Raw genomic sequence first — 55,312 nt, 5'->3', positions numbered from 1 at the left:
CTGCTCGACCGGCTGCGGGAGCAGAACGGCCAGACGCTGCGCGAGCTGTGCGAACACCTCGACATGGCACGCCAGTCGGCGACGCAGCACCTGGACATCCTGCAGCGGGCCAACCTCGTCACCGTCGTCCGGCGCGGACGCGAACGACTGCACTATCTCAACCCCACACCGATCCACGAGATCGAGCAGCGGTGGATCTCCTCGTTCGACAAGCCCCGCCTGCAAGCGATCAGCGCCATCAAGAACCAGGCAGAGGAGTACGCCATGACCACCGAACCAACGCCCGTGCCGACCTACGTCTACACCACCTACATCCGCGCCAGCGCCGAGCAGGTGTGGCAAGCCCTCACCGACGCAGACCTGACGGCCCGCTACTGGGGGCACGCCAACGTCTCGGACTGGCAGCCGGGCTCGACCTGGGAGCACCGACGCGCCGACGGCTCAGGTGTCGTCGACGTCGTCGGTCAAGTGATCAAGGTCGAGCCCCCGACCCGCCTGGTCATCACCTTCGACGACGCCCCCGCCGCCGAGCTGCCACGAGAACCGTCGGTCGTCACCTTCCTGGTCGAGCCGCATCACGACATCGTCCGCCTCACCGTGACCCACGAGAACCTCGCCAACCCGGCGATGCACGACGGGATCTCCCGCGGCTGGCCGGCCGTGCTGGCGAACCTCAAGTCGCTGCTCGAGACCGGCGACGTCCTGCCACAGGCGCCCTGGGAGATGTCCCCGGCGCACACCTGAGCCGGCAGATTCCCAGCCCCGGAAAAGGGAGACACGATGGACACCACGCCGCTCGGGGACGCGTACCGCGCGCTGCTGGACGCCGCTGCGACCGTGGCCGGCTCCGACGGTACGAGCCCGATCCCACCGGCCGGCGAGTGGAACGCCGACCAGATCCTGGCGCACGTCGCCCTCGTCAACGCCGCCACCATCGCCGCCGCGTCCGCCGTCGCGGCGGGAGCGAACACGACGTACGACAACCGCATGGCGCTCGACACCTGGACCATCGGGCGCGTCATCACGCTCGCCAACGGCAACGCCGGGCTACGGGAGCGCATCCGCTGCCAAGGAGACGCCCTCTGCGCACTCGGCGGGCCGGGGCTGAGCGAGGCCGAACTCGACACCCCGGTGCCCACCCTGCTCCTGTCCAACGGCACCGTCCTGGTCGATCAGCCCCTCCCGCTGAGGGACCTCATCACCGGGCTCGCCGACGTGGAGCTCCCCGGCCACACGCAACAGCTCCTGGCCCTGCTGCCAGCCGGCGTCGGGGCCGCCGGCACGACGTAACCTTCCGACGGACAGCCCCGCCACCGACCGGCGTCCCGCCAACCGCTGTCGCTCGTGACGGTGCGGCACGCCGACATGGGGGAGTGTCCGACTGTCGCCTGCGGCCCGGCGATCAGGCGAACTGCGGCGCGCGAGACTCGTGGGCCGGTTCGAGCGAGATGTGCGCGGACAGCGCGCGGAGGAAGTCGGGCGCGTCGAAGATCTCGCCGGCGGAGGCGACACCGCTCGTCCTCGTCCGACCGCCGAGAATGCGATGGACCGCTTCGACCGCCAGCGGTGCGCTGATGGCGTAGATGTCCTGGCCGCTGGCGACGACCCGTCGCCGCGTGTCGCCGGAGCGCACGATGACGTCGACGGTGAACGTCTGCGCGGACCGGCCGAGCTCATCGACCGCGGTCGGTGCCGGTGTGCCCGGAGCGGCCAGATCCCTGGCCGCGTCGGTGGTCATGTACGTGCGCACCTCGGGGATGGACAGGTGGCTGGGGACGGTGACGACGTCGGCCATCGTGAACTCGCCGAGCACGGTCCGGCGGCCCACCGGAGCGGGAAAGTCCCACTCCAGGGTCGGCAGGTCGCGCTCGTCGACGTAGTACTCCAGCCGGCCACCGGTGTAGCGGACACGTTGGCCAGCGCGCCGTTCCCGAGAGACGGTGCCGGAGACGAGGGTCCCGGCCGTCGGGTGCCAACTGCTCAATCCGTACGCGACGTGCGCCTCGTCGGCCGCCACCCAATCGCCCATCGCCGTCGTGACCAGCAGATCGCCGAGTCCGCCGAAGAAGGCCATCGCCGGGACCACCGCGACGCCCGCGGTCCGAGCGCGGTCGGTGAAGTGCGTGAACGTGTCGAGGTTGGCCTCGATCTCGGCCGCCACATCCACGTACGGGACCCGGGCGCGCAGGGCGGCCTCGATCAAGGGGCCCGCGGTCGAGGCGAACGGGCCGGCGCAGTTGACGACCGCGGCCACGCCCTTCAACGCCCGGTCGAGCGAGGCCGGATCGTCGACCGACGCCACCCGGTACTCGAGCCCCGGATGCGACGCCGCCAGCGCCTGGAGCTTGCCCGCGTCGCGACCGAGGAGAAGCGGCACGAACCCGCGATCGCGCAACTCCGTCACCACGAACCGCCCGGTGTGTCCGTACGCACCGAACACCGCCACGGTCTGACTCGAACCCATCTGCAGTTCCTCCCTCAGAAGATCGACTGAGGAGATCCTTTCAGCAGCGCCGGCCCCGGAGGAGTGTCTGGAACGCCATGCCCCATACAATTTCGGACATGGCCACTGTCGCGCTCGCCGCCACCGACGCGATGCTGCACTTCGAGCTCGCCATGGCCTGCGAGGTCTTCGTCCGCGACCCGTCCGGCCTGGCAGACCCGTGGTACGACCTCGTGGTCTGCGGCCCGGGCCCGGTCCGGATCGGCAGATTCCACATGGAACCCGACGACGGGTTGGACCGACTCGCCCGCGCCGACACCGTGATCATCCCGGCCGTGGAAGACATCGACGCGGACGTGCCACCCGACCTGCTTGACGCCGTCCGCGCCGCCCACGAGGCGGGCGCGCGGATGGTCTCGCTGTGCACCGGTGCGTTCGTGCTGGCCGCCGCCGGGGTGCTGGACGGGCTGCGCGCGACCACGCATTGGGCCCACACCGAGGCGCTGGCCGCCCGCTATCCCCGGGTGAAGGTCGACCCGGACGTGCTCTACGTCGACAACGGCAACGTGCTCGCCTCTGCCGGCAAAGCCGCCGCGATCGACCTGTGCCTGCACCTGATCCGCCGCGACCACGGCTCGACGGTCGCCAACGCCGTCGCCCGCCGCCTGGTCGTGCCGCCGCATCGCGCCGGCGGCCAGGCCCAGTTCGTCACCACCCCGGTGCCCGCCCGCGACGACCATCCGCTTGCCAACCTGTTCCCCTGGGCGATGGAACGGCTGAACCGTCCGCTGACCGTGGAGGACCTGGCTCGCCAGGCGAACATGAGCTCGCGCAACCTGGCCCGCCACTTCAAGTCGGTAACCGGCACCACCCCGCTGCAGTGGCTGGCTACGCAGCGGATCCGCCGGGCCCAGGAGCTACTGGAGAACACCGACAACAGCATCGACGTCATCGCCGAGGCGGCTGGCATGGGGACCGCCACGACGCTGCGCCGACACTTCCACCGCACCGTCGGTGTACCTCCGGACGCCTACCGTCGCACCTTCCGCAGCGCCGGGCCCTCATCAAAATCGTGATCACATCCGGTCGGCGGACAGGGGGAGCGGCGCCCTCCTGCGCATCGATCAGTGTGGGAGCGGCGAGAACCCGTGTGGGCGGTGACGACTCCGCACTCCAGTCGTCTGTTGCCTCGCGCCAATGCGCCGGTGCATGAGATGCCCACACTGGCCGACAGTGAACCGTCGTCGCGCACGGTCATCGTCCGCGAACCATTCTCCGCCATGACCCAGGTGCCCGCGAGTGACGGTCCGTCGCCACCTCCGCAGCCAGTCGCGAACAGCGCGACGCCGAACGCCAATCCGGCCAGTCTCCAGCGAGTACGCACGTCTACCCCTGACCGGGCCGGGGCGGTCGTCCGGCCGGACGGCCGCCCCACACCCGAGGAAGCCTCGCAGCGTTCTTCAGGCGGCGCTCGGCGCCGGAACACTCCGCCTGGTCGTGAGCGGGAAGGCGCGTGCCAGCAGCCCAGCGAGCCCTCGCGGATGGAAGACGGTCACCACAAGCACGGCACAGGCAAGCAGTCCAGGCAGCACGCCGAGGGTGCGCAGCGCGACCGTGGCGACGGCGGCCGTACCGAGTCCGAGGCTGAAGGGGACGACCAGCAGCAGTGCGCCCGCCCGCGCCCGGGCGAGCCCGTCGCCGGCCCACCACCCCGCTTGCAGCCACAGCATCGTCGGGATCAGGACCACGCCCATCCCGTACAGGGTGAGCGCCACCGGGCTGGTGAGGAACCCGAGCGGATCGAACTCGCCGGCCCGCCATGCTGCAGTGGTGGGCGCGAAGAACCGTCGGTACCCGGTGCCGTCCCAGCCGTACGCCAGCACGAAGAACATCGCGAAGTAGCCCAACGGCATCTGCAGCCACGAGAGGTACTGGTGCCCGCTACGCCACAGGTGCCGGGCCACGCAGTACCCGACGATCCCCTGGGTCACGTTGGTCATCGCGAAGGTGGCGACCAACCAGGCTGGCAGGTCGGCGGTCGTCGGCGCGGCGTGCATGGTCTCCCAGCCGGTGAACTGCCACACCAGCCACAGCCCGCTCGGGGCGAAAACACACGACAGGAACAGCACTGTCGTGGTGAACCGGCGGTCGGACAACAGCGGGCGGACCGGTTCGGCGACGGCCGCGCGGGCGGCCGCCGTGCCGAACCCCGCGCCGATCGCGTACGACCAGAAGACGTCTACCTGGACCATGCCGCTCCTCCTAGGCTCTCCCTAACGGGCGATTCCGTCGAACATCAGCGCGACGACGGCACGAATCCACCGGTCGCGCAGCCGCTGCGGATCATCGGTATGCGTAACCTGGGCGGCACCCTCGAAGATCATGCCGTTGATCACTCGCGCGGTCGTGTCCACGTCCAGGTCGGGGCGCAGGAATCCCTTGGCCACCCCGTTTCGGAGGTACGACGCGGTGTACTCGGCGAACATCTCGTGGGCGGCGCGCAAGCGCTCCCGCAGTTCGTCGTCGACGGCGCCGAGGTCGTAGAAGACCAGCCGGCCGAGTGCCCGGTCGGCGACGAACAGCTCGTACAGCCGGTGGCCGAGGCGCTCCACCTGTGCCCGGTACTCGGCCAGGGACTTCGTGGCCGTCGCGTCCTCCGCCATGACCACCGCAGCGATTCGCTCGAGCGCCCGGTTCAGCACCGCAGCGGCGACGTCGCGCTTGTTCTCGAAGTACCGGTACACGGTGCCGTGCGCGATGCCCAACTCCCCGGCGACGTCGGCGATGCCGGCGGCGGCGTAGCCCTTGCGGGCAAAGATCGAGTGGGCCGCGTCGAGGATGGACTCCCGGCGGTTAGGGTCAGCGGTACGGGCCATAAATGAATGACACGTCATTCCCTTAACCCGCGCAACCCCCTGCGATGGTGCGTGGCAACGGATGTTGCGGGGTTGACCTGGGTCGATGGATGCGAGAAGCCGCCACGGCTGACGCCATCCGCCAAAAGTCCCACCCAAGCCCGAGCGCGGCATCATCCATGTGCTCTCCAACGCGCCGGACGGCCCGCTCAACCCTGTCCCTGTGCCGGGCAGGATGAGCGGGCCGGATCCGGCTCAGGCGAAGTCGAACACGAGCGGGAAGGCGAGGACGACTGTCCAGGCCCAGACGGCATACAGGATCACGTAACGGGTCTGCCAGTGTTCCAGGCGGGCGAAGGGCAGGCGGCCACGCACGAACCCGAGGAACAGCCATGCCGACCACGCCAGGTTGGTGAGCAGGATGACGTTCTCATTCAGTGGCAGAGTAGGTTTCGTCGGCGGCAATGGCGGTCTGGCCAGGCCGGCGGCTGGGGCGCTGCGACCAGGAACCAGCCGTCGCCAGTCGTGGGATGGGCCAGCGCGGCGGTGACGTCGCGGTGTCCAGCGCGGCGGATAGGCGAGCGATGGCGGCCGGCCACTCGGTGATGGTGTCCGGGATGTGTAGCGGGCTGGGCTGATCGAGCAGCCGAACGGTGCGGACGATCTCGGGGGTGGCGGTGCCGGCCCACCACAGCGGCACGGGTCGACCCAGCACCCGGGCGGCGTGAAGGGGTTGAACGACAGTGTCCGTTACGGAGCGTAGTAGGGGGCAAGTGCCGAGCAACCGACGGGTTAGTACGGGTGGCTCAAGTTAAGTGAGAAGAGTTAGGAGATGGCTCAACTTATCGAGAATGGCTCAGGATGGTTGAGAAGGAACAGTGGAGGCAGCTCGAGCCGACGCCTGGCCAGGTCACTGCAGCTGTGTGTCCTGATTCGATAATGAACATTATGTCAAGTAGTGCTGGTGGGGCCCTCCTCCGGGAGAGTTGTGCGGTGCTGTCGTGGGCCGCGACGAGAGCCATGAGGCGAAGGTCGGCCGGCTCGGCCCGACGGAGAACCCCCTGCACGTGCGCCGCGCGTCCACCAATGCACGTGCGCCACGCGTCCACCAATGACGGCCGCGTTGGGCACGACATCATCGGCACTGTGCGTGCAGCGCGCGGCGGTGAGCCGAACGGGCCGTTCCCCTCGGCTGGGACGCCACCTCGCGTCCATGGTCATGGACGGCCCCGCTGCACCTCAGCCCGCCATTCCTCGTGAACCGCCGGACACCGCCACTCAAGGGCGATCCGGAAAGCGAGTCTCCGCCTGCGCCGCTCCCCTCCCCTCGTGGGCTGGCCCGAAACCCGAAAAACCTGCATAATATGCCTTATGCATCACAAACGGGGCGAATCGGTAGGGCGGCTCATCGAGGAGTTCCTGACGGCGCGGGCCACCCGCAAGCCCTCCCCGCACACGCTGGAGGCGTACCGGCGGGACCTGCGGGCCGTCGCCGCCCTGGTCGGCGAGGACGCCACTCCCCTCCCCCTCGACCAGGTGATGATCTCGGACCTCTCCCCCCGGGTCATGCGGGCCGCGTTCGCCCGGTTCGCCGCTCCCCGGGCGGCGTCCTCGGTGCACCGCGCCTGGTCCAGTTGGAACAGCTTCTTCACGTTCCTGGTGGCCGAGGGGGTGGTGGCGGGCAATCCGATGCCGGCGGTGGGCCGGCCGCGCGCTCCGCTCCCCCAGCCCAAGCCGTTGCGGGGCGAGGACACCCCGGAGGAGTTGCTCGCCTCGGTCGCTCGGGAGGACGGCCGGCAGCGGGACCCGTGGCCGGAGCGGGACGTGGCGGTGCTGGCCCTGGCGCTCTGCGCCGGGCTGCGCCTGTCGGAGCTGCTGGCGCTGCGGGTGTCGTCGCTGACCGGGCGGGCCGACGAGCGGCGGGTGGACGTGGCGGGCAAGGGCGGCCGGCCGCGGGTGGTACCGGTGGAGCCGGAGCTGGACCGGGTGCTGGCGGCCTACCTGGACAGTCGGGTGCGGCGGTTCGGGTCGCGCAGCGTACGGCCGGATTCGCCGTTGCTGGTGGACCGTCGGGGTGAGCCGCTGCGTCGGGGTGGGCTGCAGTACCTGGTGGACTCCTGCTATCGGCGGGCGGGCATCGGTGACCGGGTGCCGCGCGGCGCGCGGCTGCACGCGTTGCGGCACACGTTCGCGACGCGGTTGGCCGAGGACGGGGCGAGCGCCGCGGAGATCATGCGGTTGTTGGGGCACGCGTCGTTGGCGTCGTCGCAGACGTACATTGAGGTGACGGCCGGTCAGCAGCGGGCGGCGGTGCGGTCGAACCGCACCAACCGCGCGCTGGCGGGGCTGGTGCCGCTGTCGTTCGATCCCGCGGGTTGACCGGGGCGTCGGGTTACAGGCCGGTGCAGGGGGTGCCGTCGATCGTGCAACCCTCGGGTGCCTTGGTGCGCGGGTCCGGGTTGCGGACGTCGAAGGTGATGGTCTGCGACTGTCCGGCCGGGACGGGTGCGCCGGTGAAGGTGACGGCCTGACCGTCCTGCTGCCAGTTGGCTCCCTGGGCGTTGGTGATGGTGCCGTCCTCGGCGAGGGTGACGACGAGGGTCCAGCTCTTCGCCGCGGGGCCGTCCGGGTTGTCGAGCACCACCTGGCCGGTGTAGCCGAAGAGCCGGGTGGCGGTGGTCTCGTAGCGGGCGGTCATGGTGGCGGCGCTCGGGGCGGCGGAGGTGGGTGTGCGTGACGGGGTGGCGGTGGGGGTCCGGCTGGGGCGCGGGGTGCTGCGAGCGGCGGCGGACGAGGGCCGGGAGCTGCGGGTGGTCCGGGGCGCGGCACTGTCGTTGGTGGCGCCGGCGGTGGGTGGTGGGGGCAGCGGGGCCGGTGCGGCGGTGTGGTCCGCGTCGCCGGGCAGCAGGGCCCAGAGGGCCGCGCCGGTGGCGAGGGTCGCCGCGGTGACCGCCGCGACGATCGCCAGCCGGCGTCGGCGGTCGGCCGGTGCGGGTACGCGGCCGGTCAGGGCGATGGCGGGCAGCTCGGCGGTCGGCGGGTCCTCGCCGCGGCGCAGGTCGACCTGCTGGAAGGCGAGCCAGTCGAGGATGGCGGGGAGCCGTCCGGTCAGGGTCTGCTGGTAGTACCGCTCGCGGTGGTCGCGGTCCTCGGCGGGCCAGCTGCCGTGTTCCATGGTTTCCTGCACCGACAGTCGGCAGCCTTCGGCGGTGCGGGTGATGGTGCAGGTGAGCTGGGTGCGGCGGTCGCCTTCCTGGCACTGCAGGACGAGCAGCTCGGGTGCCCGCTGGTCGGTCACCTCGGCGTCGACGGCGGCGTGGAAGCCGGGCAGCCCCGCGGTGTGCAGCAGCAGCCGCTGCGGTGCCTGCGTGACCGTCTCGGTCTCGGTGAACCAGCGGCTGAGCAGCTCCGGATTGGTCAATGCCTGCCAGACCCGGTCGCTGGGGTGCGACAGGTCAACCTGGGCGCTGATCTCGATCACGGCGAGACTGTACGGGTTGTGGCGAGTGGCCGCTGGGGCGCGGGTGCCTGTCCTGACAGGATCGTCGCCGTAGGGGTGGGTGCGGCGGGGGCGGGCGGACGCGGTGCTGGTCTGGCTGCCGGGGTGGTGGGCGGTGGCGGATGCGGTCGGCGCCGGCGGTGTGGCAGGCTGAGGGTGGACGCGACTGGCGGCACGGGGATGGGTGAACCATCGGGGAGCTCGTCGCGGGGGTCGACCGCCTGGGCCTCCGCGGACGAGGTGAGCCATGTCTGTTTCCGCTTCCCCTGTGACTGCGACGGCCCGGCTGCTGCCCGGTAAGCCGGTGGCGGAGAAGATCCTGACCGAGGTCGCCGAGCAGGTGGCGGCGTTGCGCGCGGCGGGGGTGACGCCGGCGTTGGCGACGGTGCTGGTGGGTGACGACGACGCGAGCGCCGGGTACATCCGGATCAAGCAGCGTCAGGCGGCGGAGTTGGGTTTCGCGTCGCCGCACGTGCACCTGCCGGCGTCGGCCTCTCAGCAGGATCTGCACCGGGTGCTGGCGGATTTCAACGCCGACGCGGGGGTGCACGGGGTGCTGGTGCAGCATCCGATCCCCAGTCATCTGGACTACGACCGGGCGTTGGACGTCCTCGACCCGGACAAGGACGTCGACGGCATGCACCCGGTGAACATGGGCCGGTTGGCGTTGGGTCTGCCGGGGCCGTTGCCGTGCACACCGGCGGGGATCGAGGCGTTGCTGGCGTACCACGGGGTGCCGGTGTCGGGTCGTGAGGTGGTGGTCCTGGGTCGGGGGGCGACGCTGGGGCGGCCGTTGGCGATGCTGCTGGCGCAGAAGCGGCCGACGGCGAACGCGGCGGTGACGGTGGTGCACACCGGGGTGGCGGACTGGCCGCGGTACACGCGGCGGGCGGAGATCCTGGTGGCGGCGGCGGGGGTGCCGGGGATCGTGCGGCCGGAGCACGTGCGTCCGGGTGCGGTGGTCGTCGGTGGTGGGGTGCGCTACGAGGGGCGGCGGTTGCTGCCGGACGTGGACGAGTCGTGTGCCGAGGTGGCGGGGGCGATCACGCCGCGGGTCGGCGGGGTGGGTCCGACGACGGTGGCGATGTTGTTCCGCAACGCGGTGCGGGCGGCGCAGCGGGCCGTCGGGCAGGGCTGAGGCGGCCGCGGCGGCGGCCGGGCCGGGGTCGGGTCGCCGCCGGGTCAGCCGAGGTCGACGACGAGGGGCCGGTGGTCGGAGATCGTCGACAGCGGTGTGTTCACGGCGGTGACCGGGGGCAGCCGGTCCAGGCCGTGCCGGTCGGCGAGGATGTGGTCGAGTTGCACGCGGGGGGCGGCGGCCGGGTAGGTGGGGCGGCGGCCCAGCGGCCGCCAGCCGCTGAGCAGTCGGGCGGCGCCGGCGGGGAGGTTGAGGTCGCCGAGCAGGATCCGCGGGGCGGGCAGGGTGCGCAGCGCGCGTACGACGCGGCGCAGCTGGTGGGCGTTCCAGCCGGGGACGAACGACAGGTGGGTGGCGGCGACGGTGAGGGGCCCGTGCGGGGTGTCGAGGATCGCGGCGAGCACGACGCGGGGTTCGTCGCGCAGCAGGACGAGGCCGCCGCGGGGGCCGGGGACGTAGATCGGGGACCGTACCGGGGCGGGGCGCAGCCGGGTGACCTGCCAGGAGCGGACGGGGTGTCGGCTGACCAGGCCGACGCCGTAGCAGGGTTCGCCGTGGCCGTCGTCGTCGTGGCGCAGGGGGCGGAACTGTTCGCCGGGGGTGCCGACGACGGCGGCGGCGAAGCGGTGTTCGGGGGCGTCGAGGGCGCGGGCGGCGATGGCGGTGAGGTCGAGGTTGCCGCTGCGGGACTGGTCCCGGTCGACCTCCTGCAGGGCGAGGATGTCGGCGTCGAGGGTCTGCACCGCGGCGGTGAGCCGGTCGGGGTCGACCAGGCCGTCGGTCAGGGAGCGGCCGTGCAGCAGGTTGAACGTCGCCAGGCGCACTCCTGCACCCTACGTGGCCGTGGCACAGTTGCCCGATGGTCAAGGCGTTGCTCTGTTCGGTGCTGGTGTTCGTGGCGGTGGCGTCGGTGGGGCTGTGGCTGCGTCGCCGGCGGGGTCGGTGAGGGGGTCGCCGGCCGGTGAGGTCGGCCACAGGGTGGCGCGGCGGATCGGCGTGGGTGGGCAGAATGGCCGGCCGTGGATCCCCTGTCGCTGACCACCCTGCTCGCCGCGGCCGCGATGGCCGGTTGGGTCGACGCGGTGGTCGGTGGTGGCGGTCTGTTGCTGCTGCCGGCGCTGCTGGTGGCCGCGCCGGGGGTGCCGGTGGCGACGGCGTTGGGCACGAACAAGCTGGCCGCGATCTTCGGTACGTCGACGGCGGCGGTGACGTACGCCCGGCGCACGAAGATCGACTGGATGGTGGCGGGGCCGTCGGCGGGGCTGGCGGTGTGCTGCGCGGGTGTCGGGGCGGCGCTGGCGGGGGCGGTGCCGGCGGGGGCGTACCGGCCGGTGGTGCTGGCGGTGCTGGTGTCGGTGGCGTTGTTCGTGGTGTTCCGTCCCCGGTTGGGGGTGGTGGCGGTGCCGGCGCGGCGGACCCGGCTGCGGGTGGTCGCGGCGGTGGCGGTGGCCGGGGTGGGCATCGCCCTGTACGACGGTCTGATCGGCCCGGGTACGGGCACGTTCCTGGTGGTGGCGTTCACGGCGCTGGTGGGCGCGGACTTCGTGCACGGTTCGGCGATGGCGAAGGTGGTCAACGCGGGTACGAACCTGGGGGCGCTGGTGGTGTTCGCGGCCACCGGTCACGTGTGGTGGCTGCTGGGGGCGGCGATGGCGGTGTGCAACGTCGCCGGGGCGGCGGTGGGGGCGCGGATGGCGTTGCGCCGGGGCGCCGGGTTCGTGCGGGTCGTGCTGCTGGTGGTGGTGTTGGCGCTGGTGGCGAAGCTCGGCTACGACCAGTGGCGGGCGGGTTGAGCGCCGTGACGGGAGGTGGCTGACCCGATGCCGGTCCGGGCCGAACACGATCGCGCCGCCCTGGCGGAGCTGCTGCGCCGCGATCCGGTGCTGCACGCCTACCAGCTGGGCGACCTGGACGACTTCTTCTGGCCGTACACGTCGTGGTTCCGTCGTGGCGACCAGGTGGCGCTGCTCTACCACGGGGTGACACCGCCGGTGCTGCTCGCCTTCGCCGGGCCGGACGGCCGGCCGGAGGTGGCGGCGCTGCTGGCCGACCTGGCGCCGATGCTGCCCGCCCGCCTGTACGCGCACCTGTCCCCCGGCCTGGAGGAGGTGCTGGGCGGCTGGTTCGCCTTCGATCCGGCCGGGGCGCACCTGCGGATGGCGCTGACCGACCCGGCGCGGCTGGCGACGGTCACCCCGGCCGGGGAGGTGCTCGGTGAGGCCGACCTGCCGGCCCTGCGCGCGCTCTACGCGCTGGCGTATCCGGGCAACTGGTTCGATCCGCGGATGCTTGCCACCGGCCAGTACGTGGGGATCCGGCAGGCGGGTGAGCTGGTCGCGGTGGCCGGGGTGCACGTCTGGTCGCCCACCTACCGGGTGGCCGCGCTGGGCAACGTCACCACCCATCCCCGGGTACGCGGGCAGGGCCTGGCCGCCGCGGTGGTCGCCGCGCTGTGCGGGCGGCTGCGCGCCCACGTCGACCACGTCACCCTCAACGTCAGGGTCGACAACGTCGCCGCGGTGCGGCTCTACCGACGGCTCGGCTTCAGCCGGGTCGCCGACTTCGGCGAGTATGCGCTGACTGCGGCGACAGACAGCATGTCCAGCCGCCACGCAGGGTCAGCAACCCGACTCTGACCTGGGCCTGTGTCGGACGGGCGGCGGCCCCTCGGACCCCTAGCGTCTCCTGGCAGAGGCCGCGTCGTGACGCGGCGGAGCTGAAGGAGCACAGATGGCAGTGACATCAGTACGGGGTCGAAGTCGGTTGGCGGTCCTCACCGCCGCCGTGGCGGCCCTGGTGACCGTGGCGGGCGGGCCGGCGCTCGCGGCGCCGGGCGTCGACCCGGCCGTCGTGGACCGGGACGCCGATCCGGGCGCGAGCATCGACATCGCCAAGGTGGTCGCCACCCCGCCGATCCCGCCGAAGCCGGACGTGGTGCTGCTGGTCGACACGACCGGCAGCATGGGCACTGTCATCGGTGACGTGCAGGCCAATCTCCAGCAGGTCATCAACAACGTGCGGTCGGTGCAGCCGAGCGCGCAGTTCGCGGTGGCCTCGTACCGGGACGAGGGCGACGGCGCGGAGCTGTTCCGGGTCCGGCAGAACCTCACCGACGACGCGACGGCGTTGCAGAACGCGGTCAACGGGCTGTCCGCCGGCGGCGGTGGGGACACCCCCGAGGCGTGGGTGAACGCTCTGTTTCAGGTCTCCGACGGTGGGATCGCCTATCGCTCGGGCAGCAGCCGGATCGTGGTGCTGGTCGGCGATGCCCCCAGCCACGACCCGAGCGCCGGGCACACCCTGGCGCAAGCCACCTCGGCTCTGCAGGCCGACGAGGCGAAGGTGCTGGCGGTCAGCGTCAGCGGCGGCGGTGGCGGCCTGAACGTCACCGGGCAGGCCGGCGCGGTGGTCGCCGCGACCGGCGGCCAGCTGGTCGGCAGCGCCCCCGAGACCGTCACCGACGCCATCCTCACCGGGCTGCGGGACCTCGACGTCACCGTCACCCCGACGGTGACGTCCTGCGATCCGGGGCTGACCGTCACCTTCGACGCGGCCTCGCGTACCCAGCAGAGCGGCACGAACGTGCCGTTCGCCGAGACCATCGCGGTGGCCGGGAACGCTCCGCAGGGCGCCACCCTGCACTGCACGGTGGACTTCCTGCTCAACGGGCTCTCCGGTGGGCCGGCGTTCGTCGAGCAGATCAGCGTCACGGTCAACGACGTCACTCCGCCGGTGGTGGTCGTGGACGACCGGACGGTCGAGGCGACCAGCCCCGCCGGCGCGGTCGTCACCTACCCGGCCTCGGCGACCGACAACGTCGACGGGCCGCTCACGCCGACCTGCGTGCCGCCGTCGGGCGGCACCTTCCCGCTCGGCGCCACCACGGTGACCTGCACCGCCACGGACGCGGCCGGCAACACCGGCAGCGACACCGCGACGATGCGGGTGGTCGACACCACCGCGCCGGCCACGGCGTGCGTGCCGACGAACAACCCGAGCGGGGACAACACCCCCGGCTCGTACAACCCGGACGGGTTCTACCAGCTCACCTCGACCGACATCGTCGACACGGCGGTGGACGTCTTCATCGCTGACAGCGCCGACCCGACGGTGAAGTTCGGCCCGTTCCCCGCCGGCACCAAGATCAAGCTGGTGCAGGCGCCGGGTGCCCAGTCCCGGGTCAAGGACGGCACCGGCGACATCGACTACAAGGTGACGCTGCGCGGCGACGCGGTGATCACCGGCGTGGACAACGTCGGCAACAGCTCCACGGCGACCTGCCTGGTGGCCCCGCCGCCGAAGTGACCTGCGGCTGATCGGGTGCGGGGGCGGCCGTCGGCCGCCCCCGCGTCGTCAGCGGTGCCGGCTGGGCGAGTCGAACCGGCCGGCGCGGATCTCCCGCACCGCCCGGCGGCGTACGTCGCCGGACAGGGTGTCGACGTAGAGGCGGCCGCGCAGGTGGTCGGTCTCGTGCTGCAACGCGCGGGCCAGGAAGCCGCTGCCGGAGATGGTCAGCGGCTCGCCGTGCCGGTCGAAGCCGTGCACGGTGGCGTGCATCGCCCGCCGGGTCGGGAAGTACAGCCCGGGGATGGACAGGCAGCCCTCGTCGTCGTCCTGCGTCTCGTCGGAGAGCTCGATGCTCGGGTTGATCATGTGTCCGCGGTGGCCGTCGGCGTCGTAGACGAACACCTGGGCGCTCACCCCGATCTGCGGCGCGGCCACGCCGGCCCGGCCGGGCGCGCCCAGCAGGGTGTCCATCAGGTCGTCGACCAGGTGCTGCAACTCGGCGTCGAAGCTGGTCACCGGCTCGCAGGCGGTGCGCAGGACGGGATCACCGATGATCCTGATGGGGCGTACGGTCATGCCGGAAAGGCTATCCGTGCCTCACGGCCGGCGGTGGCGCACCCCGGTCAGCGCTCGCCGACCAGGACGGCGACGCCGTCGAGGATGCGCGCCAGGCCGAACTCGAAGGCCCGCACGGGGTCGCCGGCCGCCTGGTACTCCTGCCCGGCGGCGGTGCCCACCCGGGCGGCGGTGGGGAACCGCCGCGGGTCCATCACCTTCTCCAGGTACGGCGCGTGCGCCCGCCACCACTGCTCGTCGGTCATGCCGGTGCGCTGTGCGGCCTGGGCGGCCTCCACCGCGCCGCGCACCGCGCCGTGGACGTACCCGTCGACGAGGGTGACCACGGCGTCCATCTCCAGGTCGGTCAGGCCGATGCCCTCGACCGCGCGCAGTTCGTACTCGTACTTGGCGGTGACGTTGGGGCCCAGGGGTGGGCGGGTGGTGGCGACCTGCAGCAGCCAGGGGTGGCGCAGGTAGAGCGCCCAGTTCTCCCGGGCGATCTGCTCCAGCCGGCCGCGCCAGCCGCCGGGGACCTCGGCGGGGCGGGCGGTCTCGCCGTAGACGGTGTCGAGCATGACGTCGAGCAGTTCGCCCTTGCCGGGCACGTGGGTGTAGAGCGACATGGTGCCGACTCCCAGGCGCTCGGCGACCCGGCGCATGGAGAGCGCGGCCAGTCCTTCGGTGTCGGCCACCTCGATGGCGGCGCGCACGATCCGGTCCACGCTCAGGTCGCCGCCCCGGCGGCTGGCCTTCTCGCTGGTGCGCCAGAGCAGGGCGAGGCTGCGCGCGGGGTCCCCGGTGCCGCTGTACTCGACGCTCATGCCGCCACCCTACCGACCCTCGTACCGTATGGTGTACGGTACGGCGCACGGCAACGGGGAGAGGGGCGTGCCCATGCGACGCGACGGACCGGTCATCGAGGCCGAAGGCCTGCGCAAGCGCTACGGCGACACCGCCGCCCTCGCCGGGGTCGACCTGACCGTGGCCGGCGGCACGATCTGCGCGGTCCTCGGGCCCAACGGCGCCGGCAAGACCACCCTGGTGCGGATCCTGACCACCCTGCTGCGCGCCGACGCCGGCACCGCCCGGGTCGCCGGCCACGACGTGCGCCAGCACGCCGACCGGGTCCGCGCCCACATCGGCCTGGTGGGCCAGCAGACCGCCGTCGACGAGGTGCTCGGCGGCCGGCAGAACCTGGTGCTCTTCGGCCGGCTGCGCCACCTCTCCCCCGCCCGGGCCCGCGCCCGCGCCGACGAGCTGCTGGCCCGCTTCGGCCTCACCGACGCCGGCGACAAGCCGGTCGGGGCGTACTCCGGGGGGATGCGCCGCCGGCTGGACCTGGCCGCCGCGCTGATCCTCGACCCGCCCGTGCTGTTCCTCGACGAACCCACCACCGGCCTCGACCCGCGCGCCCGCGGCGACGTCCGCGACGCCGTCCGCGCGCTCGTCGCCGCCGGCACCACCGTCCTGCTCACCACCCAGTATCTGGAGGAGGCCGACCAGTTGGCCGACACGATCAGGGTCGTCGACCACGGCCACATCATCGCCGCCGGCAGCCCCGACGAACTCAAGTCCGCCCTCGGCGGCGACCGGGTCGACGTGGTGCTGCACCACCCCGGCGACCTGGCCCGCGCCGCCGAGGTCATCGGCGCGGCCGCCGCCGCCGCACCCCGCGTCGCCCCGGACGAACTGCGGGTCAGCGTCACCACCACCGACCGGGTGAGCACCCTCGCCGCCGTGCTGCGGGCCCTGGCCGACGGGCGGCTGGAGGCCGCCGACGTGGCCGTGCGCCGACCCACCCTCGACGAGGTGTTCCTGCACCTCACCGCCGACCGGGACGAGGTGAGCGCGTGAGCACGCCGACCCTGGCGCTGCGCCGGGCCCGCTGGGCGCTCACCGACGCGGCCACCCTGACCGGGCGGGCCCTGGCCCACTGGGCGCGGCAACCCGGCCCGGTGATCGTCGCCCTGCTCTTCCCCGTGCTGCTGGTGCTGATGTTCGGCTACCTGCTCGGCGGGGCGATGGTGGTGCCCGGCGGCGGTGACTACAAGGAGTTCCTGCTGCCCGGCATGTTCGCCATGACCATGCTCTTCGGGGTGGAGACCACCTACACGGCGGTGGCCACCGACGCCGCCCGTGGCGTCACCGACCGGTTCCGCTCCCTGCCGATGGCGCGCTCCGCGGTCGTCACCGGGCGGGCCGTCGCCGACCTGCTGCACGCCGTCGTCGCGCTGGCCGTCATGCTCGGCTGTGGCGCGCTGGTCGGCTGGCAGTGGCACCTCGGCGCCGGCCGGGCCCTCGCCGCCGTCGGGCTCCTGCTGCTGCTGCGCGCCGCGATGATCGTCCTCGGCATCCACCTGGCGCTGCTGCTGCGCGCGCCGGAGTCGGTGGCGGTCCTGCAGATCCTGGTCTGGCCGCTGGGCTTCGCCTCCAACGTCTTCGTCGCCCCGGACACCATGCCCGGCTGGCTGGCCGCCGTCGCCCGGTGGAACCCGCTGTCTGCCACCGCGGCGGCCTGCCGGGAACTGTTCGGCAACCCCGGCTGGGGCGGCGAGTCCTTCGCCGCGCAGCACGCCGTCGCCCTGGCGGTCGCCTGGCCGCTGCTGCTGATCGTCGTCTGCGCGCCGTTGGCCGTGCGTCGCTGGCGGAACCTGAGCAGGTGAGCGCACCGGTGTGACCGGAACGGACCATCCCGGGGCCGGGCAGCGGTGGTCGGGTGCGCTGCCGGGGTCGTCAGTAGCCGCCGTCGGTGGTCGTCACGGCGGCGACCGGGCGCTCGCCGCGTTCGCGGGCGGCGAAGTCGTCGAGAATGGCCTCGGTGGCGGTCGCGCCGAAGCGGGCCGCGCCGGCCCGGTGCAGGGTCAGCAGGGTGTCGAGGCTGCGCACGCCGCCGGCGGCCTTGACCTCGACGTGCGGGGAGACCGTGGCGCGCATGAGTCGGATGTCGGCGACGGTGGCGCCGCCGGGGGCGAACCCGCTGCTGGTCTTGACGAAGTGCGCCCCGGCCCGTTCGGCGAGGCGGCAACCGGTGACCTTCTGCTCGTCGGTGAGGTACGCGTTCTCCAGGATCACCTTGACGACCCGGCCCTGCGCGGCGGCGACCACGGCGGCGATGTCGTCGTGCACGTAGGCGGTGTCGCCGTCGCGCAGCCGGCCGATGTGCAGCACCATGTCGATCTCGTCGGCGCCGGCGCCGACGAGATCGCGGGTCTCGGCGACCTTGGTCGTGGTCCGGGTGTCGCCGTGCGGGAATCCGGCCACGGTGCCGACGAGCACGCCGGTGCCGGCGAGCGCGGCCGCGGCGAACTCGACGTCGGAGGGGCGCACGCAGACCGAGGCGACGGCGCGGCGGGCGGCGATGTCGCAGCCACGCCGGATGTCGTCGGTGGTCAGCTCGGGGCGCAGCAGCGAGTGGTCGATCATCTTGGCGACGTTCATCGGGTCTCTCCTGTCCGGGGTGGCTGCACGTCGAAGGTGACCTGCAGGTCGTAGCGGGCGCCGACGTAGCGGCTGACGCTGAATTCCAGCGGCGCCGAGTGCTGGTCGACGATGAGCCGGGTCTCGACCAGCAGCGGTTCGTCAGCCGGGACGTGCAGGCGCTCACCGTCGGCGCCGGCCCGCTGGGCGGTCAGCGTGGAGGAGCCGAGCGTGGGGTGTGACCCCATCTGGTGCAGGGCGCGGTGCAGCGACCCCGTCTCCAGGTCGAGGTCGAGCAGGTCGCTCAGGTGGGGCGGGAAGCAGGCGTACTCGACGGCCAGGGGGACGTCGTCGGCGAGCCGTACCCGCACGATCGAGACCACCCGCGGCGCCGCGGCGGTCAGGTGCAGCGCCGCGGCCTCCGCGGCGGAGGCGGCCCGCACCTCGCCTTCCACCAACAGCGATGCCGGCGTACGCCCCCATGCGCGGACCTGCTCCTGGAAGCTCATCAAGGTCCCGGCCGCGCGGGGCTGGGGCCGCTGCCGCACGAAGGTGCCCCGCCCCTGGATCCGCTCGATGAGACCGTCGGCCTCCAGGGCGTTGAGCGCCGCCCGGACGGTCATCCGGGCGACCCCGAACTCCTCGGCGAGCGCCGACTCGGCCGGCACGGCGTCACCGGGCCGCGCCCGGGTGAGGCGGGTACGCAGTTCCCGCTCGATCCGCACGTAGAGCGGCGCCTTGGCCATCGGTCCTCCAGGTCATCTAGACAACCTAGAGGTTGTCACGTCGCCGAGTGGGCGTCAAGCGGCGCTCGCCGGCCGGCGGGCTTTCCTCCTGCCACTCGGACCAGCACCTTGCCGGATGCCGCGTCGCGGCGGGTCGCCCACTCCGACCCGGGGACCTCGATGCCGGCGGGTCCGGCACGCCTGACGGGCCAGCGGCTGCGGTCCGGGACGACGGGCGGTCGAGGAGTCGTTCGGGGCGCTGTCGAGCTGATGACGCCAACGAATCACCGGGGTCGCGATGCCGGCGCGAGTCGCCTGCGTCATCAAGATCGACAACGCGGACGCCCCCCGCTGTGAGTCACTCACGTCATCAGCTCTGTAGCGCCCGCAACGCCCCCGCCGAGGCGTCGGCGCGAATCGCCCGCGTCATCAGCCCGGAACGCCCCACCCGAACGTCCGGGTGAGCCGCTCATGTCGTCAGCTCCACAGCGCCTGCAACGCCCCGGCGACGGTGACGGCAGCCCTGCTGCCGCGCGGGGGCGGCGTCAGCCGGTGGCGAGCAGGGCGCGTACCGGAGCGGCCTTTGCCGCCGCCTCGGCGACCTCGGCGTCCGGGTCGCTGTCCCAGGTGATGCCCCCGCCGGCCCAGACGTGCAGCCGGTCGGCGTCGGCGGCCACGGTGCGGATGGTCAGGCCCAGGTCGAGGCGGCCCGGACCGACCCAGCCGAGCGCCCCCATGCTGGCGCCGCGCCCGACGGGTTCCAGGGCGGCGATCCGGGCCAGGGCGGCGAGCTTCGGCGCCCCGGTGACCGACCCGCCGGGGCAGGTCGCGCGCAGCAGGTCGGCCAGGCCCAGCCCGTCGGCCACCGCCGCGGACACGGTCGACTCGGCCTGCCACAGGTCGCACCAACGGCGCACCGCGAACAGCTCGTCCACTCGCACCGACCCGGTGCGCGCCACCCGGGCCAGGTCGTTGCGTTCCAGGTCGACGATCATGACGTGTTCGGCGCGTTCCTTGGCCGAGGCGAGCAGTTCGCGACGTCCGGCGGCGGTGGCCGGGCGGGTGCCCTTGATCGGTCGGGTGATCACCCGGCCGTCGGTCACCTCGACCAGGGTCTCCGGGGAGGCGCAGCCGATCGCCCAGCCGTCGCCGTGCAGGGTGCCGCCGTAGCGGGCGCCGGGCAGCGCGCCGAGCCGGGACAGCGCCGGTCGCGGGTCGCCGAGGTAGCGGGCGGCGGCGTGCCCGACGACGTTGACCTGGTACACGTCGCCGCGGGCGATGGCGGCGCGGACCGCGGTCACGGCGTCGGCGTGCTGCCGCGGGGTCCAGCTCTCCCGCCAGTCGCCCAGCCACCAGCCGGGGCCGGACCGGGCGGCGCGCGCCGGGGCGGGCGGTGCGGCCGGGGACGGGGACGGGTGGTGACCGTAAACGACCACGGCCAGCTCCGGCAGGGCCGGCGCCGGGGTGGGCGCGCCGGGTGCGGCGCCGATCATGTGGGCGCCGGCGGCGGCGGAGACGTACAGGGCGGCGCCGCAGACGCCGGTCGGCTGGTGGGTGGCGGGCCGGGCCAGGTCGGTCAGGTCGAGCCCGTGCGCGGCGAGGAACTGCTCGGCCAGCGTCGCCGGGTCGCCGCCGTCGGCCGGGCGCCACTCGTACCGGGCGCGCTCGACGAGCACGCCGCGGCACGACGGCGGCGCGCCGGGTACGTCGATCAGCGGTCGTGGGAGCGTTTCCACACCGGTTGGCCCATTCTTCCTCATCCGTTCAGTGGATTTCCGGGGAACATGACGGATGCCTGCTCGATTCCGCGCGCTCCACCTTGGTACTGTGCGTCACTGGTCATGTGAACCATGACACAGTGCCCCCACAGTCCGGAGAACCCGATGTGCCAGCACCAACCCACCTGCCCCTCCGCCGAGGCGACCGACCGCGAAGCCGCCCGCGTCATCGCCTGCTTCCGTGAGCAGGGCTGGAGCCTGCTCTGCAACGGTGTCATCGTCTTCGAGGACACCGGCGAACTGCTCCCCGACGGCAGCACCATCGCCCCGCACCGCGGGCCCGCCCGCCACGCTCTCGTCGCCTGAGTGACCACGCTCCGTCACAGGAGCAGGTCAACGGCACCAGGCTAGTCCCCCGGCCCGGGACCGCCCTCCCCAGGACCCACCGGCCGGGGCGGCACGACGTCCGCCCCGGCGCAGCGTACGGGTCACTCCTCGAAGGCCTCCGGCGACGGGCACGAGCAGACCAGGTTCCGGTCGCCGTACGCCCCGTCGATCCGCCGCACCGGCGGCCAGTACTTGCCCGCCCGATCCACCCCGGCCGGGTACGCCCCCACCGACCGCGGATACGGGTGCGGCCACGAGTCCCCGGCGACCATCGCCGCGGTGTGCGGGGCGTTGGCGAGCGGGTTGTCCCCCGCCGGCCACTCCCCGGCGCCCACCTTGTCGATCTCCGCCCGGATGGCGATCATCGCCTCGCAGAACCGGTCCAGCTCGGCCAGGTCCTCGCTCTCGGTCGGCTCCACCATCAGCGTCCCCGCCACCGGGAACGACATCGTCGGCGCGTGGAAGCCGTAGTCGATCAGCCGCTTGGCCACGTCGTCCACGCTCACCCCGGTCGCCTTCGTCAGCGGCCGCAGGTCCAGGATGCACTCGTGCGCCACCAGGCCCTTGTTGCCGGCGTACAGCACCGGGAAGTGGTTGCGCAGCCGCGCCGCCACGTAGTTCGCCGCCAGCACCGCCACCCCGGTCGCCCGGGTCAGCCCCTCGGCGCCCATCATCCGCAGGTACGCCCACGGGATCGGCAGGATCCCCGCCGAGCCGTACCGGGCCGCCGAGATCGCCGGCCGGCCCTCGGTGTGCGCGCCCAGCGGGTCACCCGGCAGGAACGGCGCCAGGTGCGCCCGCACCGCCACCGGACCCACCCCGGGGCCGCCACCGCCGTGCGGGATGCAGAACGTCTTGTGCAGGTTCAGGTGCGACACGTCCGCGCCGAACTTGCCGGGCTTGGCGAACCCGACCAGGGCGTTGAGGTTCGCCCCGTCGACGTACACCTGGCCGCCGGCGTCGTGCACCTTCGCGCACAGCGACGCGATGCCCGTCTCGTACACGCCGTGCGTCGACGGGTACGTCACCATGATCGCAGCCAGGGCGTCCCGGTGCTTGTCGATCTTCGCGTCGAGGTCGACCAGGTCGACGTTGCCGTCCGCGTCGCAGGCCACCACGACCACCCGCATGCCGGCCATCACCGCGCTCGCCGCGTTGGTGCCGTGCGCCGACGACGGGATCAGGCACACGTCGCGGTGCCCCGCGCCCCGCGAGACGTGGTAGGACCGGATGGCCAGCAGCCCCGCCAGCTCACCCTGCGAGCCGGCGTTGGGCTGCACGCTGACCGCGTCGTAGCCGGTCACCTCCGCCAGCCACGACTCCAGCTGGCCGATCAGGTCCCGGTACCCGGCGGTCTGCTCATCCGGCGCGAACGGGTGCACGTGCGCGAACTCCGGCCAGGTGATCGCCTCCATCTCGGTGGTGGCGTTCAGCTTCATCGTGCACGAGCCCAGCGGGATCATGCCCCGGTCCAGCGCGTAGTCGAAGTCCGACAGCCGCCGCAGGTAGCGCAGCATCGCCGTCTCCGAGTGGTGGGTGCGGAACACCGGGTGGGTGAGGAAGTCCGACGTGCGCGCCAGGGCCCCCGGCAGCGCCGCATCGACGTCACCGTCGACCCCGTCCACGCCGAACGCCGCCCACACCGCCGCGAGGTGCTCGGCGGTGGTGGTCTCGTCGCAGGAGATCCCCACCCGGTCGGCGTCGACCAGCCGCAGGTTGACCCGCCGCTCGGCGGCCGCCGCGACCACCTCCGCCGCCCGGCCCGGCACGGTCGCGGTGACGGTGTCGAAGAACGCGACGTCCGCGACCGGCACCCCGCCGGCGCGCAGCCCGGCCGCGAGCCGCGCCGCCATGTCGTGGGTACGCCGGGCGATCGCCCGCAGCCCGTCCGGGCCGTGGTACACGGCGTACATGCCGGCCATCACCGCCAGCAGCACCTGCGCGGTGCAGATGTTGCTGGTCGCCTTCTCCCGCCGGATGTGCTGCTCGCGGGTCTGCAACGCCAGCCGGTAGGCCGGGTTGCCGTCGGCGTCGCGGGACACCCCGACCAGCCGGCCGGGCAGCATCCGCTCCAGACCCGAGCGGACGGCCAGGTAGCCGGCGTGCGGCCCACCGAAGCCCATCGGCACCCCGAACCGCTGGGTGGTGCCCGCGGCGATGTCCACGCCGATCTCCCCCGGCGGGCGCAGCAGCGTCAACGCCAGCAGGTCCGCCGCGACGGTGACCAGCGCCCCCACCGTGTGCGCCGCCGCCACCAGGTCGGCGTGGTCCCGGACCGCGCCGGACGCGCCCGGGTACTGCAGGTGCAGGCCGAAGAACTCCCCCGGCAGCCCGTCGTGCTCGACGTCGAGCACGCGCACGTCGATGCCCAGCGGCTCGGCGCGGCTGGTGATCACCGCGATGGTCTGCGGCAGGGTGTCGGCGTCGACGACGTACACCGGGCTCTTGCTCTTCGACGCGCGGCGGGCGAGGGTCATCGCCTCGGCCGCGGCGGTGCCCTCGTCGAGCATCGAGGCGTTCGCGGTGGCCAGCCCGGTCAGGTCGGTGACCATGGTCTGGAAGTTCAGCAGCGCCTCCAGCCGGCCCTGGCTGATCTCCGGCTGGTACGGCGTGTACGCCGTGTACCAGGCCGGGTCCTCCAGCACGTTGCGGCGGATCACGGCGGGGGTGTGGGTGCCGTGGTAGCCCAGGCCGATCATCGACACCGCGACGGTGTTGCGGGCGGCCAGGGCGCGCAGCTCGGCGATCGCCTCCCGCTCGCTGGCCGGGTCGGGCAGGTCCAGGGTGCCGTGCCAGCGGATCACCTCGGGGATCGCCGCGTCCATCAGCTCGTCGATCGAGCCGTAGCCGACGGCCTCCAACATCCGGCGCTCGTCACCCGGATCGGGGCCGATGTGCCGGTCGGCGAACTTCTCTACGGTCATGCGCGGCGCTCCTGCGGGGGCGAGGTCGACAGGTCGGCCTCCCCCTGAGTCGCACCCGAAGGCGCTCCACAGTGCCTGCCCCCGCGGTCCTTTTGCCTGAGAGGTTCCGGGGAGGATATGCCCCTTCGGCGCCGCCCAATTGCCGTTTGGGCGGTCTCTCCCGCGTGGGTGGTACCGGCATGGTCAACGCTACCAGCGTCGGTGTTTCCCGCAGATGTCGTACCCCCGGGGCAGCATCATCGGCACCAGGGGGTCACCGTGCACGAGCCAGCGACCCTACCGGAGGACCTCGGCCGGTTCTTCGTCACCCGCGCCAACGCCCGCGACGTCGAGGGCCTGGTCGCCCTCTACGAACCCGACGCGGTGCTCGCCACCCCCGCCGGCCCGGCGGTCGGCACGGCGGCGATCCGCGCCGCCTTCGTGCGGATGCTCGCCGACCGGCCCACCTTCACCCCCGGTCGGCCGCAGCCCACCCTGCGCAGCGGGGAGCTGGCGCTCACCTCCACCCGGCTCGACGACGGCGCCACCACCGCCGAGGTGGCCCGCCGCCAACCCGACGGCACCTGGCGTTGGGTGCTCGACCAGCCCCGCTTCGCCGTCCCACCGACGAGCTGACCGCCACCGGCGGGCGGCACCGCCGCCGGCCACGCCCGGGCTCAGCGCCCCACCGGCGTGGCGCCGGCCGGCACCGCACCGCCGGCTGGCACCGCACCGCCGGCCGGGCCGGCCGCCGGCACCCGCTCCGACAGGGGCGCGCCGGTGACCCGGTCGGCCAGGGCGGGCAGCAGCCGCCCGAGCGGCGCGTCGACGGTCATCGCCGCGTACCCGTCGCCGCGGGTCGGGCCCTGGTTGGCGATCACCACCGGGATGCCCAGCTTCGCCGCCCGCAGCACGAACCGCCGCCCCGACATCACCGTCAACGAGGAGCCGAGCACCAGCAGCAGCCGGGCCGCGCCCACCATCGCGAAGCAGTGTGACACCCGCGGCGCCGGGACCGTCTCCCCGAAGAACACCACGTCCGGTTTCAGCATCCCGGTGCCGCAGAACGTGCAGTCGACCGTGCGGAACCCGGCCACCTGCTCGTCGGCGAGCTCCACGTCACCGTCGGGATTGACCGCGCCGACCGCCGCGTCGAACCCCGGGTTCGCCTCCCGCAGCCGGCGGTCCAGCTCCTCCCGCGAGGTGCGGTTGCCGCAGTCCAGGCACACCACCTCGTCGAGGCGGCCGTGCAGCTCCACCACCTGCGGGCTGCCCGCCGCCGTGTGCAGCCCGTCGACGTTCTGGGTGATCACCCCGTCGACCAGCCCGGCGTCCTGCAACCGGGCCACCGCCCGGTGCCCGTCGTTCGGCGCCGCCCGGGCGATCATCCGCCACCCCAGGTGGCTGCGCGCCCAGTACCGCCGCCGCGCCAGCGGGTCCCGGGTGAACGTCTGATAGGTCATCGGGCTGTGCCGGCGGGCCGCGCCGCTGGGCCCCCGGTAGTCGGGGATGCCCGACTCGGTGGACAGCCCCGCCCCGCTCAGCACCACGACACCACCACCGGCGACCAGGCCGGCCAGCGCGTCGATCGTCTCCGTCACCCGTCCATGCTGCCTCAACGCCACCCCGGGCGGCGAGCGTAGGCCGGTGACCCTCGTCGCCGGCGGCTAGGTTGGCAGGTATGCGCGTCGTCATCGCCGGAGGCCACGGCAAGATCGCCCGCCTGCTGGAACGGGAACTGGCCGGCCGGGGCGACAACGCCGTCGGGCTGATCCGCAACCCCGACCACGCCGCCGCGCTGCGCGCCGTCGGCGCCCACCCCGTCCTGGCGGACCTGGAACACGCCGGCGTCGACGAGATCGCCGGGCACCTCACCGGCGCCGACGCCGTGGTCTTCGCCGCCGGCGCCGGCCCCGGCAGCGGCGCCGCCCGCAAGGACACCGTCGACCGGGCCGCCGCCGTCCTGCTCGCCGACGCCGCCCAGGCCGCCGGGGTACGCCGTTACCTGCTCGTCTCCTCCATGGGGGTGCAGGACCCGCCGGCGGCCGGCAGGGACGAGGTGTGGGCGGCGTACCTGCGCGCCAAGAAGGCCGCCGAGGACGACCTGATCCGCCGTGACCTGGACTGGACGGTGCTGCGACCCGGCCGGCTCACCGACGACGCGCCGACCGGCCGCATCCACCTCGACCGGCGCGTCCCGCGCGGCGCGGTCACCCGCACCGACGTGGCCCGGGTCCTGGTTGCGCTGCTCCACCACCCGGGCAGCGCCGGCCGGATCCTGGAACTCGTCGACGGGGAAACCCCGATCGGCGAGGCCGTCGCCGCCGCATCACCCCCTGCGTAACCGCTCGGCCCGGGCCGTGTCGCCGGCGCCGCCGCGCGGCTGATCAGTCGAGGCAGAACTCGTTGCCCTCGGGGTCGGCCATCACGATGTGACCGGCGCCGAGCGGGGGCGCCGGCTCGTGGCGCCTGAGCCGGGTGGCGCCGTGGGCGGTGAGCCGCTCGGCGTCCGCCTCCAGGGCCGCCATCCGCGCGTCGCCCTCGAGCCCGGGGGCGGCGCGCACATCGAGGTGCACGCGGTTCTTGGCCTGCTTGCCCTCCGGCACCCGCTGGAAGAACAGCCGCGGCCGGGAGCCCTCGGGGTCGACCAACGCCGAGGCGTCGTTGCGCCGCTCGGGCGGCACGCCCATCGCCTCCAGGGCCTGCTCCCACGACTCGAAGCCCCCGGGCGGGTCCTGCAACCGGTAGCCGAGGGCCTCGGCCCAGAACGCCGCCAACCCGGCCGGGTCGGCGCAGTCGAAAGTGATCTGTACGTCGCGGGCCATCTCAGCTCGCCTCCCGTCGGGTCTGCCGGTGAGTGTGCAGGTAGAGGTCGCGGAGCAGGCACACCTCTGCCAGATGGTGGATGAGTTCGCGGTTGATGTGCAGCACCAACGCGGCCAGCGGACGCTCGGCGTACGGTCCCTCCGCCGCCCCGCACGGGCGGGCGAGGCCGGTTTCGCCGAGGGACTCCACCCCGGCCAGCCACGTGGCGTACTCCGTGTCGAGCTGGGCCAGCGCCGCGGCCGCGGTCGGGGCGTACGCGAACGACTGGTAGTCGGTGGGCGCGCGACCGAAGTGCGCGGCGTTGCGCGCCGCGAGCACGCCGACGATGACGTGCCCGAGTCGCCAGGCGATCGTCGTGAACGGCGGCGGGTCGGGCTCCGGCATCGCGAAGTCGATGGTCATCGCCCCGGACCCGGCCTGCACCGGCGCGGCGCCGGTGCCGCGCGGGCGCACGCTCCAGCAGCCGGCTGTCGGCTCCCAGAGGTACTCGTCGTCGGTGAGCCCGTCGAGGTGATCGCGCAGCTGGGTGGTCCAGTGCCAGGCGAGCTGGTCCCGGAGCAGGGGATTCCAGTTCTGGTCGGTCATGGTTGCAGCCTCCCGCAGATAGCGGACAGGATCGTTCCGTGATTCGTGCGACGATGGGCGGGTGACCGTCGAGGCGACGACCGAGCGGGTGCTGCGGTTGCTGGCGATGCTGCAGCGGCGGCCGTCCTGGACCGCCGCCGAACTCGCCGCCGAGCTGAAGGTCACCGACCGCTCGGTGCGCCGCGACGTGGAGCGACTGCGCGCCCTCGGCTACCCCGTGCACGCGACGGCGGGCGTCGGCGGCGGCTACCAGCTCGGCGCGGGCACCCGGCTGCCGCCGCTGCTCCTCGACGACGAGGAGGCGATCGCGACGGCGGTCTCCCTGCGGATGGCGTCGGGCGGCACGGTCGCCGGGGCGGGCGAGGCGGCACTGCGGGCGCTCGCGAAGCTCGACCAGGTGATGCCGGCCCGGCTGCGCGCCGAGGTGCGGGCGGTGCACGGCGCCACCGAGACCCTCGTCGGCCCCGGTGTGGAGATCGACGCGGAGCTGCTGGTGACGCTCGCGCGGGCCTGTCGCGACGCCGTGCGGGTGCGGTTCCGGTACGCCGGCCGCGACGGCGGGGAACACGAGCGCACGGTCGAGCCGGTGCGGATGGTCACCACCGGCCGCCGCTGGTACCTGATGGCCCGGGACGTCGACCGCGACGACTGGCGCACGTTCCGGCTGGACCGGATGCACGAGCCGGTGGCGACGACCTGGCGCTTCCGGGCGAGGGAGCATCCGGACCCGGTCGCCTACGTGCAGCGGTCCGTCACCGAGGCGCCGTACCGGTATCTCGCCCGGGTGCGGGTGCACGCCCGGCCCGACCGGGTGCGGGAGCTGGTGCCGCCCCAGGTGGGGCGCGTCGAGGACGACCGCGACGGATGGTGCGTGCTCGTCGTCGGCGGAGACCACCTCGACTGGCTCGCCGCGCAGGTGGCCCGGCTGGGCTTCGAGGCGGAGGTGCTGGAGCCACCGGAGCTGCGGGAGGCCGCCGCCCGGCTCGCCCGCCGCCTCGCGGCGATGGCCGGGACCGGCTGACCGACCCGGTCAGTCCCTGCTCGACAGCTAGCCGCCGAGGACGGCGCGCAGCTGGGCGCTCGCCCCACCGGCCGCCGCTGCGTCGGCCCGCAGCTGCTCCGACTGCGCCGACAGGTACGCCTGCCACCGGTCCAACTGCTGCTGCGCCGCCGCCACCGCCGCCAGCGCCGCGGCGTGCCGCTCCTCCAGCTCCTGCAACCGGCGCTGCACCTCCGGCGACGGCACACCCGCCGGCCCGACCGGCCCCACCGGCCCCGACGTGCTCAGGTCACCGGCGCGCCGGTGCGCCTCGGCGAGGATCTCGTCGGCCTGCCGGCGCGCGTCGGCGATGATCTCCGCCCCCTCGGCGCTGGCCTCACCGATCGTGCGGTTCGCCTCGTCCTGCGCCCGCATCGCCAGCTCCACCGCCATCGGATCCGGCCCCTGCGGGGCGTTGCTCGGCAACGTGCCGTGCCGCAGCATCTCCACCTGGCTGAGCAGCCCGTGGTTCTCCCGCCGCTGCCGCTCCAACTCGTTGACCAGCAACGCGATTCGGTCGTCCGCCGTACGGATCACCACGGCGACCTCGTCGGCCGACAACCAGTGACTGCCCCGGAACCGTCGCGCCTCCAACATGGACAACTGGCGGGCCAGCTCTCCCTGGTCGGGCATGCCGGGCACTGCGAGGCGGTCGGAGTGGTCGATGCTCATCGGGCACCTGTCCAGCTGAAGTCGCGCGGGGCGGCGTCGTCGGCCTCGGCGAGGGGCGGGTAGAGGGAGTGATCGTAACTCTCGGTCAGGATCTGCTCGGGCTGGACACCCGAGCGGGCCAGAATCGTGATCGTGTCCCGGGTCATCTCCGGGCTCCCGCAGACCAGCACCTCCGTGTCGGTCCACGGTCCCAACCGCACCGCCGTGTCAGCGGCCTTGCCGATCGCCCCCTGCCACCCCCACCCGATCTCCACCGTCGGCACATACCGCAACCAGGTCGAGCCGCCGTTCTGCCACGCCGCCGCCGGGGGCATCGACGCCAACTGCGCCAACGCCTTGTCGTCGTACAGGTCGTCCGGGGTGCGACCCCCCACCACCAGCGTCGTGCGCCGCCCCTTGCCCTGCTGCAACGCCTCCACCACCGCCCGCAGCGGCGCCAGCCCGGTGCCCCCCGCGATCAGCAGCAACGGCAGGTGCGGCGAACGGTCGTACGACGACAACGCCGTACCCGTGGGATGCCCCAACAGCAGCCGGTCCCCCGTGCGCAGCTTGCGCACCACATGGGTGGAGAACCGACCGGCGGCCCGCACGTGGAACTCGATCGTCCCGTCCGCCCGCGGCGCGTTCGCCGGCGACAGGTACCGCCAGGTCCGCAACTGCGGCACCTGCACCGGCAGCGACTGCCCGGGCAGGTAGTTGCACAGGTAGTTCGGACGGACCGTGAACACCGCGATGTCCGAGCGGCGCCGCTCCGCGCCCAGCACCTCCGCCTCCCAGTACGGCGGGGACGTCCGCTCCGCCTCCGCCGCCCCGGCGAGCATCAGCTTCGCCACCAGCTCGTACGCCGCCGCCCACTCCGCCTGCAACGCCGGCGTCCAGTACGGCCCGAGGAACCGCTCCAACGTCGCCAGCAGCGCCTGACCCACCCAGATGTAGTGCCGCTCCCCCAGCGCCACCGGGTTGCCCCGCTGGTCCTGGCCGTGGAACCGCCGATGGTCCGCGCCCAACCGCTGCGCGAACGCCGTCAACGCCGTCGGGTCGTCCAGGTTGGTGATGATGTGGCCCAGCGCCTTGAGGAGCTTGTCCTCCTGGTACTGCATGTTCGTGGGGAACATCGACCGCGCCTCCGGCGCCACCACGAACAGCGTCGCGTAGAAGTACTTCGCCGCCTCCACACCGGCGGCCGAGAACTGCGTCCAACTCTGGCGCAGCGCCACGTGGTCCATGTCGTTCAGTCCTCCTGCGCGCGGGCCGTGTCGTGACGCTCCCGCAGCGTCGTCTTCACCACGCCACTGGGGTCGTACACCCGCTCCGTCGGCCAGATGTTCGGGTTCGGCACCGCCGTGTCGTAGTAGCGGTGGTGCACCGCGTGCAACGCCGCCCACCCGACACTGCCGTTGAGCCACGACCAGTCACCGTGCACCGGCCGCCCCGCCCGCTCCTCCTGCGCACAGAACTTCATGAACAGCTCCGACTCGGTGTGCGGGTCCGACACCCGCACCCCCGCCAGCTTGAACGAGTGCAGCACCGCCTGGTTGATCACCAGCACCGCGTGCTCCCGCCACAGGGTGTCCTCGCGGCTGGTGTCCAAACCCAACCCGGCCGCCACCGCCCGCAGCTGGTCGTACCGGTCCCGGTCGCCCATGTTGCGGGTGCCGATCTCGTCACCTAGGTAGTGGCCGTTGAACGGGGCGCAGCTGTAGTCCACCCCACCGATGCGCAGCCGCATGTTGCTGATCACCGGCAGGGCGTGCCACCGCAACATCAGATCCGCGAACCACGGATGCTCCGGATGCGACAGCGCCACCTCCCGGACCAGCTCCCGCGGCACGCCCACCACCGTCGGCTGTTCCTGCGCCGTCTCGATCACCCACGGCAGCAGGTCGAAGCGGCCCGGCACCGGCGGCGGCCGCCAACCCAACCGCCGCGCCGCCTCCGTCATCCCCACCTGCGCCGGGTCGCCCAGCACCGAACCGTCGTCGCGCCGGTGTCCGCAGTAGCGGATCAACTGGTCGTTCCAGATCCGCGCCCGCGGCCCCACCCCCGGCAGGTCCGGTGCGAACACCGTGACCACCGACTGGATCCGGCCGCCGTTGTCCCCCGCTGCCAGGTGCGCCGCCAACTCCTGCGCGATGCCCGCCACCGACGTCACGTGCCGCCGGTCGCGGACCTTCAAGCCCGCCCACCGGATCCGGCCCACACAGCGCACCGACTGCCGCCACGCCACCTTCGCCCCGTACCCCAGCTCGTCGCGGGTGTGCCGGTACGACCCGGTCAACGCGATCTCCTCGCGGACCTCCGCCAACCGCGCCGCCAGCCCCGGCAGCCGCCGCTCACCGTGGTACAGCTCCAGGAACTCTGCGGCCTCCGCGGCGACGTCCTCCGCGCGCTCCACGGCGGCTCCGGCGCCCCCCGGCGCGCGCTGCGCCGGCGTTCCGGTGACCGGACAGGAGGGTGCGGCATGGTCGGCGACAGCACTGCCGGCCCGTACGGGGCGGAGGCCGACATGGTGGTCAGTGTGCACTTCGGTTCGTTTCCCGTCCTCTGGCAGGCCACGACACGACTCTCGCGCCGCCCCCCACACATCAGCTCGGCACCACCCCACCGGCGGTCACTCACAGTGACGAGTCGATGCCCTTGGTGATTGCCCTGGACAGGATTCCTGGGAACACCACAACTGTCAACAACACGACTCCAGCGCCAGTGTGCACACCGGACAGTCGTCGCCGCCCGCCCTTACCGGCCAACGAAACCGGCTCGCCGGCACCGGACGATCAGAATCGATATGCCGTGCCGCAGGCGCGCAGCGGCGCACGGCCGCGCACCCGCCACCGGCCGCGACGCCACCTGACGAAGACAGACTCAGCCCGCCCGACGACGCGCCCGACGCGCCGCCAACTCGTCGCCCACCGCATCCGACGCCGGCTCCGCGGGCTCCCCGCCGCCAGGCGTCGCCGGCTCCGCCGGCAGGTGCGACAACGACCCCTGGATCTCCTTGAACGCGCCACCGATCGCGATGCCGAACACGCCCTGGCCGCCCTGCAACAGGTCGACCACCTCCTCCGGCGACCGGCACTCGTACACCGTCGTGCCGTCCGAGATCAGCGTGATCCCCGCCAGGTCCTCCACGCCGCGCGACCGCAACGCCTCGATCGCCTTGCGGATGTTCTGCAGGGACACCCCGGCGTCCAGCAACCGCTTCACGACCTTCAACACCACCAGGTCGCGGAACGAGTACAACCGCTGCGTCCCCGACCCCGACGCGTCCCGCACACTCGGCACCACCAGCGCCGTCCGCGCCCAGTAGTCCAACTGCCGGTAGCTGATCCCCACCGCGTGGCAGGCCGTCACACCCCGGTAACCAACCGAACCGTCACCGTCCGTGCCCACCGGCGACGACACCACACCCGGCTCGCCCCGCTCCACACCTGGCTCAGGATCCCGCGGCTCGTGCATCCCGACAACCTCCCCGTCAGTGCGGTGACACGTCGTTTCCGGGACGTGCACCCCTCGACACGGCAACCCTAGCGCCGCGCGCAGGGGTTACCGCGGAGGAACAGTCGCGACACGCCGCGCAGCGACACGACGCACCACCACACACACCCGGGACGTCACCCACAGTGACGCCCCGACAGAAGATGATGACCGGGGCTCGACCCTCAGCCGGCGAAGTCCTCCGGACGCACCTGCTCCAGGAACTCGCGGAACTTCTCCACCTCGTCCTCCTGCTCGTCGGGAATCACGATCCCCGCCTCGCTGAGGACCTGCTCGGCACAACGAATCGGAGCACCCACCCGCAACGCCAACGCGATCGAATCGCTCGGCCGGGCCGACACCCGCACGCCGTCCCCGATCAGCAGATCGGCGTAGAAGACGTTCTCCTTCAACTCGATGATCTCCACCGCCCGCAACGGGGCCTTCAACGCCGCCAGCACGTCCCGCAACAGATCATGCGTCAACGGCCGGGCCGGCTTGACCCCCTGCTGCTCGTAAGCGATCGCCGTCGCCTCCACCGCACCGATCCAGATCGGCAGGTAGCGGTCCCCCTCGACCTCCCTGAGCAGGACGATCGGCTGGTTGCTGGGCAGCTCCACCCGAACTCCGACCACGCTCAGCTCGCGCACCGCCGCCTCCGTGTCGTTGTCACCTACGCCCGCACCGCGCCCTTCCCTGCACGGTACACGGACCGCGACACGGTCGTCCCATGCGCACCAGCACCACGCCCCGGGCCAGAAAAGGGTTACCCCGGCAAGCCTACGACACGCTTCCCGGGGCAGATCTTTCCGCACGACACCTCGACGACCGGCTCACCGACCCAACGTCGACCGCAACCCCACCCGCACCAACGCGGCATGCAACTGCTGCGACAACGCCATCAACTCCCGCGCCGTCTCCGCTGCCCGCGCCCGCGCCGCCGGATCACTCTGCCGCGCCAACGGCGCCACCAACTGAGCGAACAGACCGACCTCACGATCCGCCGCCGACCGGTACGCCCGCAGGTGCCGCGGCTCCAACCCGTACGCCGCCAGACCCGCCACCGCCCGCGCGATGATCAACGCGTCCGCGTCGTACCAGCCCGGCGGATCCGACACCAGCACACCGAGGCGCTCCAACTCGGCCAACGTCGACTCGTCGACCCCGCTGTGCGCCACCAGATCCGCCCGCCCGAGCCGCACCTGCGACGACTCGGGCTCCTCCACCGCACGGCCCGGCACCTCACCACCCGGACCCACCGCCACCAACGTCGGCCGCTGCCGACCCGGGCCGTCACCACCGGCGTCCCACTCGGCCAACTGATCACGGATCACCCGCAACGGCAGATACTGATCCCGCTGCGCGGTCAACACGAACCGCAGCCGGGCCACGTCGTCCCAGCTGTACTTCCGGTAACCCGCCGCCGTCCGCTGCGGCTCCACCAGACCCTCGGCCTCGAGGAACCGCAACTTCGAGATGGTGACGTCCGGGAACTCCGCCCGCAACTGCCCCAGCACCTCGCCGATGCTCATCAGCGGATGCGCACGGGCCGCACCGGGCGGCGAGGAGGCCGCAGGCTCGTTCACCCCCGGCCGGCCTCCTCCTCCGGGCGCGGACCGGCGATGAACACCACCCGGAACTTACCGATCTGCACCTCGTCACCATTGCTCAACGTGGCCGCCTCGACCCGCTCCCGGTTCACGTACGTGCCGTTGAGGCTGCCCACATCCCGCACCGTGAACGTGCCACCGTCACGGTGGAACTCCGCGTGCCGCCGCGACACCGTCACGTCGTCGAGGAAGATGTCACTGTCCGGGTGCCGGCCACTCGTGGTCACGTCGTGGTCCAGCAGGAACCGGGCACCCGCGTTCGGGCCGCGACGAACCACCAGCAGCGCCATCCCCGGCGGCAACGAGCCGGACATCCGGCTCGGCACCACGTCGGTGTCCGGGCCCTCCAGCACTTCGTCCAACGAACCGAGATTGAGCGTCGAAGTGACGTCGAGCGGGGGGAACTCGTCGCCTGGGCGCGTCATGGGACCACCTCACGGATCTGTTCGGTCAGCGTCGGGGTAATGGCGGGTCTGGCCGCCGGGCAGTCGCACACCCGGCGGCTGGCTCCCCGTGCCCGGGAAGGCAATTACACAACGCTCAACTATTGGGGTTCTCGGTCGACTGGGCGAGCCTAGCCAGCGCCGAAATGCAGGGCAACCGGACGCGCGGACAACACCCCCGCGCCCGGGCAGGGCAACTCAGCTCTCGGTCAGCTCTCGGTACGCACCGGCGGTCAGCAAGCCGTCCAGCGCCGACGGATCATCCGGCGTGATCTCCAACAGCCAACCCGCACCGTACGGGTCCGTGTTGATCACCTCGGGGGTGTCGCCCAGCGCCTCGTTCCGCGCCGCCACCGTCCCGCTCACCGGGGCGTAGATCTCCGACACGCTCTTGGTCGACTCGATCTCACCCAGCGGCTCACCGGCCGCCACCACCGCACCCTCGTCGGGCAACTGCACGAACACGATGTCACCCAACGCGTCCTGCGCGAAGTGGGTGATGCCGACGCGGAGCGTGCCGCCATCGGCGCCGACCACCCACTCGTGCTCGGCGGTGTAACGCAGATCCTCAGGAATCACCAGACGCGTCCTTCATCCATCGGTGCGCCGGAGGTGATCCGACGCGGCCGCGCCGGTCAGGAGACCGGACGGGCGTGTTCCAGCTTCATCGGCGCGTGCAGCGCCGAAACCTCGGCAACCCCACGCTCATCAACGTTCACGGTACCGCCGTCACCCGCGACCGATGCGGCCACCCCGCCCGGAATCTTCAGCGCCGTCTCCATCGTCTTCGGATCACCGATCACCATGATCGTGAACGGACCCGACAACGACCGCCCGTCCACCACCAACGAGCCGCCCGACCCGTCCAGGAAGTACGTCGACGCGATGATCCGCACCGGCGACCCGCCACTGCCGGAGATCTGCATCGCCTCCGCGCCCGCGCCGCGCAACTCCTGCACCGCGTCCAGGATCCGATCCGCCCGGATCGGCTTGCCCGCGCCCGGCCGGAACTCCACACTCAGCCCCGGACCCCGCGCCGGCAACGTCCCCGCCAAGATCCCCAGCTCGTCCGCCCGCCGCCGCGCCTCGTCCAACGCCGCCTGCCGACCCTGCTCACCCGAACGCAACTGCCGCTGGCTCTCCTCCAGCGCCTCGATGTCCTGCTGGAGCCGCTTCTCCCGGGAATCCAGATCCGAGAAGATCCGGACCAGGTCCTCCTGCCGGGTCGCCGCCAGCGTCGGATCCGTCGACGTCGTTTTGAACTGGACCACCAGGGTGAACCCGAGCAACGCCAGCAACACCGTGATCATCACGCCCGCGGAGGTCCACCGGCGACCCGCCGGCACCGGGGCCACGGCCACCCGCTCCGGGTCTACGGGCTCCGGGTCGGCCTCGATCCGCTGCGTCTCGGCCTCCTCCGCCGGCGGCGACGCCGGCGGCTCCTGCCGCGCCGGTTCCTCCGCCGGCGGCACCAACGGGCTCAACTCGTCCGGATCCGGGGCGTCCGGCCGGGGATCCGGCTCACCCGCCGGCCCCGACGGCCGGCGCGGCTCCGCCGGCTGCGGCCATCCCGTCCCGGTGTCGCGCTGCTCGTCGCTCATCGCCACAAACCTACGCCCGGAACAGGTGACGACGGATGGCCGCCACGTTGCCGAAGATCCGCACCCCGAGGACGACCACCACACCGGTGGAGAGTTGACCGCCCACCCCCAGCTGGTCACCCAGGTACACGATCAGACCCGCCACCAGCACGTTGGAGATGAACGACACCACGAACTGCTTGTCGTCGAAGATCCGGTCCAGCTTCGCCCGCACCCCACCGAACACCGCGTCCAGCGCGGCCACCACCGCGATCGGCAGATACGGCTGCAACGCGGCGGGCACCGTCGGGTCCAGGTAGATCCCGAGAACCACACCGGCGAACAGCGCCAGCACCGCGATCATCGGACACCTCCGGAGGGGCGGGGGGACGTACCCGAACCGGACGGCCCGGGACTCGACGAACGGTCGGCCGAACCCGACGGCGACGGGCTCGGACTGACCGAAGGCTGCGCGTAGCGTAGCCGCGGCTCCGGCGCGGCCGGCAGGGTGAGGTCGTCCGCGTCCCGGACCTGGAAAGACAGGCCGGTCTCCTTCGCCACCCGCCGCATCAGATACGCCGCCCGGCTCTCCTCGAACTTGTCGCGCATCGACCTCGGCCCGATCGCCGTCACCTCGTACGGGCTCGTCACCGGGCGGAAGTCCACCAGGATCGCCGCACCCGCCGATCGGATCGTCGACGTCGCCGTCAACCGCTGACCGTTGATCGCCACCGCCTCCGCCCCGGAGGCCCACAGGTCGTTGGCCACCTTCTGCAGGTCGGTGTAGATCACCCGGGGCGGACCCGCGTCCGCGTCACCGGAGACCGCGTCGTCGTCCTTCGGCGCCGCGTCGGCCAGCCGGACCATCACCCCGTCGCCCCGTACCCGGCCCAGACCGGTCCCCGCCTCCAGGTTGCGCAACCGGGCCGCCTGCGAACCGCTCAGCGCGGCGTCGCGCTGCCGACCCACCTCCTCGCGCAGCCGGTCCGCGCGGGCGGTCATCTCGTCGGTCTCGCTCTCCCGCTGCTTGATCTGCGCGATCAGGCCGGCGCGGGCCTGACTGCGGCTCGGCTCCTCCGCCATCGTCTCCCGGTAGGCCACCGCGAACAGGAAACCGACCACCGCGATCACCACGACGCTCACCGCGCGCGCGGAGGCGCCCCGCCACCCCGCCGGGGCTGGCGACTCCCGGCGCCGGGCGGCCGCGTCGGCGTAGCCCGGATCCAGCGGATTGCGGAACAGCTCGGTGAGGAAGTCAGGGGTGAACGCCCGGGTGGTACGCCCACCGGAGTCCGGCGGCGCGCTCATGCCGCCGCTCCCCCGGAGCGGGCCCGCACGGACCGGACCAGCCGGGCCGCCTGCACCACGTACATCGCGCCGGCCACCCAGTAGAGCACCAGGCCCCACCAGGCCAGGCCCCAGCCGATCGCCCCGGCGGCGGTGGCCGCCGACTCCGACGCGGTGCCCACCAGCAGGATCGGGAAGGCGGCCAGCAGCAGGAAGGTGGCCGTCTTACCCACGTAGTGCACCGGCGGCGGGCCGTACCCGTGCCGGCGCAGCACCGCCAGCGAACCGACCAGCAGCAGCTCCCGGGCCAGCAGCGCGGCCGTGAACTGCCACGGCACCACCTCGCGGGCGGTGAAGGCGAGCAGCGTCGCGAGGATGTAGAGCCGGTCGGCGAACGGGTCGAGCAGCTCGCCGAGGCGGCTGACCTGGCCGAGGCGCCGGGCGATCCACCCGTCGACCCAGTCGGTGGTGCCGCCGACCGCCAGCACCACGATCGCCGCCACGTCGGCCTCCACCACCAGGAACAGGTAGAGGAACAGCGGGACGCCGAGCAGCCGGACGAAGCTGATCAGGTTCGGCAGGGTCAGCACCCGGTCGCCGACCACGGTGCCGTCCGTGCCCTGCGGGTGCTCTGCCCGAGCCGGCCGACGCGACACCGAACCTCCTCCGCAGCACGGACCGGACGCCTCCTGGGCGCCTCGGCGGGACGTGCGCGCTGACGGGCCGGCCAACGCCGGCGCCTCGGCGGCCCCGGGCTGGGGCCTCCCCTGATGCCGTCCCGGACGTGGTGATCGCGGGCCGGCGAGTTGCCACTATATCGGGCTCACGTATCGGCCCTCGGGGGCCGCGCTCCCGTCGTTTCCGGCTGTTCGGTGTGTGGTGCGTCACCACCCGTAAGGCATCCTAGGACACTAGTGGAGTGGCGCTGACTCCGTGCCTGAGTGAAGCGGGTCAGGCGGTACGCGCGGCGGCGGCGGTGGTGTCCGGCTGCGTCGCCGCGCTCGCCTCCACGGCCTGCGCGAAGGCCAGCAACGACAGCAGCAGGTCGTTCTGCGCCCGCGCCGGCATCCGGTCGAGGATCGCCTGCACGGCCTGGTGGCGCCGCTCCTTCAGCTCGCGCAGCAGGGTCTGGGCCGCGGCGGTGGGGACCAGCCGGACCTCCCGCCGGTCGCGCGGATCGGCCACCCGGCGCAGCAGCCCGGTGGCCTCCAGCCGGTCGCAGAGCCGGCTGGCCGAGGAGGGTACGACGTCGAGCAGCTCCGCCAGCCGGTTCACGTTGGTGTCCGGCCGCGCGCTGATCAGGGCGAGCACCCGCAACTGCGTCGGCGGGACGGTGACGTGGTGCCGCGAGGTGGCGGAGTCGAGCACACCGATCAGCGCCTCGGCGGCTGCATCGATCGCCGCGGCGAGGTTCGGAGGTCGCTCCACCCGGTGCCCCCTGCGATTGTTCCGCTCGTACCCGGCTGCCGGTCTGCTACCGCTCGCCCTGACCGCTGACACCGACCCAGTCCAGACAGACGACGACGGCGTCGTCGCGCAGGTCCGCTTCGGCGTGGTAGGCGAACAGTTCGCGCATCACGGTACCAACCGCCTCGGTCGCCGGCTGCAACCGCGTGGACCGCATCGACCGCGCCATCGCCCGCTCCCCGTACGCCTCCTGGCCGCCCGGCTGCGCGTCGTAGACGCCGTCACTGACCACGAAGAGGCGGTCCCCCGGCTCCAGGTCGAACTCCTGCACGTCGTAGCGCGTCTCGGCGAACATGCCCAGCGGCAGTTGGCGGTCCAGCTCAATCGGCGTCACCGTGGCGCCGCGGACCCGCAGCAGGTGCGGCGAACCCGCGTCCACCACGCGTACCCGACCGGTGACGGTGTCGACCGCGAGCAGCAACGTCGCCACGTGCCGCCGGCCGCAGTGCTGGTAGTGGATGGTGTCCGAGGCCAGCTCGGCCTGCTCCACCAGCCCGCCGCCGGAGCGCCGGGCGTTGCGCATCGCGTTGACGGTCAACGCGGTCAGCAGGGCGGCGGACATGCCCGTGCCGGTCCCGTTGAGCACGGTGACGGTGAGCCGGTCGGAGTCGACGGACCAGTCGAAGTGGTCCCCACCCACGCCGTACGCCGGCTCCAACTGGCCGGCCAACCGGAACGCGTGGTGCCGCACGCTGCGTCCGGGCAGCAGGTCCCACTGCATCTCGGCGGCCATGCTCAGCCGTTCCCGGCGGCGAGCCCGGCGGTACCGGTCGGTCTCCCGGTCGGCGGCGCGCAGTGCGGTGGCCAGCTCGTCGGCGACCTCGCCGATCGACGCCACCGTCGGCCCGTCCGCCGGCCCGGTCAACTCGACCAGCAGCACCCCGAGCCGCTCCCCCCAGGCGGTCAGCGGCACCCAGACGCGGCAGTGCCCGTCGTCCCGGGCGTCCAGCACCGGCTGCTGGCTGCTGAAGCAGCGCTGCGCGACCCCCTGGCAGGCCAGGAAGCCGGCGTCCGGCAGGTCGGGGTCCAGCACCGGCCAGAGCCCGGTGATCCGGTAGTCGGCCAGGAACACGTCGGTGCGCGAGGCGCCGAGGCGCGCCCGGACGACCCGGTCCGCGGCCTCCACCACCTGGTCCGGCGGGGCTGCGCGCAGCGCACGGGACACCGCCGCGGGCACGTCCGGCATGTTCGTCCTCCAGAATTCTTGCTGTAGGGCAAGCATCATACGGACGCGCGGCCGGGCGCCGCACCGGCCGGGTCAGTCGGTGGGCTTGCCGGCCAGCCCGCCGTGGAACGCGTCCGGCACCGCGGCCGGCTCGCCCCGGGGCCGCCACCGGGCCACCGGCACGATGCCCTCGGCCGTCGGCACCCACCGCCCCAGCAGCGGGGCGAACGACGCCGGGGTCCGCATCCGGAACCGCGGCCCCATCATCGCCAGCGCCTGCGGGTACCCGGCCAGCTCCTCGCTGCCGAAGTCGAACGCCAGGAAGCTGCCCGGGGCCACCGCGTCGTAGAGCTCGTCGAGGGTCCGGGCCAGCGTCTCGTCGTTCAGGAACGCGGCCGGGCCGAGGAAGACCACGCCGACCGGTCTCCTCCCCCAGCCGGGCACGAAGCGGTGCAGCTGGGCCGGGTCGACGGTGCCGATGTCGGTGGCGTCGCCGTAGCCGTAGCCGGCGCGGTCGCTGCCGGCCAGGATCCGCTGCCCGAGCCGGATGGTGACCGGGTCGACGTCGGTGTAGAGGACGGTGGCGGAGGTGGCCACCTCGTGCACGTTGCCCCGGGTCGGCAGGCCGGCCCCGAGGACGAGGAAGCCGTCGACCCCGGCCTCGGCCACCGCCCCGACCGCCCGGCCGAGGAAGTCCCGCAGGTCCCGGAAGATCGCCGCGCCCGGCCCGTACGCCTCCTCGAAGGCACGGGCCGCCGCCACGTCCACCGGGAAGTGGTGCTCACCGCCCAACCAGAAGTCGATCATGCGCGCGGTGCTCGGCTGCTCCGGCTCGGCCATCGACGGCGCTCCCTTCCGACGGGTGGGCGACAGCGTAGCGAGGTGACCGCCCTCGCGGTATCGCCCCGGCGACAGTCCCCGGGCCGCGATACTGGCCGCGGGCAGGAGGTGCGCGGCGGTGAACTCGGCGAACGGCGCGGCGGTGGTGGTGGGCGTGGACGGCTCGGAGCCGGCGCTGCGCGCCGTCCGGCTCGCCGCGGCGGAGGCGGCCCGTCGGCACCGGCCGCTGCGGGTGGTGCACGGGTTCATCTGGCCGCTGCTGCGGGTGCCCGTGGAACCGGCCGCCGACGCCCCGCCCGGCGGCGGCCTGCGCCACCAGGCGGAGGAACTCGTCGCGCGGGCGGTCGCTGAGGCGGAGGCGGCCGTACCGGGGATCCGGGTGACCGGCGAGATCATCGACGGCGAGGCGGCGGCGGTGCTGCTCGGCGAGACACCCACCGCCGTACTGGTCGTGCTCGGTGACCGCGGGCTGGGCGGCTTCGGCGCGCTGATCCTCGGCTCGGTGGCGGTGCAGGTCGCCACGTACGCGCAGTGTCCGGTGCTGGTGGCGCGCGGCGAGGAACACGGCGGCGGCCCGGTGGTGGTCGGGGTGGACGGCTCCCCGGCGGCCCGGGAGGCCGTGGAGTTCGCCGCCGAGCAGGCGGACATCCGGGGCGCCACGTTGCACGCCCTGCACGCCTACCGCCACCCGGCCTCCGGCGGCCCCGGCGACATGCAGCCGCTGGTCTACGACGAGTCCGAACTGCGCGCCGAGGAGGACCGGGTGCTCGTCGAGGCCCTGGCCGGCATCGGCGAGCGGTACCCCGACCTGCCCATCACCCGCGAGGTGGTGCGGGACCGGGCGGTCGCCGCGCTCACCGCCGCGTCCCGCCGGGCGCTGCTGGTCGTGGTCGGCGGCCGGGGACGCGGCGAGCTGGCCGGGCTGCTGCTCGGCTCGGTGAGCCACGGGGTGATGCACCACAGCGCCTGCCCGGTGGCCGTGGTGCGTACCCCGGACTGAGCGGTTGACCCGCCGGCAGACGGGTAGACGGCCCGGGTACGGCACGCGGTGACAGCTACCGAGGAGGCGGCTATGCCAGGACCACGGCCGGGAAGCAACGCGTACGACAAGCAACGCGCACGCCTGCGCGACCTGATCGAGCAGTCGGGGCGGGCGGCGGACCAGGAGGCCAACCAGGTCGCCAACCGGCTCATGCAGGAGGATCGCGGCCAACGGGGCGTGGTCCGGGGGGAACGGACGTTCGGCCCGAAGGGTGAGCGCGAACCGGGCGATCCGAAGTGAGGGCTTCCGGTGTGGTCGACGGGGCGATCGCCGGCGCGGTCGGCAGCGCCGCGTTGAACGTGGTCGGCTACCTGGACATCGCGGTCCGGGCCAGACCGGCGAGCAGCACCCCGGAGGAGAGCATCGAACGGTTGGCCGGTCTCGCGCACGTGGACCTGGGCCCCGAGGACCGAGCGGCCAACCGCCGCACGGGCCTCGGGGCCGTCCTCGGGTACGCCCTGGGGATCGGCACCGGCGCCGCGTTCGGAGCGCTCGCCAGCCGTCGGGGGCTGCCGCCGGCGGTCGCGACCGCGCTGCTCGGCGGCGGGGTGATGGCCACCACGATCGGCTCGCTCGCGACGCTGGGGATCAGCGACCCGCGCACCTGGAGCCGGTCCGACTGGCTCGCCGACATCGTGCCCCACCTGGCGTACGGAATGGCGGCCGCTGCCACCTTCAACCGGCTGCGGCCGCCCTCCGCGCGGTGCGGTTAGCCCCGGTCGTCACTCTCGTCGTCGGCGATCGGCTCACCGGCCGGGCCGTACGGCGAGACCTGCCCCTTCGGCACCGGCCGCCCGACGTCCGCGTTGGACGTGCCCTTGTGCTGCGGATGCCCGCCCGCGTCCGTGGCGGTCTTCCGGCTGTCCGTACTGGTCGCGCCCTTGGCGTTGCGGCGGAACTCCATCTGCTGCGGATTGACCACGGGTCTCTCCTTCCGACGGGGTGCACGACCAGCGGGCCGCGCACCTCATTGGCTTACCCGCCGCCGTGGCGCACATTCGACCGGTGGCTGCCCGGCTGATCCGCGCCAGGGCGGGTACTGCACGGTGATGGGGGACGACCGACGGGTGGCCCGGGCCCTGCTGGACCGGCAGGGACGCACCTACGCCGAGGAGGCCGGCATCCGGCTGAGCGACCGGCCGGGGCCGCTGTACCAGCTGCTGGTGCTGGCCACCCTGCTGAGTACCCGGATCCGGGCCGGGGTGGCGCTCGCCGCCGCGCGGGAACTCTTCGCCGCCGGCTGGCGCACCCCGCAGGCGATGGAGGCGGCGAGCTGGCAGGAGCGGGTCGACGCGCTGGGGCGCGGGCACTACCGCCGCTACGACGAGCGGACCGCCACGATGCTCGGCGCCGGTGCCCGGCTCTGCCTGGACCGCTGGCACGGTGACCTGCGCCGGCTGCACCGGGAGGCCGACGGGCAGCCGACCGCGCTGCGCCGGCTGCTCACCGAGTTCCCCGGCATCGGTCCGACCGGCGCGGACATCTTCCTGCGGGAGGCGCAGGAGGTCTGGCCGGACGTGCGCCCGTACGCCGACCGGCGGACCCTGACCGGGGCGAAGCGGCTCGGGTTGCCGGCGAATCCGCGCGGGCTGGCCGGCCTGGTCGGCGAGGCGGACTTCGGCCGGCTCGCCTCGGCGCTGGTCCGGGTGGCCCTGGGCGAGGAGTCCGCGGGCGAGGTCAGCCGGACGGCGGCGGCGCGGTGAGCGTCACTTGACCGGCTTGTCCCCGGGCTTGGTCAGGTTCCACACCAGCAGCGCGGCGGCCAGGGCGAGCAGCACCACCCCGCCGGAGATCCCGCCGCCCTCATCGGCGCTGCGCCCGGTGGCGCCGAAGTAGATCACCGCCAGTCCGGCGAGCACCGCCAGGAACGTCCGCATTCCTCGGTCCTTCACGTTCCGCACGGTACGGCGGGTTCCGCCCCGGTACGGCGGTTTTCGCGGCCGGTAACCCGTCCGGGTTACTCGGCCCGGCCGCCGGCCGCCGGGCCGCGCAGCCGGACCCGCCGTACCGCCCGGTCGGCCACCTCGACCACCTCGACGGTGAGCCCGGGCAGCCGCACCGACTCCCCCGGCCCGTCGGGCAGCCGGCCCAGTCCGGCCAGGACCAGCCCGGCGACGGTGGTGTAGTCGCGCGGCAGCGGGAAGGCCAGCCGCACCCCCACGTCGGCCAGGTCGTGCAGTGGGAAGTCACCGGGTAGCACCAGTGCCCCGTCCGCCTCCCGCAGTACTCCGGAGACGTCCCGGTCGGTCTCGTCGTACAGCTCACCGACGACCTCCTCCAGCAGGTCCTCCATGGTGATCAGGCCGTCGATGCCGCCGTACTCGTCCACCACCAGGGCGAGCTGTTCGTGGCGTTGCCGCAGCTGGCGCATGGCGTCGGCGACCGGCAGTGTGCCGGGCAGCAGCAGCAGCTCGCGGGCCCGCTGGCCGGCGGTGTCGCCGTGGCCGTCGACCAGGTCGCGGATGTGCACCAGGCCCCGGACGTCGTCCAGCCCGCCCGGCCCCACGACCGGGGCGCGGGAGCGCCCGGTGGCGGCCATCCGGCGCATCGCCTCGGCCGCCGACAGCGAGGCGGGCAGCACCGTCACGTCCCGGCGGGGGACCAGGATCTCCCGCAGGGTACGGCCGGCGATGTCGAACGCCCCGGACAGGATCTCCCGCTGCTGCGCCGACAGCCCCCGCTGGCTGACCAGCATCTCCCGCAGCTCCTCCTCGGTCACCTCCTGCCGCTGTGCCCGCGGGTCCCCGCCAGCGAGCCGGACCAGCAGGTCGGTGGCGCGGCTGAGCAGCCAGATCGCCGGCCGGGACAGCCCGGCGAGCACGTCCAGCGGGGGTGCGCTCAGCAACGCCCACCGCTCCGCCCACTGCATCGCCAGCCGTTTCGGAGCCAGCTCCCCGACGACCAGGGTGACGAAGGTCAGCACCACGGTCACCAGCACCACGGCCACCGGCCGGGCCGCGCCGCCGAGGAAGCCGAGCGGGCCGATCAGCGGCTGGGCCAGCGAGACGGCGGCGGCCGCCGAGGCGAGGAACCCGGCGAGGGTGATGCCGAGCTGGATGGTGGCCAGGTAGCGGTTCGGTTCCCGGGCCAGCCGGGCCAGCCGCGCCCCGGCCCGACCGGAACGGCCCAGCTGGCGCAGCTGCGCCTCGCGCAGCGTCACCAGCGCCATCTCGCTGCCGGACAGGGCGGCGTTGATCAGCACCAGGACGGCCACCAGCGCGAGCTGCCCGAGCATGCCACCCCCTCCCCCGCCACCTTGGCCCCTACTCAACCGCAGTGGCGCCGCCGGGGAGGCAGGGTCAGTCGTTTTCCAGGTCGTCGAGGGAGATGGCGTGGGTCATCAGCCAGCGGGCCAGCGCCGACATGCCGAACAGCCACAGCGGGGCCGACTCGGTGGTGCCGTTGGTGGCGAAGATCGCGAACCGCAGGTCCGGCGCCCGGTACGCCTCGATCCGCCAGCGGTGGTTCTTGTCCCGCCAGACCGCCGATGGGTCCATGGCGTCACGGTAGGCGACGCGACGCCCGTCCCGGTGCGGCTTCGGGTGCCAGCCCGGGCATCACCCCTGCCCGCCGGGCCCGGCGGAGGTCAGGACGGGCGGCCGACCACCTCGCGGGCGTCGTCGGGCAGCCGGCGGGTGGCGCCGCGCCGGTCCAGCAGTTCGAGCAGCGGCACCGCGACCCGGCGGGTGGTGTCCAGCGCCTGCCGGGCGGCGCTGAGCGTGAACGGCTGCGGCAGCCCGGCCAGCACCCGGACCGCGTCGTCGAGCGCGCCGGGCAGCAGCACCACGTTCTCCGCCAGCCGCAGCAGCGCCCCGGCGCGCACGGCAGCACCGATCTCCCGGGGGCCCAGGCCGAGGGTGGCGAGGCGGTCCGCCTCGGGGGCGCGGAACGGGTGGCCGGCGTACTCGGCGCGGACCCGCTGCACGGCCCGGGCCACCGGTGCGGGCAGCGCGTCGACCTCGGCGGCGGTGACCCGGCCGGCGCGCAGCGCCAGCGGCGGGCGGACCAGGGCCTCGACCAGCGCGCGGTCCGGCAGGTCGAGACGCCTGCGCAGCACCTCCACCGGGACGCCCGGGTCGAGGGGGTGCTCGCGCGCGTACCGGGTGGTCTCCTCGGCCAGCCGGGTGGCCAGCCGCCGCCAGTGCTCGGGGTCGGCGAGCCAGTCGCCGGCGACCGGGGCGACGGTGGCCGGCACCCCCATCCGGGTCAGCTCCCCGGCGCGGACCAGGGCCCGACGGCGCAGCTCCCCGGCGAGGTCGGGCCGCCCGTCGAGGTCGGCGAGGACGGCCGCCCGCGCCGCGGCGGCGCCGCGCCGGCGCAGGGGCGGTGGGGCCACGTCCAGCACCGTCACCCCGCCGCTGACGTGGTGCCGTCCGGGGTCGCGCAGCAGCGCCCGGTCGCCGACGAGCAGCGGCAGCGGCCGGGCCAGCCGCAGCCGGGCGGTGTCCTGCCCGAGCGGGCGGACCCGGGCCGGCACGGCCACCGAGCCCACGTGCAGGGTGAGGGTGGCGGGCAGGTCGGCGGCCGGGTCGCCGGCCAGCCGCACGTCGAGCAGGTCGGTGAGCCGGAACCGGCCGGGGGTGAGCAGCGCGTCGCCCCGGCCCAGCCGGTCCTTCGCCACGCCCCGCAGGTTGACCGCGACCCGGGCCACCGCATCCACCCGGTCGTGGGCGGCGCCGAGGGAGTGCAGGCCGCGTACCCGGACCGGCTCGCCGGTGGCGGCCAGTTCCAGCTGGTCGCCGACCCGCAGCCGGCCGCCGCCGAGGGTGCCGGTCACCACGGTGCCGCTGCCCCGGATGGTGAAGGACCGGTCCACCCAGAGCCGCACCGGCACGTCCGGCGCGGGCGCCGGCAGGCGGGCGACCAGCCGGTCCAGGGCAGCGCGCAGCTCGGGCAGGCCCGTGCCGGTGACCGCGCTGACCGGTACCGCCTCCACCTCGCCGAGGCTGGTGGCGGCGAACTCCGCCCGGGCCCGGGCCAGCGCCGGTCCCGGGTCGGCCAGGTCCGCGCGGGTCACCGCCAGCAGCCCGTACGACACCCCGAGCGCGTGCAGCGCGGCCAGGTGCTCGGCGGACTGCGGCATCCAGCCCTCGTCGGCGGCGACGACGACCAGCGCGGCCGGGACGGGCCCGACGCCGGCGAGCATGTTCGGCACGAAGCGCTCGTGGCCGGGGACGTCGACGAAGGCGATGGTGCCGCCGGCGGGCAGCGTGGTCCAGGCGAAGCCGAGGTCGATGGTCATGCCCCGGCGGCGTTCCTCGGCCCACCGGTCGGGTTCCATCCCGGTCAACGCTCGGACCAGGGTCGACTTGCCGTGGTCGACGTGGCCGGCGGTGGCGACGACGTACATGTCAGCCGGCCGCCGGGACCCGCAGCACCGCGGCGCGCAGGGTGTCGTCGGCGGCCGGGGGGACGCAGCGCAGGTCCAGCAGGAGCCGGCCCCGCAGCACCCGGCCGAGCACCGGCGGCGCGCCGAGGCGCAGCGGCCCGGCGTACGCCTCGGGCAGGCTCAGCGCCCACGAGTCCAGCACGACGCCGGGTGCGCCGCCACCGCCGACCACGGCGCTGCTCGGCACCACCTCGGCCTTGCAGCCGTCGGCGCCGAGCGCGTCGCGCAGCCGTTCGGCCCGCTCCCGCAGCCCGGCGGGGTCGACGTGCAGGGCGGACCGGGTGGGGGTGTCCGGGCCGTGCAGGGTGGCCGCCAGGGCGGCCAGGGTGAGCTTGTCGACCCGCAACGCGCGGGCGAGGGGGTGCCGGCGCAGCCGCTCGACCAGCGCGGCGTCGCCGAGCAGCAGCCCGGCCTGCGGCCCGCCGAGGAGCTTGTCGCCGCTGGCGGTGACCAGCGCCGCGCCGGCCCGCAGGGTGCTGGCGGCGTCCGGCTCGTCGGGCAGCAGCGGGTCCGGTGCGAGCAGCCCGGAGCCGATGTCGGCCACCACCGGCACGCCGAGGGTGGCCAGCGCGCGGACCGGCACGGCCGAGGTGAAGCCGGTGACCAGGAAGTTCGACGGGTGCACCTTCAGCACGAAGCCGGTCGTCGGGCCGAGCGCCGCCGCGTAGTCGGCCAGGGTGGTGCGGTTGGTGGTGCCGACCTCCCGCAGCCGGGCGCCGGTGCTCTCCAGCAGGTCCGGCAGGCGGAACCCGTCGCCGATCTCCACCAGTTCGCCCCGGCTCACCACGATCTCCGCGCCGGCGGCCAGGGCGGTGGCGGCGAGCACCAGCGCGGCGGCGCCGTTGTTCACCACGTGCACGGCCGGCGCGTCCGGCACCGCGGCGGCGAGCGCGTCCAGGGCGTCGCGTCCCCGCCGGGCGCGCCGTCCGGTGCGCAGGTCCAGCTCCACGTCCGTGTGCCCGGCGGCGGCGACGACCGCCTCGACGGCGGCAGCCGACAGTGGCGCCCGGCCGAGGTTCGTGTGCAGCACGACGCCGGTGGCGTTGAGCACCGCGCGGGGGGCCGGCGCGGGCAGCGCGGCGAGGACGTCGTCGGGTACCTGTTCGGGGGTGATGTCGCCGCGGCGGGCGCGCTCCTGGGCTCGGCCCACGGCGGCCTTGACCCGGTCGCGGCCGAGGGTGGCGACCGCCGCGGCCAGGCGCGGGTCGGCCAGCAGGGTGTCGGTGCGCGGCACCCGCCGTCGTGGGTCGGCCGGCGCCTCACCCATGCGCGTCATCTCTCCCGAGCGGTTTGGCGGAGACGGACGGGAATCGAACCCGCCTGACCCGGGTCCCGGGCCACACCGGTTTTGAAGACCGGGAGGGGCACCAGCCTCCTGAACGCCTCCGTTGAGGAGTCAACCACAGCCCCCCGGCCCGTCGCGCGGCGAGCCTCAGCCTTCGCCCGCCTCCCGGCGGCGCACCCGCTCCCGCTGCGGCACGACCGTGTACTTCGGATCGCGCGCCGAGGCGACGCCGCCGTGGAAGATGCCGAACCGGGTGGCCACCGACGCGGCGAGCAGCGCCCCGCCGGAGAGCGCGGAGATCACCCGGCTGCGCCGACCGACCAACGCCCCGGCCACCCCGACGGCGGTCAACGCCCGCCCGGCACGCAGCAACCGGCCGGCCCGGCCCGTCCGGTACGGCTCGCTGAGCAACCCGAGCCGGGTCTCCACCGAGTGCGAGCCGAGCAGTTCCAGCGCCGCGCCGGCCACGGCCATCCGCCGCGCCGGGCCGGCCTGCGCGCACGGCGCGGCGATCAACCCCACGCCGGCGCCGCTGGCCAGCGCGCTGCCCGCGAAGATGGTCGGCAGTTCCGGGTACGCCTCGTGCCAGGACGGCACCGCCGTCCCGGCCAGCAGCACCCCGGTGTACGTGGCCAGGGCCGGCGCGGTGGCGGCGGCGGCCAGCCCGGCGGCCTGCCCGACCGGGGGCAGCACCCGGCGGGCCAGCCCGAGCACGCCCCGCTCGGGGAGCCAGGGCGCCGCCTCGGCGATCGCGGCCACGCCGGCGGCCGGCCCGAAGGCGCTCAGGATCCAGGTGCCCACCGACATCGGCGAGGTCGGCTTCGCGACCCGCAGCATGTGGTGGAAGCGGGACGGCCGCCCCAGGTCGTGGATCAGGAAGTACGCGCTGGCGGTGACCGCGCCCAGCGCGGTGACCCGGCCGGCGCGGCGCAACGCCGGGCGGCCGGTGAGCTGCCCGCCGGCGGCCAGCAGCGACGAGCCGGCAGCCAGGCCCCCGGTGAACAGGTACGCGGCGATGTCCCACCGCCACACCGGCGCCTTGAGGATCGGCCGGCCGTAGTACGAGGTGAACTCGGCCTCCGGCACGCGCAGCTCCTCGGCGCCGCGCCCGGCCCGTCGGCGGCGACCTGTGCGATCGACCGGCGCGACGTCGCGAGGCGGGTCCGGGGCGAGGCGCACCTCCGCGGCTTCCGAGTCGGTACGGGCCGCACCGACGCCGGTACCGCGCGCACGGCCTTCGCGGTCGGTGGCCCGGGCGCCGTTCACCGCGCCCCGGTCGGGCTCCGTTGTCCGGGCGGCGTCCACGGCGGCGCGGTCACGCCCTGTTGTCCGGACGGTGTCCGCCGGGGCCTGGTCACGCCCTGCTGCCCGGCGGGCGTCCACGGCGACCCCGTCGGCCCCTCCGGCTCGGGCGGCGTCCACGGCGGCCTGGTCCGGTGCGGGGGCGGGTCCGGACGTCATAGCGCCCGCGCCGACCCGCCGCTGGTCGTCGCCCGGACCGCCGGGTTCTCCGGCGAACGCCGCCGACGGCTCGGAGCCGGCGGGCCCCACGCCGATCTTCGGCCCGTGGCCGCCCCGGTGACCGGGGCCGCCGAGGCGGCCGGGTCCCTGCGTCTCCAGCCGGTCGCGGAAGCGACGGAACAGCGAGCCGACGGGCGCACGGTCCGGACTCACGACGAACCTCCGACGAACGCGGCGACGGCGGCCGCCGTCATGGCCAGCGCGGCCAGCCCGGCCCGCTTCCACATCTTCGGCAGGTCGCGGGTGGTCACCACCGGGTCCGGCGGCAGGCCGTACACCTCGGGCTCGTCGAGCAGCAGGAAGAACGCGCCGTCACCGCCGACGCCGTCGGTGGGGTCGTTGCCGTAGAGCCGCGCCTCCGGCACCCCCCGCTCGTGCAGCTGGGCCACCCGCCGCGCGGCCCGCTCCCGCAGCTCGTCCAGCGGTCCGAACTGGATCGACTCGGTGGGGCAGGCCTGCGCGCAGGCGGGGGTCATGCCCGCGCCGAGGCGGTCGTAACAGAGCGTGCACTTCCACGCCCGGCCGTCGTCCTTACGCTGGTCGATCACCCCGTACGGGCAGGCCGAGATGCAGTAGCCGCAGCCGTTGCAGATGTCCTCCTGGACCACCACCGTGCCGAACTCGGTGCGGAACAGCGAGCCGGTCGGGCAGACGTCCAGGCAGGCGGCGTGGGTGCAGTGCTTGCAGACGTCCGACATCATCAGCCAGCGGAAGTCGGTGCGCTCCGCGACGTCGGTGGACCGGCCGGGCGGCTGCGAACCGGGCATGCCGAGGAACTGGCCGCCCGTACCTGTGCCGGTGCCGCGATCGGTGACGGTGGCCGGTGCCGCGACGCCGTCGGCGGCCATCCGGGCCGCAGCGGAGGCCGAGCCCGGCGGCACGCCCGGGTCGGTGCCGGTCGGGTTGCCGGTGCCGGCGGCGACCGCCGCCGAGGACGCGCTGACCGAGCCGTCGGTCGGGTTGCCGGCGAACGGCGGGGTGCGGTGCCCGGCCGGGACGGGCTGCTCGATGAAGGCCACGTGCCGCCAGGAGTTCGCCGTCAGCGCGCCGGTGTTGTCGTACGACATGCCGAGCAGGTCGAACCCGGAGTCCGGTACCCCGTTCCACTCCTTGCAGGCCACCTCGCACGCCTTGCAGCCGATGCAGACGCTGGTGTCGGTGAAGAAGCCCACCCGCGGGCCGGCGTCGACCCAGCCGGCGTCCGGGGCGGGGTCAAGGGGGCCGTAGAGGCTGTTGGCGTCAGGCATCGTCGACATCCTCCCCCTCGGCGGGCGCCGGCGCAGGAGGGTGCACCCCGTCGGTCACCGTGGGCGCCGACCGTCCCGGCACGATCCCGGCCCGCCGCTGGTAGTCGGCGACCAGGTCCCGCAGGGCCGGCCCGGTCGGCCGCCGCCCGGGCCGCACGTCGCAGGTGCCGACCTTGCTCTCCTGGATCAGTACGTTCGGGTCGAGGGTGATGCCGAACAGGTCGTTGGCCGAGTCGCCGGTCACCAGGCCCTCGAAGCCGAAGTGGTACGGCAGCCAGACCTGGTGGATCACCCGGCCGTCCACCCGCAGCGGGGTGAGCCGGTCCGTGACCAGCACCTTCGCCTCGATCACCGCCCGGCCGCTGACCAGGTGCGCCCAGCCCAGGTGGGTCACCCCGACCTCGGCGGCCAGCTCCGGCGACACCTCGACGAACATCTCCGGCTGCAACTCCGCCAGCGGCCGCACCGTCCGGCTCATCGCGCCGGCCGTGTGGTGCTCGGTCAGCCGGCTCACCGTGAACACGTACGGGAAGACCTGGCTGTGCTCCTCGGGCGGGCTCGGGTTCACCGAGTTCACCGGGTGGGCGTAGACCTTCCGGGTCGGGTTGGCCTGCTGACCGTAGAGCGGGTTGCGCAGCGGCGACTCGGCCGGCTCGAAGTGCGTCGGCAGCGGGCCGTCGAGCACCCCGCTCGGCGCGTACAGCCAGCCCTTGCCGTCGGGCTGCATGACGAACGGGTCGTCGCCGGCGATCCCCGCCGGCCCGGACGCGCCCTCCGGCGGCCGGTACGTCGGCGGTTTGGTCTTCTCGAAGTCCGGCACGTCGTGGCCGGTCCACTCGCCGGCGTCCGGATCCCACCAGACGTAGCGCTTGCGCTCGCTCCACGGGCGGCCCTGCGGGTCGGCCGAGGCACGGTTGTACAGGGTGCGGCGGTTGGCCGGCCAGGCCCACCCCCACTCGGCGGCCACCCAGTCCTGCTCGTGCCGGGACTTCCGCCGGGCCGCCTGGTTGACCCCGTCGGCGTAGACGCCGGTGTAGATCCAGCAGCCGATGGCGGTGGACCCGTCGTCCCTGGCCTCGGCGAACGCGGACAGCGGGCGGCCGGTCGCCACGTCGTACCCGTTGATCTCGCGCAGCACCGCCTCGGCGCTGGGCTCGGCGTGCGGACCGTGCGTGGGATAGTCCCAGGTCAGGTCGAGCAGCGCCCGGTCCCGCGGCTGGTCCGAGTCGGCCAGCTTCTCCCGCAGCCGGCGGCCCAGGTGGTAGAAGAACCACAGCTCGGAGCGGGCGTCGCCCGGCGGGTCGAGCGCCTTCTCCCGCCACTGCAACAGCCGCTGCGTCTGGGTGAAGGTGCCCTCCTTCTCCACGTGCGAGGCGGCGGGCAGGAAGAACACCTCGGTGCGGCACTCCTCCGGCACGATCTCGCCGGTGGCGACCTCCGGGCCGTTCTTCCAGAAGGTCGCGCTCTCGATCATGAACAGGTCGCGGACGACCAGCCAGTCGAGGTTGGCCATGCCCAGGCGCTGCGCGCGGCCGTGCGCGGAGCCGACCGCCGGGTTCTGGCCGAGCAGGAAGTAGCCCTTCACCTTGCCGTCGATCATGTTCAGCACCTGCTGATAGGTGCCGTGGTCGCCGGTCATCCGGGGCAGGTACCCGTAGCAGAAGTCGTTCTCCGGGGTCGCCGCGTCACCCCAGTACGCCTTGAGCAGGCTCGCCCCGAAGGCGCGCGCGTTGCCCCAGAAACCCTTCTGGGCGGGGTGCCGGATGCTGTCCACCCACTGGTCGAAGGTCGGGTGGTCGGCGTGGTGCGGCATCGGCAGGTAGCCGGGGAGCAGGTTGAACAGCGTCGGGATGTCGGTGGACCCCTGGATGCTGGCGTGCCCGCGCAGCGCCAGGATCCCGCCGCCGGGCCGACCCATGTTGCCCAGCAGGAGCTGGATGATCGCGCCGGTGCGGATGTACTGCACGCCGACGCTGTGCTGGGTCCAGCCCACCGAGTAGATGAGCACCCCGGTGCGCTCCCGGCCGGAGTTCTCCGTCCAGGCGCGGGCCAGTTCCAGGAACTTGTCCTGCGGGATGCCGCAGACCCGCTCCACCATCTCCGGCGTGTAGCGGGCGAAGTGCCGCTTGAGGATCTGGTAGACGCAGCGCGGGTGCTGCAACGTCTCGTCCCGCGGCACCTGACCGGCGACCTGGGCACCGTGCGACTCGTGGCGCAGCCCGGCCGCGCTGTCCCGCTCCTTGGCGGTGTGCCCGCTGCCGGAGGAACCCTCGTGGCCCTCGTACTGCCAGCTGTCCTGCACGTAGCTGCTGGTCTCCGGATCGAACCCGGAGAAGAAGCCGTCACCGTCCTCGGCGTCGACGTACCGCTCGCTGACGATGGTGGCGGCGTTCGTGTACGCCAGCACGTACTCCCGGAAGTCGAGCTCGTTCTCCAGGATGTAGCGCACCACCCCGCCGAGCAGCGCGATGTCGGTGCCCGCGCGGATCGGCAGGTACGTGTCGGCCACGGCGCTGGTCCGGGTGAACCGGGGATCGACGTGGAACACCTTGGCGCCGCGTCGCTTGGCCTCCATCACCCACTGGAAGCCCACCGGGTGGGCCTCGGCCATGTTCGAGCCCTGGATGACGATGACGTCAGCGTTGGCGACGTCCTGCTGGAAGTCCGTGGCGCCACCGCGACCGAAGCTGGTCCCCAGACCGGGGACGGTGGCGGAGTGTCAAATACGCGCCTGGTTCTCGATCTGGAGCGCCCCCATCGCCGTGAACAGCTTCTTGATGAGGTAGTTCTCCTCGTTGTCCAGCGTCGCCCCGCCCAGGCTCGAGATGCCCAGCGTCCGGTTCAGCGGCCGGCCCTCGCTGTCGACGTCCTCCCAGGTCTCCTCGCGGGCGGCGAGGATCCGGTCGGCGATCATGTCGAGCGCGGTGTCGACCTCCAGGTCCTCCCACTCGGTGGCGTACGGCCGGCGGTAGCGGACCTTGGTCTGCCGCAGCGGGCTGGTCACCAGGCTCTTGCTGGCCGAACCCTTCGGGCAGAGCCGGCCGCGCGAGATCGGGCTGTCCGGGTCGCCCTCGATCTGGGTGACCCGACCGTCGGTGACGAACACCCGCTGCCCGCAGCCCACCGCGCAGTACGGGCAGACCGAGCGGGCCATGCTGTCCGCCGTCTCGGTGCGCGCCGTGAGCTCGGCGGAGCGGCCGGACTGCGCGGCGGCGCCCCGACCCAGCGGGTCGGTGCCGGTGAGCTGCCGGTAGACCGGCCAGCCCTCGAGGAAGGCACGCAGGCCCACGCTCGGCACCTCCTCCCCGACGCCGCGGAAGCTGACCTTCTGAACATAGGGCAGGACGGCAGGGTCCGCGAGGGGAGCCCGGCGATCCCTTCCGTGGGTAGGAAACAGCGCCGCCCCCGGCCCTGGTGGGTCGGGGGCGGCGCTGGGGTGTCGGTGTGCAGGTCGCCTCTCGGCGAGTGGCACGACGCGGCTCCAGCCGAGCGGTATTCCGCGAAGGCAATTTAGGTGAGGCCCGGGGACACTGGACACACCGACACCTGACTCAACAGGCTACCCGCTCCGGGTCTTCCACCCGCTCTGGTGACGCGTGCCACCTGCTTGTGCCGTGCGTGGGTTGCGGTGGTCGGTGGGTGGGGTGTGGCCCACACCCCCGCCGTCGGCACCCTCCGCCCGGCCCTCGCCGCCCCCAGACCCCGCACCCCTCGACCCCCCGGCCGTCGCCTACCGCGCCCAGCCCCCGCCGACCGAGATGTGTCGATCGTGAGGTTGGCAGTGATGGAGGAGATCAACTCCGCCGCTAACGCGGATCGGTGGAGGCGGGTGGAACGCCATGGGTGTCTCCGGCCGTCCGACACACCCATGGTGTTCCACCCGTCGACGGATCCGGATATGCCGCTGGCC

At 73.6% G+C, this 55,312-nt stretch carries 57 protein-coding genes, 1 tRNA gene and 1 riboswitch (1 of these 59 cut by a window edge); of the genes, 18 read left to right on the top strand and 40 right to left on the bottom strand.

The genetic code is table 11. The features are described from left to right. Both M2302_RS25045 and M2302_RS25040 read left to right on the top strand, forming a co-directional pair. Window positions 1–744: the 3' portion of a metalloregulator ArsR/SmtB family transcription factor gene (locus M2302_RS25045; RefSeq protein ID WP_280840293.1), read on the top strand. It extends 66 nt beyond the left edge of the window; only the last 744 of its 810 coding nucleotides appear in the window; the start codon falls outside the window, past its left edge; the stop codon is at window positions 742–744. A 36-nt stretch (window positions 745–780) separates the two neighbouring features. Next, window positions 781–1,290 carry a hypothetical protein gene (locus M2302_RS25040; RefSeq protein ID WP_280840292.1) on the top strand — a complete coding sequence of 170 codons (510 nt, stop codon included), beginning with the start codon at window positions 781–783 and terminating at the stop codon, window positions 1,288–1,290. A 112-nt stretch (window positions 1,291–1,402) separates the two neighbouring features. Here M2302_RS25040 and M2302_RS25035 read toward each other — a convergent pair whose 3' ends face one another. After that, window positions 1,403–2,464, bottom strand: coding sequence for a saccharopine dehydrogenase NADP-binding domain-containing protein (locus M2302_RS25035; protein WP_280840291.1), 1,062 nt, complete (start codon window positions 2,462–2,464; stop codon window positions 1,403–1,405). Between the two features lie 98 nt (window positions 2,465–2,562). Here M2302_RS25035 and M2302_RS25030 point away from each other — a divergent pair, with 98 nt between their 5' ends. Continuing rightward, window positions 2,563–3,519, top strand: coding sequence for a helix-turn-helix domain-containing protein (locus M2302_RS25030; protein WP_280840290.1), 957 nt, complete (start codon window positions 2,563–2,565; stop codon window positions 3,517–3,519). A 384-nt stretch (window positions 3,520–3,903) separates the two neighbouring features. On the opposite strand, the gene M2302_RS25025 is transcribed toward M2302_RS25030, so the two are convergent. From M2302_RS25025 to M2302_RS25015, 3 genes are all read right to left on the bottom strand, one after another. Further along, the gene (locus tag M2302_RS25025; RefSeq protein ID WP_280840289.1) at window positions 3,904–4,695 is read right to left on the bottom strand and encodes a hypothetical protein; all 792 of its coding nucleotides are present in this window, start codon (window positions 4,693–4,695) and stop codon (window positions 3,904–3,906) included. Between the two features lie 21 nt (window positions 4,696–4,716). Then, entirely contained in the window at window positions 4,717–5,319 is a 603-nt protein-coding gene (locus M2302_RS25020; RefSeq protein WP_280840288.1) for a helix-turn-helix domain-containing protein, read from the bottom strand. 234 nt (window positions 5,320–5,553) lie between these two features. Continuing rightward, window positions 5,554–5,763: a hypothetical protein gene (locus M2302_RS25015; RefSeq protein ID WP_280840287.1), complete on the bottom strand. Its 210-nt coding sequence runs from the start codon at window positions 5,761–5,763 to the stop codon at window positions 5,554–5,556. A gap of 906 nt (window positions 5,764–6,669) precedes the next feature. Here M2302_RS25015 and M2302_RS25010 point away from each other — a divergent pair. Beyond that, the gene (locus M2302_RS25010) at window positions 6,670–7,677 is read left to right on the top strand and encodes a tyrosine-type recombinase/integrase (RefSeq protein WP_280840286.1); all 1,008 of its coding nucleotides are present in this window, start codon (window positions 6,670–6,672) and stop codon (window positions 7,675–7,677) included. Window positions 7,678–7,690: 13 nt separating this feature from the next. On the opposite strand, the gene M2302_RS25005 is transcribed toward M2302_RS25010, so the two are convergent. Next, window positions 7,691–8,779, bottom strand: coding sequence for a cellulose binding domain-containing protein (locus tag M2302_RS25005; protein ID WP_280840285.1), 1,089 nt, complete (start codon window positions 8,777–8,779; stop codon window positions 7,691–7,693). Window positions 8,780–9,065: 286 nt separating this feature from the next. On the opposite strand from M2302_RS25005, the gene M2302_RS25000 reads away from it, so the two are divergent. Then, window positions 9,066–9,935: a tetrahydrofolate dehydrogenase/cyclohydrolase catalytic domain-containing protein gene (locus tag M2302_RS25000; protein WP_280840284.1), complete on the top strand. Its 870-nt coding sequence runs from the start codon at window positions 9,066–9,068 to the stop codon at window positions 9,933–9,935. A gap of 44 nt (window positions 9,936–9,979) precedes the next feature. Here M2302_RS25000 and M2302_RS24995 read toward each other — a convergent pair whose 3' ends face one another. After that, window positions 9,980–10,759, bottom strand: coding sequence for an endonuclease/exonuclease/phosphatase family protein (locus M2302_RS24995; protein ID WP_280840283.1), 780 nt, complete (start codon window positions 10,757–10,759; stop codon window positions 9,980–9,982). Between the two features lie 195 nt (window positions 10,760–10,954). Here M2302_RS24995 and M2302_RS24990 point away from each other — a divergent pair, with 195 nt between their 5' ends. The 3 genes from M2302_RS24990 to M2302_RS24980 all read left to right on the top strand — a co-directional run bounded on the left by M2302_RS24990 (window position 10,955) and on the right by M2302_RS24980 (window position 14,240). Beyond that, window positions 10,955–11,728: a TSUP family transporter gene (locus tag M2302_RS24990; RefSeq protein WP_280840282.1), complete on the top strand. Its 774-nt coding sequence runs from the start codon at window positions 10,955–10,957 to the stop codon at window positions 11,726–11,728. A 15-nt stretch (window positions 11,729–11,743) separates the two neighbouring features. Next, window positions 11,744–12,571: a GNAT family N-acetyltransferase gene (locus tag M2302_RS24985; RefSeq protein WP_280840281.1), complete on the top strand. Its 828-nt coding sequence runs from the start codon at window positions 11,744–11,746 to the stop codon at window positions 12,569–12,571. Window positions 12,572–12,665: 94 nt separating this feature from the next. After that, complete coding sequence (locus M2302_RS24980) at window positions 12,666–14,240, top strand: VWA domain-containing protein (RefSeq protein ID WP_280840280.1); 1,575 nt, start codon at window positions 12,666–12,668, stop codon at window positions 14,238–14,240. 48 nt (window positions 14,241–14,288) lie between these two features. Here M2302_RS24980 and def read toward each other — a convergent pair whose 3' ends face one another. Both def and M2302_RS24970 read right to left on the bottom strand, forming a co-directional pair. Continuing rightward, window positions 14,289–14,798 (bottom strand): peptide deformylase, encoded by a 510-nt coding sequence (gene def / locus M2302_RS24975; RefSeq protein ID WP_280840279.1) that lies wholly within the window; start codon window positions 14,796–14,798, stop codon window positions 14,289–14,291. Between the two features lie 47 nt (window positions 14,799–14,845). Next, window positions 14,846–15,601 carry a TetR/AcrR family transcriptional regulator gene (locus M2302_RS24970; RefSeq protein WP_154936893.1) on the bottom strand — a complete coding sequence of 252 codons (756 nt, stop codon included), beginning with the start codon at window positions 15,599–15,601 and terminating at the stop codon, window positions 14,846–14,848. A 73-nt stretch (window positions 15,602–15,674) separates the two neighbouring features. Between M2302_RS24970 and M2302_RS24965 the strand changes: the two genes are divergently transcribed. Then, complete coding sequence (locus tag M2302_RS24965) at window positions 15,675–16,634, top strand: ATP-binding cassette domain-containing protein (protein WP_280840315.1); 960 nt, start codon at window positions 15,675–15,677, stop codon at window positions 16,632–16,634. Continuing rightward, complete coding sequence (locus tag M2302_RS24960) at window positions 16,631–17,443, top strand: ABC transporter permease (RefSeq protein WP_280840278.1); 813 nt, start codon at window positions 16,631–16,633, stop codon at window positions 17,441–17,443. Before M2302_RS24965 ends, M2302_RS24960 begins: the two co-directional genes overlap by 4 nt. 70 nt (window positions 17,444–17,513) lie before the next feature. Here the strand turns inward: M2302_RS24960 and deoC are convergent, their stop codons facing one another. From deoC to M2302_RS24945, 3 genes are all read right to left on the bottom strand, one after another. Further along, the gene (gene deoC, locus M2302_RS24955; protein ID WP_280840277.1) at window positions 17,514–18,218 is read right to left on the bottom strand and encodes a deoxyribose-phosphate aldolase; all 705 of its coding nucleotides are present in this window, start codon (window positions 18,216–18,218) and stop codon (window positions 17,514–17,516) included. After that, the gene (locus M2302_RS24950; RefSeq protein WP_280840276.1) at window positions 18,215–18,943 is read right to left on the bottom strand and encodes a GntR family transcriptional regulator; all 729 of its coding nucleotides are present in this window, start codon (window positions 18,941–18,943) and stop codon (window positions 18,215–18,217) included. Before M2302_RS24950 ends, deoC begins: the two co-directional genes overlap by 4 nt. 524 nt (window positions 18,944–19,467) lie before the next feature. Continuing rightward, window positions 19,468–20,682 (bottom strand): chorismate-binding protein, encoded by a 1,215-nt coding sequence (locus M2302_RS24945; RefSeq protein WP_280840275.1) that lies wholly within the window; start codon window positions 20,680–20,682, stop codon window positions 19,468–19,470. Between the two features lie 123 nt (window positions 20,683–20,805). Here M2302_RS24945 and M2302_RS24940 point away from each other — a divergent pair, with 123 nt between their 5' ends. Next, window positions 20,806–21,006 carry a DUF5999 family protein gene (locus M2302_RS24940; RefSeq protein ID WP_088962150.1) on the top strand — a complete coding sequence of 67 codons (201 nt, stop codon included), beginning with the start codon at window positions 20,806–20,808 and terminating at the stop codon, window positions 21,004–21,006. Window positions 21,007–21,128: 122 nt separating this feature from the next. On the opposite strand, the gene gcvP is transcribed toward M2302_RS24940, so the two are convergent. Continuing rightward, window positions 21,129–23,951: an aminomethyl-transferring glycine dehydrogenase gene (gcvP, locus tag M2302_RS24935; protein WP_280840274.1), complete on the bottom strand. Its 2,823-nt coding sequence runs from the start codon at window positions 23,949–23,951 to the stop codon at window positions 21,129–21,131. Between the two features lie 74 nt (window positions 23,952–24,025). Then, window positions 24,026–24,124, bottom strand: a riboswitch (glycine riboswitch). 85 nt (window positions 24,125–24,209) lie between these two features. Between gcvP and M2302_RS24930 the strand changes: the two genes are divergently transcribed. Continuing rightward, on the top strand, window positions 24,210–24,566 hold the full coding sequence (locus tag M2302_RS24930; RefSeq protein ID WP_280840273.1) for a nuclear transport factor 2 family protein: 357 nt from the start codon (window positions 24,210–24,212) through the stop codon (window positions 24,564–24,566). Between the two features lie 41 nt (window positions 24,567–24,607). On the opposite strand, the gene M2302_RS24925 is transcribed toward M2302_RS24930, so the two are convergent. Beyond that, window positions 24,608–25,531 carry an NAD-dependent protein deacetylase gene (locus M2302_RS24925; RefSeq protein ID WP_280840272.1) on the bottom strand — a complete coding sequence of 308 codons (924 nt, stop codon included), beginning with the start codon at window positions 25,529–25,531 and terminating at the stop codon, window positions 24,608–24,610. An 80-nt stretch (window positions 25,532–25,611) separates the two neighbouring features. Between M2302_RS24925 and M2302_RS24920 the strand changes: the two genes are divergently transcribed. After that, window positions 25,612–26,274, top strand: a complete 663-nt coding sequence (locus M2302_RS24920; protein WP_280840271.1) for an NAD(P)H-binding protein — start codon at window positions 25,612–25,614, stop codon at window positions 26,272–26,274. A gap of 43 nt (window positions 26,275–26,317) precedes the next feature. Here the strand turns inward: M2302_RS24920 and M2302_RS24915 are convergent, their stop codons facing one another. Together M2302_RS24915 and M2302_RS24910 are read right to left on the bottom strand one after the other, a co-directional pair. After that, window positions 26,318–26,755 carry a VOC family protein gene (locus tag M2302_RS24915; RefSeq protein ID WP_280840270.1) on the bottom strand — a complete coding sequence of 146 codons (438 nt, stop codon included), beginning with the start codon at window positions 26,753–26,755 and terminating at the stop codon, window positions 26,318–26,320. 1 nt (window position 26,756) lies between these two features. Beyond that, entirely contained in the window at window positions 26,757–27,341 is a 585-nt protein-coding gene (locus tag M2302_RS24910) for a DinB family protein (RefSeq protein WP_280840269.1), read from the bottom strand. A gap of 61 nt (window positions 27,342–27,402) precedes the next feature. Here M2302_RS24910 and M2302_RS24905 point away from each other — a divergent pair, with 61 nt between their 5' ends. Beyond that, entirely contained in the window at window positions 27,403–28,362 is a 960-nt protein-coding gene (locus tag M2302_RS24905) for a YafY family protein (protein ID WP_280840268.1), read from the top strand. A gap of 27 nt (window positions 28,363–28,389) precedes the next feature. Here M2302_RS24905 and M2302_RS24900 read toward each other — a convergent pair whose 3' ends face one another. The 15 genes from M2302_RS24900 to M2302_RS24830 all read right to left on the bottom strand — a co-directional run bounded on the left by M2302_RS24900 (window position 28,390) and on the right by M2302_RS24830 (window position 40,918). Then, window positions 28,390–29,052, bottom strand: coding sequence for a hypothetical protein (locus M2302_RS24900; protein WP_280840267.1), 663 nt, complete (start codon window positions 29,050–29,052; stop codon window positions 28,390–28,392). Then, window positions 29,049–30,278 carry a globin domain-containing protein gene (locus tag M2302_RS24895; protein WP_280840266.1) on the bottom strand — a complete coding sequence of 410 codons (1,230 nt, stop codon included), beginning with the start codon at window positions 30,276–30,278 and terminating at the stop codon, window positions 29,049–29,051. The genes M2302_RS24900 and M2302_RS24895 overlap by 4 nt, the downstream gene beginning before the upstream one ends. A gap of 5 nt (window positions 30,279–30,283) precedes the next feature. Next, window positions 30,284–31,447 carry a nitric oxide synthase oxygenase gene (locus tag M2302_RS24890; protein ID WP_280840265.1) on the bottom strand — a complete coding sequence of 388 codons (1,164 nt, stop codon included), beginning with the start codon at window positions 31,445–31,447 and terminating at the stop codon, window positions 30,284–30,286. Between the two features lie 467 nt (window positions 31,448–31,914). Continuing rightward, complete coding sequence (locus M2302_RS24885) at window positions 31,915–32,508, bottom strand: MerR family transcriptional regulator (RefSeq protein WP_280840264.1); 594 nt, start codon at window positions 32,506–32,508, stop codon at window positions 31,915–31,917. Between the two features lie 203 nt (window positions 32,509–32,711). Continuing rightward, window positions 32,712–33,176 (bottom strand): bifunctional nuclease family protein, encoded by a 465-nt coding sequence (locus M2302_RS24880; RefSeq protein ID WP_210778061.1) that lies wholly within the window; start codon window positions 33,174–33,176, stop codon window positions 32,712–32,714. Between the two features lie 183 nt (window positions 33,177–33,359). Beyond that, window positions 33,360–34,058 (bottom strand): MerR family transcriptional regulator, encoded by a 699-nt coding sequence (locus M2302_RS24875; protein ID WP_210778076.1) that lies wholly within the window; start codon window positions 34,056–34,058, stop codon window positions 33,360–33,362. A 50-nt stretch (window positions 34,059–34,108) separates the two neighbouring features. Next, a complete protein-coding gene (locus M2302_RS24870; RefSeq protein ID WP_088962138.1) occupies window positions 34,109–34,561 on the bottom strand; it encodes an FHA domain-containing protein in 453 nt (150 codons plus the stop codon). Between the two features lie 216 nt (window positions 34,562–34,777). Next, window positions 34,778–35,158: a glycine cleavage system protein GcvH gene (gene gcvH, locus M2302_RS24865; protein ID WP_088962137.1), complete on the bottom strand. Its 381-nt coding sequence runs from the start codon at window positions 35,156–35,158 to the stop codon at window positions 34,778–34,780. A gap of 56 nt (window positions 35,159–35,214) precedes the next feature. Continuing rightward, a complete protein-coding gene (locus M2302_RS24860; protein WP_280840263.1) occupies window positions 35,215–36,180 on the bottom strand; it encodes a DUF881 domain-containing protein in 966 nt (321 codons plus the stop codon). A 10-nt stretch (window positions 36,181–36,190) separates the two neighbouring features. Next, window positions 36,191–36,523 carry a small basic family protein gene (locus M2302_RS24855; RefSeq protein WP_280840262.1) on the bottom strand — a complete coding sequence of 111 codons (333 nt, stop codon included), beginning with the start codon at window positions 36,521–36,523 and terminating at the stop codon, window positions 36,191–36,193. Further along, entirely contained in the window at window positions 36,520–37,467 is a 948-nt protein-coding gene (locus M2302_RS24850; RefSeq protein WP_280840261.1) for a DUF881 domain-containing protein, read from the bottom strand. Before M2302_RS24850 ends, M2302_RS24855 begins: the two co-directional genes overlap by 4 nt. Then, the gene (locus tag M2302_RS24845; protein ID WP_280840260.1) at window positions 37,464–38,102 is read right to left on the bottom strand and encodes a CDP-alcohol phosphatidyltransferase family protein; all 639 of its coding nucleotides are present in this window, start codon (window positions 38,100–38,102) and stop codon (window positions 37,464–37,466) included. Before M2302_RS24845 ends, M2302_RS24850 begins: the two co-directional genes overlap by 4 nt. Window positions 38,103–38,397: 295 nt before the next feature. After that, a complete protein-coding gene (locus M2302_RS24840; RefSeq protein ID WP_280840259.1) occupies window positions 38,398–38,874 on the bottom strand; it encodes a MarR family transcriptional regulator in 477 nt (158 codons plus the stop codon). Window positions 38,875–38,920: 46 nt separating this feature from the next. Further along, complete coding sequence (locus M2302_RS24835) at window positions 38,921–40,099, bottom strand: PP2C family protein-serine/threonine phosphatase (RefSeq protein WP_280840258.1); 1,179 nt, start codon at window positions 40,097–40,099, stop codon at window positions 38,921–38,923. A 72-nt stretch (window positions 40,100–40,171) separates the two neighbouring features. After that, a complete protein-coding gene (locus M2302_RS24830) occupies window positions 40,172–40,918 on the bottom strand; it encodes an SAM-dependent methyltransferase (RefSeq protein WP_280840257.1) in 747 nt (248 codons plus the stop codon). A gap of 118 nt (window positions 40,919–41,036) precedes the next feature. On the opposite strand from M2302_RS24830, the gene M2302_RS24825 reads away from it, so the two are divergent. The 3 genes from M2302_RS24825 to M2302_RS24815 all read left to right on the top strand — a co-directional run bounded on the left by M2302_RS24825 (window position 41,037) and on the right by M2302_RS24815 (window position 42,673). Continuing rightward, window positions 41,037–41,918 carry a universal stress protein gene (locus M2302_RS24825; protein ID WP_280840256.1) on the top strand — a complete coding sequence of 294 codons (882 nt, stop codon included), beginning with the start codon at window positions 41,037–41,039 and terminating at the stop codon, window positions 41,916–41,918. Window positions 41,919–41,990: 72 nt separating this feature from the next. Beyond that, window positions 41,991–42,200, top strand: a complete 210-nt coding sequence (locus M2302_RS24820) for a phosphatidylethanolamine-binding protein (RefSeq protein WP_280840255.1) — start codon at window positions 41,991–41,993, stop codon at window positions 42,198–42,200. Continuing rightward, the gene (locus M2302_RS24815) at window positions 42,197–42,673 is read left to right on the top strand and encodes a hypothetical protein (RefSeq protein ID WP_280840254.1); all 477 of its coding nucleotides are present in this window, start codon (window positions 42,197–42,199) and stop codon (window positions 42,671–42,673) included. Before M2302_RS24820 ends, M2302_RS24815 begins: the two co-directional genes overlap by 4 nt. Here M2302_RS24815 and M2302_RS24810 read toward each other — a convergent pair. Then, the gene (locus M2302_RS24810; protein WP_280840253.1) at window positions 42,670–42,882 is read right to left on the bottom strand and encodes a hypothetical protein; all 213 of its coding nucleotides are present in this window, start codon (window positions 42,880–42,882) and stop codon (window positions 42,670–42,672) included. The two genes, M2302_RS24815 and M2302_RS24810, sit on opposite strands and share 4 nt — an antisense overlap. A 127-nt stretch (window positions 42,883–43,009) precedes the next feature. Here M2302_RS24810 and M2302_RS24805 point away from each other — a divergent pair, with 127 nt between their 5' ends. After that, window positions 43,010–43,663 (top strand): hypothetical protein, encoded by a 654-nt coding sequence (locus M2302_RS24805; protein WP_280840252.1) that lies wholly within the window; start codon window positions 43,010–43,012, stop codon window positions 43,661–43,663. 3 nt (window positions 43,664–43,666) lie between these two features. Here M2302_RS24805 and M2302_RS24800 read toward each other — a convergent pair whose 3' ends face one another. The 9 genes from M2302_RS24800 to fdh form a co-directional block, all read right to left on the bottom strand. Further along, entirely contained in the window at window positions 43,667–43,852 is a 186-nt protein-coding gene (locus M2302_RS24800) for a hypothetical protein (RefSeq protein ID WP_154936871.1), read from the bottom strand. A 65-nt stretch (window positions 43,853–43,917) separates the two neighbouring features. Further along, window positions 43,918–45,195, bottom strand: coding sequence for a hemolysin family protein (locus tag M2302_RS24795; RefSeq protein ID WP_280840251.1), 1,278 nt, complete (start codon window positions 45,193–45,195; stop codon window positions 43,918–43,920). A gap of 64 nt (window positions 45,196–45,259) precedes the next feature. Then, complete coding sequence (locus M2302_RS24790) at window positions 45,260–45,457, bottom strand: hypothetical protein (RefSeq protein WP_088962125.1); 198 nt, start codon at window positions 45,455–45,457, stop codon at window positions 45,260–45,262. An 89-nt stretch (window positions 45,458–45,546) separates the two neighbouring features. Next, on the bottom strand, window positions 45,547–47,310 hold the full coding sequence (gene selB, locus M2302_RS24785) for a selenocysteine-specific translation elongation factor (RefSeq protein ID WP_280840250.1): 1,764 nt from the start codon (window positions 47,308–47,310) through the stop codon (window positions 45,547–45,549). Window position 47,311: 1 nt separating this feature from the next. Continuing rightward, window positions 47,312–48,616 (bottom strand): L-seryl-tRNA(Sec) selenium transferase, encoded by a 1,305-nt coding sequence (gene selA, locus M2302_RS24780; protein ID WP_280840249.1) that lies wholly within the window; start codon window positions 48,614–48,616, stop codon window positions 47,312–47,314. Window positions 48,617–48,640: 24 nt separating this feature from the next. Further along, a tRNA-Sec gene (locus M2302_RS24775) sits at window positions 48,641–48,736 on the bottom strand. Between the two features lie 45 nt (window positions 48,737–48,781). Further along, the gene (nrfD, locus tag M2302_RS24770; RefSeq protein WP_348529448.1) at window positions 48,782–49,813 is read right to left on the bottom strand and encodes an NrfD/PsrC family molybdoenzyme membrane anchor subunit; all 1,032 of its coding nucleotides are present in this window, start codon (window positions 49,811–49,813) and stop codon (window positions 48,782–48,784) included. Window positions 49,814–50,304: 491 nt separating this feature from the next. Beyond that, the gene (locus tag M2302_RS24765; RefSeq protein WP_280840248.1) at window positions 50,305–51,402 is read right to left on the bottom strand and encodes a 4Fe-4S dicluster domain-containing protein; all 1,098 of its coding nucleotides are present in this window, start codon (window positions 51,400–51,402) and stop codon (window positions 50,305–50,307) included. Beyond that, the gene (fdh, locus tag M2302_RS24760) at window positions 51,395–54,691 is read right to left on the bottom strand and encodes a formate dehydrogenase (protein ID WP_280840247.1); all 3,297 of its coding nucleotides are present in this window, start codon (window positions 54,689–54,691) and stop codon (window positions 51,395–51,397) included. Before fdh ends, M2302_RS24765 begins: the two co-directional genes overlap by 8 nt. Between the last annotated feature and the right edge of the window lie 621 nt (window positions 54,692–55,312).

The sequence above is a fragment of the Micromonospora sp. A200 genome (assembly GCF_029893845.1).
GTDB classification, from domain to species: domain Bacteria; phylum Actinomycetota; class Actinomycetes; order Mycobacteriales; family Micromonosporaceae; genus Micromonospora; species Micromonospora purpureochromogenes.
The sequence above is the reverse complement of the archived record's forward strand: the minus strand, read 5'-3'. Positions and strand labels throughout refer to the sequence as shown.

Bases quoted from the DNA above. Each gene is read 5' to 3' on its own strand.
- M2302_RS24945 (WP_280840275.1), bottom strand. From the start codon at position 20,682: ATGAGGAAGAATGGGCCAACCGGTGTGGAAACGCTCCCACGACCGCTG.
- M2302_RS25040 (WP_280840292.1), top strand. From the start codon at position 781: ATGGACACCACGCCGCTCGGGGACGCGTACCGCGCGCTGCTGGACGCC.
- M2302_RS24875 (WP_210778076.1), bottom strand. From the start codon at position 34,058: ATGAGCATCGGCGAGGTGCTGGGGCAGTTGCGGGCGGAGTTCCCGGAC.
- M2302_RS24790 (WP_088962125.1), bottom strand. From the start codon at position 45,457: ATGGACCCATCGGCGGTCTGGCGGGACAAGAACCACCGCTGGCGGATC.
- M2302_RS24940 (WP_088962150.1), top strand. From the start codon at position 20,806: ATGTGCCAGCACCAACCCACCTGCCCCTCCGCCGAGGCGACCGACCGC.
- M2302_RS24920 (WP_280840271.1), top strand. From the start codon at position 25,612: ATGCGCGTCGTCATCGCCGGAGGCCACGGCAAGATCGCCCGCCTGCTG.
- M2302_RS24860 (WP_280840263.1), bottom strand. From the start codon at position 36,180: ATGAGCGACGAGCAGCGCGACACCGGGACGGGATGGCCGCAGCCGGCG.
- selB (WP_280840250.1), bottom strand. From the start codon at position 47,310: ATGTACGTCGTCGCCACCGCCGGCCACGTCGACCACGGCAAGTCGACC.
- gcvP (WP_280840274.1), bottom strand. From the start codon at position 23,951: ATGACCGTAGAGAAGTTCGCCGACCGGCACATCGGCCCCGATCCGGGT.
- M2302_RS24980 (WP_280840280.1), top strand. From the start codon at position 12,666: ATGGCAGTGACATCAGTACGGGGTCGAAGTCGGTTGGCGGTCCTCACC.
- M2302_RS25020 (WP_280840288.1), bottom strand. From the start codon at position 5,319: ATGGCCCGTACCGCTGACCCTAACCGCCGGGAGTCCATCCTCGACGCG.
- M2302_RS24850 (WP_280840261.1), bottom strand. From the start codon at position 37,467: ATGAGCGCGCCGCCGGACTCCGGTGGGCGTACCACCCGGGCGTTCACC.
- selA (WP_280840249.1), bottom strand. From the start codon at position 48,616: ATGGGTGAGGCGCCGGCCGACCCACGACGGCGGGTGCCGCGCACCGAC.
- M2302_RS25030 (WP_280840290.1), top strand. From the start codon at position 2,563: ATGGCCACTGTCGCGCTCGCCGCCACCGACGCGATGCTGCACTTCGAG.
- def (WP_280840279.1), bottom strand. From the start codon at position 14,798: ATGACCGTACGCCCCATCAGGATCATCGGTGATCCCGTCCTGCGCACC.
- M2302_RS25010 (WP_280840286.1), top strand. From the start codon at position 6,670: ATGCATCACAAACGGGGCGAATCGGTAGGGCGGCTCATCGAGGAGTTC.
- M2302_RS24820 (WP_280840255.1), top strand. From the start codon at position 41,991: ATGCCAGGACCACGGCCGGGAAGCAACGCGTACGACAAGCAACGCGCA.
- M2302_RS24895 (WP_280840266.1), bottom strand. From the start codon at position 30,278: ATGGACCACGTGGCGCTGCGCCAGAGTTGGACGCAGTTCTCGGCCGCC.
- M2302_RS24795 (WP_280840251.1), bottom strand. From the start codon at position 45,195: ATGCTCGGGCAGCTCGCGCTGGTGGCCGTCCTGGTGCTGATCAACGCC.
- M2302_RS24910 (WP_280840269.1), bottom strand. From the start codon at position 27,341: ATGACCGACCAGAACTGGAATCCCCTGCTCCGGGACCAGCTCGCCTGG.
- M2302_RS24830 (WP_280840257.1), bottom strand. From the start codon at position 40,918: ATGGCCGAGCCGGAGCAGCCGAGCACCGCGCGCATGATCGACTTCTGG.
- M2302_RS24870 (WP_088962138.1), bottom strand. From the start codon at position 34,561: ATGACGCGCCCAGGCGACGAGTTCCCCCCGCTCGACGTCACTTCGACG.
- M2302_RS24915 (WP_280840270.1), bottom strand. From the start codon at position 26,755: ATGGCCCGCGACGTACAGATCACTTTCGACTGCGCCGACCCGGCCGGG.
- M2302_RS24805 (WP_280840252.1), top strand. From the start codon at position 43,010: ATGGGGGACGACCGACGGGTGGCCCGGGCCCTGCTGGACCGGCAGGGA.
- M2302_RS24970 (WP_154936893.1), bottom strand. From the start codon at position 15,601: ATGAGCGTCGAGTACAGCGGCACCGGGGACCCCGCGCGCAGCCTCGCC.
- M2302_RS25025 (WP_280840289.1), bottom strand. From the start codon at position 4,695: ATGGTCCAGGTAGACGTCTTCTGGTCGTACGCGATCGGCGCGGGGTTC.
- M2302_RS24835 (WP_280840258.1), bottom strand. From the start codon at position 40,099: ATGCCGGACGTGCCCGCGGCGGTGTCCCGTGCGCTGCGCGCAGCCCCG.
- M2302_RS24965 (WP_280840315.1), top strand. From the start codon at position 15,675: ATGCGACGCGACGGACCGGTCATCGAGGCCGAAGGCCTGCGCAAGCGC.
- M2302_RS24855 (WP_280840262.1), bottom strand. From the start codon at position 36,523: ATGATCGCGGTGCTGGCGCTGTTCGCCGGTGTGGTTCTCGGGATCTAC.
- M2302_RS24950 (WP_280840276.1), bottom strand. From the start codon at position 18,943: ATGGCCAAGGCGCCGCTCTACGTGCGGATCGAGCGGGAACTGCGTACC.
- M2302_RS24900 (WP_280840267.1), bottom strand. From the start codon at position 29,052: ATGAGCATCGACCACTCCGACCGCCTCGCAGTGCCCGGCATGCCCGAC.
- deoC (WP_280840277.1), bottom strand. From the start codon at position 18,218: ATGAACGTCGCCAAGATGATCGACCACTCGCTGCTGCGCCCCGAGCTG.
- M2302_RS24765 (WP_280840248.1), bottom strand. From the start codon at position 51,402: ATGCCTGACGCCAACAGCCTCTACGGCCCCCTTGACCCCGCCCCGGAC.
- M2302_RS24885 (WP_280840264.1), bottom strand. From the start codon at position 32,508: ATGCACGAGCCGCGGGATCCTGAGCCAGGTGTGGAGCGGGGCGAGCCG.
- M2302_RS25035 (WP_280840291.1), bottom strand. From the start codon at position 2,464: ATGGGTTCGAGTCAGACCGTGGCGGTGTTCGGTGCGTACGGACACACC.